Raw genomic sequence first — 56287 nt, 5'->3', positions numbered from 1 at the left:
ACAGCGGATCGGAGGCGTTCTTCGGCGATGCGATGAAGATCTGCCGGAAGCTCGGCATGGCGTCGCGCGCCAGCGCGCCCAGCGACGACTCGTCGATCGGCACCTCGCGCCAGCCGAGGACGTCGAGGCCCTCTTCCTTGACGATCTTCTCCACGCCGTAGGCGGCGCGCGCGGCTTCGCGGCGGGCCTGCGGCAGGAAGGCGATACCGGTGGCGTAGGAACCCTCCGGCGGCAACTCGAAGTCCACGATGGCGCGGAAGAAGCGGTCCGGGACCTGGATCAGGATGCCCGCACCGTCGCCGCTGTTGGGCTCGGCGCCCGCGGCGCCACGGTGCTCGAGGTTCAACAGAGCCGTAATAGCCTTGTCGACGATGTCGCGGCTGCGGCGGCCGTGCATGTCGACGACGAATGCGACGCCGCAGGCGTCGTGCTCGTTCGCCGGGTCGTAGAGCCCGATGGGTCCAGGTGACCGGTGGCCAGGAAGTTGCGTCATGCCTCTGCCTTCAGGAAAGTCGGCCTTCGAAGAAAACGGCCTTTCGTCGAACGCCTCCGTACAAGACTGCGCCCGTACGTTCCGAAGCCAGCCGCGCTGATGGTCTTCGGCGTGCAGTCAGGTCTGCAGTTTTTTCCACCCGCTTCTGTGACGTAGTGGGTGCCCTTCGGTAACGGATCCCTAACAAGATCCTTACCTCCGAGCGGGTGCTCGACCGCTACGCTGAGCACCTGGCTAGGGCTGCCCGAGCGGGCGAGGTAGCCGAACGTTCTGTGTTCGGCGTAAGAGCAAACGATAAGTCAGGTCCAGGGCCCAACCAACTTAGGTTGCGCTAATAACCAGGTTTAGCTGGGCTTCTGCATTGGGTCCTCCACGTGTGCGCGCCGTCCAGTGTAAAGCAGCGAGCGCCATGCGATCGATCCCCATGGCACCCGGTGCCAGCTGGGAAAACCGACGCGCGACACCTACCCGAGACCTTCCTCACGAGACCCGGAAACCGCCCTCACCTGCGTCGAAATGGATTTCCCCCGCGGGATGCCCGGCAAACCAAGTGGCGGCGGCTAACTCGGCGCTGTGACCGATGAGAGATTTCCGACAGCTGCGTGACAAGCAATGAATATGATCCGACCGTCCGGACTCTTTTGCCCACTGTGGGGTTCAGCACATAACCAGCAAATATCAGGAAGTGGTGTTGGACACATCTTTCCGCGCGGGCCGCCCGGCGGGCCCGGCCGCGCCCTACGCCGCGCAGAGCGACACGGCGGCCCGCACCAGCGCCGCTCGGTGCAGGACATCGGCGCGGTCCGCGACGACCACGCCGAAGACGCTGCGCGCCAACTGTTCCGCGCAATCCGGCGCGGTCAGCTCCGCTCGGCGCCCGGCGAGCTGATCGAGGATCTCGACGTTCACCCGGTCGATGACCGGGCGCACCGAGTCGAGTCCCACCGGCGCGGTGGGCGCCGCGGCCGGGTCGAAGCGCCACCTCGTCATCAGCCCCCGCTGCACCGTCTTGCTGGCCTCGATCTGCCCGAGGAAAACCTGCCGCACCCAGTTCTCCGACAGCTCACGGTCGTGGCCGAGCCGGATCATGACCTCGTAGACCTCCGCCTCACGGACCGGATCGTCGATGGTCGGCTCGATGCCGCGCTCACCCGCGGTCGACCACTTCGCGGCGGCCACCGCGTCGGCGGTGTCCAAGCGCTCGACCACGAGGGCGACCAGCCGGTCGAGCGACCGGTCGGCCGGAGCGGCCCCCGCGCTGACCGGCCAGATCAGAAGCGCTGCCGCCAACAGCGTCAACCAGACTCCGCGCACGTTGTGACCTCCTGGTATCGCCCACCCCGGATACGAAGCACCGGATGATCTGTGAGCCTTGCCACATCCGACCGTCCCTGCTCGCTGCGAACCGGGCGAGCCTGTCACGCTGTCACAACGAATCCGTGACAGTTTCGTCGCGCCCGTGAAAGCGCCTGGGACGTAGAGGATGTGCATTCCGATGACCGTCACCGGCTTGTTCACCTGGCTCGGCGGCGGCCGGACCAGCGCGATCAGCGATCGTCACGAGCGTGCCGGATACGCCGTCACCGGTGCTGTGGTGCTGTGGTTCGCCACGATCTCCGGTGTGGTCGCCGCCCTGGCCGCGGCCTCGGCGTGGCCGTGGTCGGCCGCGCTGGCCTCGGGCATCGTGGTCGCCGCGCTCACCGGCGCGCTCGCCAGGGCACTGGCGACCGCGCGGCCGAGCGGCGGACCGGATCGGCTCGGGCTGGTCGCGCGCATCGCGGTCGCCGTGCTGGCCGGTGGGCTACTCGCGGAACTGGCCGCGATCGTGCTGTTCAGCGGGTCCGTCGACCGGGTGCTGGCGGAGAAGGCGCACCGCTCGCTCGATTCCGCGCCGCGGGTCGTCGCGGCGCAGGCGGAACTGGACCGGGCGAAAGCCGACCGGGCCGCGCTCGAACAGGCGATCGCGATGGCCCAGAACGATATCGACCACGCCCTGGTGATCGCACGCTGCGAATTCAATCCGACCCCGGAGTGCCCGCAGACCAGGATCACCGGCGTGCCGGGCCGTGGGCCGGAAGCGCAGACGGCCAACGCCATGCTCGACGACGCCCGCAAGCATCTCGCCACCGCGCAGGACCGAGTGGACGCGGCCGATCGCCGGATCGACGCCGACCAGGCCGCCCTGTCGGCCGCGCGCACCGCCGCCTTCGACGACGCCGACCGTGGGCTCGGCGCGCGCTGGCAGGCGATGAACGACTACACCGTGCACGACGCGCTGCCGCTGCGCATTCTCACCATCCTGGCGTTCGTCGCCTTCGCGCTGCTGCCGCTGGTGCTGCGCTGGTGGCGTGGCGAGACCTCGTTCGACCGGCACAACGCGGCGCGCACCGTGCACGACCGCGCCGAGCGGGAAGCCGACGCGGTGATCGCGGTCAAGCAGGCCGAGGTACGCGCCGAGGCCGAGACCCTGCGCGCCGAGCAGCAGCTCACCGCCGCTCGTCTCGCCGTCGAGGCGGACACCGCCATCGATCGGGAACGGCAGCGCACCCGCATCATCGCGGCCATCGGCGGCATCGAGATCGGCATCACCGAGCCGCCGCGCCGCCCCGAACTTCCCGCCGCCACGGCGGACGACCGAAAGGACAGCGCCATGCCCGACGAGGCGACGCCGAACCTACCCGCGCCCACCGGCGTGCACCCGCAGGTGCCCGCCGTCGCATCCGCACCGGCAGCGCCGAGCGGCGGCGGTCTCGAGCTGCCGCTGATCGGCACGGTCCCGTTCACCGACACCGCGGCGCGTTTCATCCGGCCGCTCGTTCCGTCCTTCGTCGCCAACGCGATCGATACGGCCACGCATCCGTTGCGCACGGCGCGGCAGGCGTTCGAGGAGGTCGAGGAGATCACCTTCACGCTGCGGCGCACCCGCAAGGTCACCGTCGACGGCCAGACCTCGCATCCGCAGGCGGTCGGCTACCAGTTGCCCCCCGGCGCGCCCGAGATCGCGCACGCCCAGCACATCGCCGCCACCGTCGTGGACGCCGCGTACTCCGCGCCGCACGCCCCGCGCTATTCCTCGCTTCCGCCCACCGGCGCAGCCGGCTACGGTCTGCCCACCGGCGCCCACCGTGACGAACTGCCGGGCCACCACCGCCCCGAACTCCCCGAGCCCGGCCGCCGCGAACTGCCGCCGGGTCGCTGACCGCACCACTGCCACCCACGGCCCACCCGGCGCCGGATCCGGCCGAGTGCGACCTACGGCGCTGGGGCGCTCCGCGGCTTACGCTGCACCCATGCAACACAGGGAGGTGACGCTCGCCGCGGCGCCGTGGGGGTCGCGATTGCTCGGGTCCGCCGAGGAGTCGTCAGGGCTACGACGCATTCGCGTCCAGCTGTTGCTCACCGTGCCCACGCTGTTGGGCAATCTGACGGGCATGGTCGTGTCGATCGTCCTGGTCGGCTTCGTCTTGCCGGGCCCGTCGGTGTTCACCCGGGATCTCCTGCTGCTCGACGTGCTCGCCGCACCGCTGTACGCGACCTGCGCGCTGTTGCTCGGCCTGTGGTGGGGCACCACCCGCGAATTGCGCGCGCTGCGGTGGGCCACCGATCCGGACCGCGTGCCGACCGAGGAGGAGATGGCCGCGGCCACGGCGGTGCCGCGCAGGCTGGTGCGCGACCAAGCGCTGCTGTGGTTCGGCGGGCTCGTGCTGCTGACCACGCTGTACGGGCTGGCCGAACCGCAACTGATCCCGAAGGTGGCCTTCGGCATCGCGATCAGCGCCATCGTGGTGTGCGCGAACAGCTACCTGATCATCGAGTTCGCGCTGCGGCCCGTCACCGCCCGGGTGCTGGAAGCCGCGGATTCCGGTCGGCGCCGCGGCATCGGCGTCTTCGGACGCTCGCTCGTCGTCTGGGTGGTCGGCTCCGGCGTGCCGGTGGCCGGAATGATGGTGCTCGCGGTGCTGGCGCTCACGATGGATGACGTCACCAAGGCGCGACTGGCGGTCTGCGTGCTGTCGCTCGGCGGCGCGACACTGGTCTTCGGTCTCCTGCTGATGACGCAGACGTTGGCCGCGACCGTCGCGCCCATCCTCGGCGTGCGCCGCGCAATGCGTCAGGTGGAGGACGGCGATCTCGATGTCGCGCTGGCCGTTTACGACGGCACCGAGCTGGGTGAGCTGCAGAGCGGTTTCAACCACATGGTGGAGGGCCTGCGCGAGCGCGAGCAGATCAGGGACCTGTTCGGCAGGCATGTCGGCCGTGAGGTCGCCGCGGCCGCGTTGGCGGGCGACCCGGCGCTCGGCGGTGTGGAGACCGACGCCGCGGCCCTGTTCATCGACATCGTCGGCTCGACGACCATGGCCGCGACCATTCCCGCGCCGGAGATGGTCGCCATTCTCAATCGGTTCTTCGGCATCGTGGTCGACGAGGTAGAGCGCCACGGCGGGCTGGTCAACAAGTTCGAGGGTGACGCGGCCCTGGCCGTCTTCGGCACGCCCGCTCCGCTGGCCGACGCCCCGGGCGCGGCGCTGGCCACCGCCCGCGCGATCCTGGCTCGGCTCGACAGCACCGCGACCGATTTCGTCGCGGCCATCGGCGTGGCCGCGGGCCGGGTGGTCGCGGGCAATGTCGGCGCGCATCAGCGCTACGAGTTCACCGTCATCGGCGACGCCGTCAACGAAGCGGCTCGCCTGTGCGAACTCGCCAAGCAGCAGGGCCTGCTGCTCGCCTCCGGCGCAACCGTCGCGGCGTCCGCCGAGTCCGAAGCCGGACACTGGCGGCTCGGTGAATCCGTCACCCTTCGCGGCCGCCTCGCGCCGACCCGGCTCGCCCGCCCGGCCTGACGACCGAGGTGTCAGGCGCGGGTCTTGGCAAGATTTTCGACGATCTCGGCGGTGCAACCGGTTTCGCCGAGGAGGGGGAAGATCCGTTCGATGCTGTTGCGGTGCGCCTCCACGTTCAGATCGGCCATGGCGTCCGTCGCGAGCGTGACGTGGTAGCCGTGTTCGAAGGCGGCGCGAGCGGTCGACTCCACGCCGATGCTGGTGGTGAGCCCGGCCAGCACGATCTGTGTGACGCGGCGGCGGCGCAGTTGCAGATCGAGGTCGGTTCCGTGGAAGGCACCCCAAGTGCGCTTGGTCACCGTGATGTCGTCAGGGTGACCGGCGAGGTCGTCGACGATGACATCCCAGCCGTCGGGCAATGAACCTGGTGGGCTCGAGATGTCGCTGCGACCTGGAGCGGCATCCGCTCCGTCCGCACGGGCCGTCATCCGCACCAGGACGACCGGGGCGCTGTGCTCGTGGAAAGCACGGGCCAGCTCGACCGCCCGGGCGACCACTTCTCGACCGGTATAGGGGACGGTCGGCGCGTCGATGAGGGCGTTCTGCAAGTCGACGAGGACCAGCGCGCTGGACGGGTCGAGTGCGGTGACAGTCATGAATTTTGCCTGGCTTCCTGCGAAACGCTTGCCGTTTGTGGTTGAAGGGTTGTCGCCACCGCAAGGTCGGGTGCAGGTGCGGATTCCTGGCGACGGGGTAGCAGCAGCGGGCTGACGAGGATCAGCAGTCCCGCGACCGTGATAGCCGTGCGCGGGCTGGTCACGTCGGCGAGCAGTCCGCCGAGCGCGCTGAGCACTGCGATGGAAGCGCTGCTGCTGATCGACCAGGCCGACAGGGTGCGGGCGACGCGGTCTTCGGGTGTGTGCTCGAGTCGATAGGTGGCCAGTACCGGGTTGTACAGGCTCATGCTGATGATGATCGCGAGCTCGACAGCGATCACCGTCGCGAGGCCTGCGACACCGGGCTGGACGAACGCGAGGCCGATCAGCCAGATCGCGCGCAGCGTGCCGACGGTGCGCAGGACCCGGTGCCTGCCGTATCGCTCCACGACACGGCCGGCAAGGCGTGAGCCGATGAGTCCGCCGACGCAGGGGGCGGCGAAGGCGAGGCCGTACTGCCAGGGTGGGAATCCGAGCTCGCGGAGCAGCAGTACGGCCAGGAGCGGCTCGGTGGCCATGATCAGTCCGCCCACGAGCAGCTGGTTGAGGTAAAGCGCCCGTAATCCCGGATGAGCCAGCAGGTACCGCCAGCCTTCGAGCAACTCACCGGCCCGCAGCCGGGTCTTGCCGGTCCGCCGCGGAGGTTCTTCCCTGCCGCGAATCGCCGTGACCGCCAGCGCGGAGAGCAGGTAACTCAGCGCGTCGGCCACCACGGTGGTGACCGGCCCGAACAAACCGATCGCCGCTCCGCCCAGCGGCGGCCCTACGGCGGTGGAACTCCACGTCGTCGACTCGAATCGCGCGTTGGCCACGAGCAGGTCCTCGGGCCGCACAAGGGCTTTGAGATAGGCGCCGCTCGCCGCGTTGAAGGCGATCTTGGCCGCGGCGACCACGGCCGAGACGACCAGCAGCTGGACGAAACCGAGTCGGCCGAAGGCATAGGCGAGCGGGATCGTCGTCATGACCGCGAACCGGGTGAGGTCCATCGCGATCATCACCGGTCGCTTGCGGCGATATTCCACCCACGGCCCGAGCGGCAACGCGATCAGCGCGCCCACCGCCGGCCCCACCGCCGACAGCGCGGACACTTGTCCGGGGCCTGCGTGCAGCACCAGCACGGCGATCAGCGGCAACGCACCGAACCCAAGACCCGACCCGTAGGCGCTGACCGCGTAGGCCGCCCACAACCATCCGAACTGCCGACCGAGAGATCGTCCGGTCCCCAAGCTTCGCACCTCTCGATCGCACAACTCACTGTTGACCGCCATGGATCAAAGCAAGGCGCGGAGGTGTGATCAAACAACCGAATCAGCGATGATCCACAACCAAATGTTGTGTGATTCGAACGCAGCGACTACCTCGACTTCACACGAGCGGACGCGCCCGACACCCAGGTCCGGGTATTGCATGGGCGCAGCGCATCCCGCGCATCACGGCGACGGCCGGCTTGATCGGCACCGCAGTCGGTCCGATGTCGCGCGGTGAACCCTCATGATCGTCTTCAGCGGGCTCACCGCCGCCGACCGGGCAGTGGTGGTTCCGCAGCCGGCGGGTCGGCCGCGGCCTCGAACACCGGCGTGGGCAGCGCCGCGCAATCCGGCCCGCGAAATCACCCGCGCGCATGGCGCAAACGGAACGCCACCGCGGCCGCGATCAACAAGATCGCGGTGGTACCGAGGGCCGCGAAGTGGATGCCCGAGACGAAGGACTCGTGCACCGAGGCGAGGAACGCGCGCCCGGCGGCCTCCGGCAATTCACGTGCGAAAGCCGTGGCGGCGCCCAAGGATTCCGAGGCGGCAGCCATCCGGTCGCCCGGCACGTGCGTCGGATCGAGACCGTTGCGGAAGATCGCCATGACCACGCTGCCGAGGATCGCGACGCCCAGCGCGACGCCGGTCTCGTACGCGGTCTCCGACACGGCGGCGGCCGCGCCCGCGCGCTCCGGCGGCGCCGAGCCGACCACCAGGTCGGAGGACACGGTGAGCGCGACGCCCACGCCTGCCCCGATGAACAGGAAACCGAGTACGAACGGCGTGGTACTGGCGGCCGCGTCGGGGCCGAGCAGGCCGAACAGCGCCGCGCCCACCGCCGCCGTGATCAGCGCGCCGCCCAGCACCGTGCCCGGCCGCAGCCGCCGCACCAGCCAGGCCGCGGCGAGCGAGGCGATCATCCCGGCCGACAAACCGGGCAGCAACAGCAATCCCGCTTGCAGTGGGGAGCGTCCCAGCACCAACTGGAGGTACTGCGAGCCGAAGAAGAGCACACCGGCCAGCGCGAACACCGCGAGCAGATTGGTCAGCACCGCGGTACGGAACTTCGGCAGCGCGAACAGCGCCAGGTCCAGCATCGGTTGCTCCAATCGTCGCTGCCTGCGCACGAACCACGCCCCGGCAAGCAGGCCGATCAGACTGATCACCGCGACCCGGACACTCGGCCCGTGCGCCGCGAATTCCTTCACCGCGTACACCACCGGCACCAGCGCGAGCATCGACAGCACGGCGCTGAGCAGGTCGAAACGACCGGGCCGCGGATCACGCGACTCCGGGATCAGCAGCGGACCGAGCCCGATCAGCACCAGCATGACCGGCAGGTTCACCAGGAAGACCGAACCCCACCAGTAGTGCTCGAGCAGCCAGCCGCCCAGCAGCGGTCCCGCCGCGGCGCCACCGCCCGCCATCGCGCTCCACACCGCGATCGCGACGGTTCGCTGCCGCGGATCGAGGAACATCGACCTGATCAGTGCCAGCGTCGCGGGCATCAGCGTCGCACCGGCGACACCCTGCAGTACGCGCGCCGCGATGAGCATTTCCGGCGTCAGGGACCACGCCGCGAGTATCGATGCGACACCGAATCCCGCCGCGCCGAACAGCAGCAATTTGCGCCGCCCGATCCGGTCGCCGAGGTTGCCCATGACGACGAGCAATCCGGCGAGCACGAACGAGTAGACGTCGATGATCCACAGCAGTTGCGGCGTGGTCGGCGCGAGATCGGCGCTGATCGCGGGCACGGCCAGATCGAGCACCGTCGCGTCGACGGCCAGCAGCAGTAGCGCGAGCGCCAGCACGGACAACCCCACCCACTCGCGTGTCCCCGCTCGAGGTGGGGCGTTGGTCGATCGTTCGGCGGGTTGCGCGGTCTGGGTGGTCATGACTTTCTCGACTTCCGTCGTCTGTTTCTTACCGTCCAGACGGTATAGTACTTACATAACCGTCCGGACGGTATAGTCAACCGGGTGACGGCTGACACCCGCGACCGAATCCTGGATGCGCTCGAGACCTTGCTCCTGGAAAAAGGCATGTCGCACGTGACCCTGGAGAATGTCGCGGCCACCGCGGGCGTCTCCAAAGGCGGCTTGCTCTATCACTTCAAGAGCAAGGACGCGCTGCTCGCGGGCTTGGTCCGCAGACTGGCCGACCGTGCGGGCCAGCAGTTGGACAACTCGGTCGCCAAAGGCGGCTCGGTAGCCGAGTGGTACCTGCAGACGCCGAACCCGGCCGTCGAGGCGGAGGCGGTGGAGCTGGAGCTCTACCGGTCCATGCTCGCGACCATGCGCACCATCGACGCCACGCCCGAGCCGGACGAGGTGCAGCAGGCGTTGGTGGACCTGATGAATTCCTGGTCGGACGGTCTGGACGAGGAGGTCGCCGACCCGGTTCAGGCCGACCTCATCCGGCTGGTCGGCGACGGCGTGTACCTGCGCGCGCTGCTCGGTCTTCCGCCCATCGATCCCGTTCGCTACCGGCACGTGGTGGACCGCTTACTGCGGCGCTGACGGTTAGACTCGGCCCGTGCTGCCAGCCGCCGAACCGGCCGGCGCCGTCGGGGCGGGAACAGATCCGGTACCGGGGTCTCCTGGAGCGACGGTGCCGATCCGACCGCTGAGTTTCCGCGAACTGCTCGATGTGCCGTTCGCGCTGATCCAGGCGAACATCCGCGCCCTGGCCGGGTTGAGCGCGACGGGCCTGCTGCTCGCCGAAGCCGTGGTCGTCGCGGTGACCGCGGGCGCCTCCGCGCTCACCGACGGCTCCGACCCCGGCACCGCCTGGGCGGCGATCCTGTCCACCGCGGCCTGCGCGTGGCTGCTGCGGTTCGCGTTACGCGGCACGACCGTGGCCCTGGGGCTCGCGACCGTCGACGGAACCCCGATCGGCCGACGGACCGCGCTGCGCCGATTCGGTGGGACGCTCGGTCCGTTGCTGGTCTTCCAACTGCTGTTCACCATGGTGGGCGTCGGCGTGCTCGCGGTGGGCGGCCTGCTGATCGTGACGCTGCCGCTCGCGGCGATCTGGCTGGGCCGGCTGCGCGCCCGCCGCTGGGTCGCGGTGCCGGTGCTGTTGGTCGAACGCACGACGCATCGCGACGGCGTCGCGCGCGCGAAACTGCTCGCCGAAGGCGCGGAGTGGCCGACCACCGGGCTCTGGATCGCCCAGCGGGCCCTGTTCACGCTGCTCGCCGTCCCACTGCTCGGCATCCCGCTGTTCGTCTCGGACTTCTCCGGCACGCACCGGTGGCCGGTGATCGTGCTGACCACGTCGGCGGTGCTGCTGCTGACGGCATTCGGCGAAGTGATCGAGGCTTCGTCGCGGGTGGTGTGCTACGTCGATCGCCGCTGCCGCAGAGAGGGTTTGGACATTCGCATTCCGAGGCGGGAGGCGCGATGAGCGATCCCGTGCCGATGGAGCCGCGAACGGCCGACCCCGCGCCCGGCACCCCGCGGCTCGGCGCCGCCGCCGATCATCGCGCCGCCGCCGAAACAGCCGCCGCGAAGCGGGATTTCGACCGCGCCCTGCGGGAACGTTTCCGCGCCGTGCTGCGCGGCCTGGAACAAGGCGGTGTGCTGGAGGTGCGGCGGTCGCGGACCGCGCGGGAGACCGCCGACGACGTGACGACCGCGTTGCCGCTCGAGACCGCCACCGAGTTCCAGCCCGCCGCACGAAGCTTCGACGAGGTGGTCTACGGCGGACGCCGCGCCACCGAGGACGAATACCGCAGGCTGGAACACGCCGACCGGTTCTCCGGGTCCGCGCCGCCCCCCGCACCGGAACCGGTCGAGATCGAGGCGGTCGAGCAGACGCCGCGCACCAGGCGAAAACTGCCGCCGCTGCCGAACCTGGTGCGCGATCCCAGGTTCTGGGCGGTGCTCGCCGCGACGGCCGCGTTGTTGCTGCTGGTCTACGGCGTCGCGCAGTCCTGCGGCGCGCCGATCGCGCCTACCGCCCCGCCGCCGCAACCGCCGCCGGATCTGCCCGACGTCCCTCCGCCGGACCGCCCCGGCTTCGGGGCGGGCGACGACGCGATCTGGGACCGGTTGCCCGCACCGGTCTTCTACGGCGGCGTGCAGTTCCTGATCGCCGCCGCGCTGGTGGTGTGGTGGCGTGCCCGCAGACGGGGCGCTCTGGTGCGCGAACCCCGCCCCGTCGAAGTGGCCGCGAACGAACTGCTCGGCGGCCAGGCCGCGCTGTATCGCCGCTCGAAGGATCACGATCACGTCGCCGGAAAGCTGCGGGCGGCCGCGCTGCGCCGCATCCGCACCCCTCTCGGCATCACGGCCGACACCCCGCCGGACCGGATCGTCGCCGTGATCGCCGCGCGCGTCGGCGCCGACCCGGCCCAGATCGGCGCCGCCCTGTTCGGCCCGGTTCCCGATCCCGAGACCCTCCGGGTGGTCGCCGCTCAGCTCGAATGGATCGAATCGGAGGTCGGATGAGAAGCCCTCGCCCGGTCCTCGCCCGGCTCACCGCCTGCGGGAACGCCCGCGAACCACAGGAGATGGAATGACCAGCACCGAGACCACCCCGACGGCCGAGCAGGCGAGCGCCGCGTTCCATGCTCTGCGCGCCGAGATCGGCAAGGCGGTGGTCGGCAACGACAACGCGGTCATGTACCTGGTGCTCGCGCTGCTGTGCCGCGGCCACGTCCTGCTCGAAGGCGTGCCGGGGGTGGCCAAGACGCTGCTGGTGCGGGCGCTGGCCACGGCGCTGGACCTGGAGCACGCGCGGGTGCAGTTCACCCCCGACCTGATGCCCGGCGACGTCACCGGGTCGCAGATCTACGATCCGCACTCCGCCGAGTTCACCTTCCGGCACGGCCCGGTGTTCACCAACCTGCTGCTCGCCGACGAGATCAACCGCACGCCGCCGAAGACCCAGTCGGCCCTGCTCGAGTCGATGGAGGAGCGCCAGGTCTCGGTGGACGGGAAACCACGGCCGCTGCCCGATCCGTTCGTCGTCGTCGCCACCCAGAATCCGATCGAACAGGAGGGCACCTATCCGCTGCCGGAGGCGCAGCTAGACCGGTTCCTGTTCAAGGTGGACATCCACCTGCCCGGTCGCGACGACGAGTTCCGCATCCTGCAACGCCACGCCTCGGGTTTCGATCCGCGCGACCTCACCGCCGCGGGACTGCGTCCGGTCGCGGGCCCGGCGCACATCGCCGCCGCCCGCACCGCGATCGCGCAGACCACGATCAGCCCCGAGGTGCTCGCCTACACCGTCGACGTGTGCCGGGCCACCCGCATCTCGCCCGCCGTACAGCACGGCGCGTCGACCCGCGGCGCGACCGCCCTGATGGCGGCCGCCCGCGCGTTCGCCTGGCTCAACGGGCGCGGGTTCGTCACGCCGGACGATGTGAAGGCCGTCGCCGTCGCCGTGCTGCGGCACCGCCTGCACCTGCGCCCGGAGGCCGAACTGGACGGTGTGACCACCGAAGGCGTGCTGTCGTCGCTGCTGCTCTCGGTCCCGGTCCCGGTGTAGCCGATGGTCGTCACCGGTCGGCTGGCCGCCGCGGCAGGCGTGGCGGCCCTGTTCGTCACCCTGGTCCTGCCCTCGGTGGTCGGCGTGGTCGTGGTGACCTGCGTCCTGGCCGCCGGGCTGCTCGTCGATCTCGGCGCTGTGGGGCGGGCGCGCGACCTGTCGCTGTCCCGCGAGGCATTGACCACGGTGCGGCTCGGCCGCTCCGCCGAGGTGGAACTCGTCGCGGTCAACACCGGAGCCCGCAGGCTGCGCGGGACGGTGTGGGACGACTGGCCCGACAGCGCACGCGCCGAGAACGGCGCGCACGTACTGGATCTCGCCCCTGGTACCAAGGTCCGTTTCCGCACCGCGCTCACGCCCACCTACCGCGGCGATCGGGTCGCGGGCCGGATCACGGTGCGACTGATCGGCCCGCTCGGACTGGCGGGCAGGCAGACGAGGCGGGACGTGCCCGCCCGGGTGCGGGCGCTGCCCGCGTTCCGCGCCGAACGGCTGCTGCGGTCGAAAGTCAGAAGGTTGCAGCACCTCGACGGCCGCAATCTGGCCAACCTGCGCGGGCAGGGCACCGAATTCGACTCGTTCCGCGAGTACGTCGCCGGTGACGACGTGCGCGCGATCGACTGGCGCGCCACCGCCCGCGCCACCGACGTCCTGGTCCGCACCTGGCGGCCGGAGCGCAACCGGCACGTGCTGATGCTGCTGGACACCGGCCGGGTCAGCGCGGGCCGGGTCGGCGACGGTACGCGCTTGGACGCGAGCATCGAGGCGGCCCTGCTGCTCGGCGGTCTCGCCGCCGCCGCGGGGGATTCGGTCGACCTGCTCGCCTTCGACCGCCGAGCGCGCGCCGAGGTCCGAGGTGTCGGCGGAAAGGGTCTCCAGCTGAAGTTGATGCACGCGATGGCCGGAATCACTCCCGCCCTCGTCGACACCGACAGCGCCGGACTGGTGCGAGCGGCCATTCAGCGCACTCGCAGGCGCAGCCTGGTCGTCTGGTTCACCAGCTTGGACGGCGCCGCGGTGGAGGAGAACCTGTTGCCCGTGCTGCCGGTCCTGGCGCAACGGCACCGCGTGCTCATCGTCTCGGTGACCGACCCCGATGTCGCCGCGGCGGCCACCCGGCGCGACAACCTGTCCGACCTGTACGCCGCGGCCGCGGCCGAATCCGTGCTCGCCGAACGCGCGCTGGTCCAGGAATCGCTGCGGCGCACCGGGATCGCGGTCGTCGCGGCGTCTCCGGAACGACTGCCGGAGGCCCTGGCGGACGAATATCTGGAGCTGAAACAATCCGGAGCCCTTTGAGTCTTTTCCGCCGGGCGCCGCGGTCTCGTCGAAGCGCGTCCTCGCGCGCCCGCCGAGGAGGATCATGACCCCATGGCCTCAGATCTCGCCGCCTTCGTCCGCGGATTGCCCAAAGCGGAACTGCACCTGCATCTGGAAGGGACGCTGGAGCCGGAGCTGAAGTTCCGCCTCGCCCGGCGCAACGGCATCGAGCTGCCGGAGAAGAGCGTGGAAGAGGTCAAGCAGACCTACCGATTCCATGACCTGACGTCATTCCTCCAGGTCTACTACCCCGCGATGCGCGTGCTACAGCGCCCGGAGGACTTCCACGACCTCGCCTTCGACTATCTGCGCCGAGCGCACGGCCAAGGCGTGCGTCACGCCGAGTTGTTCTTCGATCCGCAGGCGCACACCGGGCGCGGAGTCCCGTTCCCCACGGTGATCAGCGGATACCGGTCGGCGATCGCACGGGCGCGGCGGGAGCTGGGGATATCCGCCGAACTGATTTTGTGCTTCCTGCGCGACCATTCCGCGGAGTACGCCATGGCGACGCTGCTGGAAGCGCTGCCGTACAAGAGCTGGATCCTCGGTGTGGGACTGGATTCCGACGAGCGGGGCAACCCGCCGAGCAAGTTCGCCGCCGTCTTCGAACGCGCCCGCGCGGAAGGGTTCCTGCTGACGATGCACTGCGACATCGACCAGCCGGATTCGATCGAGCACATCCGCCAGGCGCTGGAGGACATCGCCGTCGACCGCCTCGACCACGGCACCAACATCGTGGAGGACGACCGTCTGGTCGAACTGGCCTGCTCCAAGGGGATCGCGCTCACCTGCTGTCCGGTGTCGAACTCCTTCGTCACGGCGCAGATGAAAGCCGAGGAGATCGTCGGTCTACTGAGTCGTGGGCTGACGGTGACGGTCAACAGCGACGACCCCGCGTACTTCGCCGCCTACGTTGCCGACAACTACCTCGCGCTCGCCGAGCAAGGTGGTCTCGGGACCGAGCAGGTGGTCGAGTTGGCCCGGAACTCCTTCCGTGCCTCGTGGATCACGCCCGCACGGCAGGACGCCTATCTGCGCGAGATCGACGACTACGTGGCGGCGAACGGCTGACCGGCGCGCGGCGGGAAGACCGGGTACAGCGGCCACGGCAGCACCCGGCGCTGCCGTTCGGCGATGACCGCGCCGAGAATCTGCGACGGCGGACAACCGGCCGGTGGCGCGACGCGCAGCCGGCCGCACACCTCGGCAACGAGCGCCGTCCCCAGCTGGTGTTGCGCCGCGGGCGTCAGGGTGCGCAAGCGGGTCAGGTACTGCCGCACCGCCAGCGCCAGATCTTCCGGTAGTCCGGACAGCTCGAGCTGCGCGCTCCAGCCGGTCAGCCACGGCGGCGCGATCGCGAGCGCGGGCGGCGGCAGCGGGCGCTGCGCGTGCACGACCACGGTGCCGGCGAGCACGTCACCGATCCGCCGCGCATGCGGCGAGCACATCGAGGTGAGCACCGCGATGGCGCCGAACCCGCCCAGCATCCAGAAATCGACGATCGCGCCCGCCAGGCCGCGGGTGAGCGCGTGCCGGAAATCGATCGGCCCGCCGTCCTCGCGCACCACCCGCAGCCCGAGCATCAGCTTGCCCAGTGTTCGTCCCCGCCAAGCGGTCTCACAGGTCACGGGGTACCCGACCAGCACGGTCACGATGGTCACCAGTGCGACCACGTCCAACCAGGCCGAGTCGACGCCCGCGGGCAGCAGCAACGTGACGATCGCGAACAACAGCATGAACCCGAGCGTGCACTGGGCCAGCACGTCGATCAGGAACGCGGTGGCCCTGGTGGGGATGCGGGCGATCGGCAGTTCCAGGGCCACTGCTTCGCCGGTGGTGAACTCAGCCATGTCGATAGCATTCTTGCGACCGGCGGGAGTGGGAGGCAACCGAATGGACGTGGACGCATACAGCCTGGCGCACCGCAGGGCGTGGGACCGGCTCGACTACCTGTCCACCCGGAGCAAGCTCACCGGCGCGGAGGCGGACGAACTCGTCATGCTCTACCGCCGCACCTCCCAGCAGCTGGCGCGGCTGCAGTCACACAGCCCGGACCCGGAGCTGATCGCCGGGCTGAGCGCGCTGCTGGCACGTGCGCGCGGCCGGGTGCTGGGCACGCGAGCCGACACTTGGCAGGAGATCGGACGGTTCTTCAGTCACCGTTTCCCGGCGGCGCTCTATCGGGCATGGCCGTGGTGGGTCGGCGTCGCCGCGGTGTTCCTGTCGGTGTCGGCCGGGTTGGCAGTCTGGGTGGACCGGTTCGATTCGGCCCGCGAGGTGCTCGGAATTCCCGAGGACACAAGGAGCCTCACCGCGCCGGGCGGCGCGTTCGAGACGTACTACTCGGAGCATCCGCAGGAGGCCTTCGCCGCGCAGGTATGGACGAACAACGCATGGGTGACGGCGATCGCCTTGTTCACCGGCGTCTTGATCCTGCCCGCGGTCTACCTGCTGTTCATGAACGCGCTCAACCTGGGTGTCAGCGCGGGCCTGATGGCTGATGCGGGGCGGCTGGATTCGTTCTTCGGCTTCATCCTTCCGCACGGCACGCTGGAGCTGACCGCGGTGTTCGTCGCGGGCGGCGTCGGCCTGAAACTCGGTTGGACGCTGATCGATCCGGGTCGGCTCAGCCGGGTGGAGGCGGTGGCCAGGCAGGGCCGGGCGACCGCGACCGTAGCGCTCGGCCTGGTCGGAGTGTTGCTGATCTGTGGCTTCATCGAAGGTTTCGTGACGCCGAGCCCATTGCCCACACCGATTCGCATCGCGATCGGATTCACTGCCGAGGCGTTGTTCCTGGTGTACGTGTTCGGGATGGGACGCCGCGCGGTCACGGAGCAGGCGAAGCCGGGTGCCGAGTCATCGGGCGATCATCTGACCACTGTGACGCAGCCAACATTCAGCACACGCTAGGTGAAGTGACTGGGACAATCGGCAGCTAAGCGGCGCCAGATCGGTTCGGAAGTCCCCCATTTGAGTTCCGCTGGCCGCAGCGAGTCGCTGCTCTAGCTGCGGCCAGCGTTACCGTCAACTCTACACAACCGTTATCCCTACGCAACCCTGCCTGTCGAGGTCAAGCGTATAAAGCAGCACCCCAGCAAACCCTTGCGGCAGCAGCTTTTCGCCCCGTGCCAGCTAACCGCATGCGACCCGGGCGACCATGATTTCGGCGACCGGGCACCGCTCCGGCGACTCCGCCGGAATAGTCACGGGGAATACGTCACGGCAATGAATCGGAACTCGCCTCGGGCGTTAGCGGAGCGTTTCGATAGACCCCTCCATGGTTGCTGACACCCCTTCCCACCTGCACGTTCATTTGCACGAAAGGACAGTTGCTGGTCACCGTCCAATGGAAAGAGACCAGAAGTTTGTTTACGCGGTAATAAACCGGGTAAAGACATAGCGGCACGCCGGGAAGACCGGACAGTTCCCCGACAGGCTCCGCATTAACCAGGGAGTGAAAAGGGTTCAGTTCACCCACTCAGCACGCCCGATTCAGCACCGGAGCCGCAACCATAACGAGGCATGTGATCTTCGCCTCACCTGCCGTTAACGAGCGTAGAGTCGCGCGAAATCGACGCCGTGACACCCGACTTGGAGTGACCCGCGTCACCGTCGCACGCACGGCCATGCCGCACTCCAACGCCCGAACCGGACCGCCGCAACGGCAGTCCGCGACTCGAATCACTCCGCGAAAGTGACCTGAATCACCTTGAAGGTGATAGGGGGCTCAACCGACGCGCAGTATCCCGGTGACCGTGCCTTGCAACAGACGGCCGTCGTGTGTGATCAACGGTGCGGTCTCCAGCGGATCGTCGACGATGGTGCCGGGCAGCGGATGCGATGCGGTGACCGCACCGGTTTCGGGGTCGAGAACGGTGAACGCGTACCCGTCCACGGGCGTGGCGTGATCGGAACCGACGCGAGCGACCGTGTAGAGCGCGCCGTCGGCGGTGGACAGCCGCGGAACGGCGGCACTCCGAACCTTGTTCTCCCACATCACGTGGCATCCGTCAGCGGAGACGTCGACTCGCGTCATCCCCCCGGTAAAAGGAGCGTTCGGCGGCGACGCGGGCCCCGCCCCTTCGGGCAGCGCCGGATACGGGTAGCCGTATGTGCTCGCCACGAAGATCGAGCGGCCGATGCCGACGGGTGAATTCTCGCTGCCGGCCCCACCTTCGCCGAGCACCGGAACTGTGCACATCAATTCGCCTGTTCCGGAACGGAATACCAAGGCATGCACCTGCCCGTCGGCGTTGTCGACGATGGTCAGATAGTCCGCACCGGTCTCGGGACCGAAGTAGGTGGGCGTCGACCCGGTGCCCCAGCTGAGCTGTCCCGGCTTGCGCGCCGATCCCCGGTCGTAGGCCGCGCGCCACGCGATCTCCGGAGCGCCGGACGGGCCGACGCGCAGTTCGTACAGCGCGTGCGTCGTCGCCACCGCGACCTGTCCACGCGGAGCCGCCGAGATGCTGTTCGCCACCTGCTCCCCCGCGGGCAGCGTCGACGCGGTGACGAGCCCGGCCGGGGTGACGAATCCGACCACTCCCCGGCCGGTCGCGAACCACACGTTGCCCGACCAGTCCGGAACGAGTCCCGTCACGTTGTCCCCCGACGGGATCACCGACCCGAGGTCGGCGGACTCTTCGCTGATCAGCCGCCACGCTCCCGCCGCGTCACGCTCGTGCCGCACCCGGAGCAACCGGTCGGTGCCGTCCACGACCACCAGACGGTCGTCCTGATCGAGGTAGGCGTACACACCGCCGAGCAGACTGCCCTTGGTCAACGGCAGCGCGGCGAGCGATGGCGCCAACAGGCCCGGCGCCTCCGGATCGAGCAAATGCACCGTCGGGGTCTGTCCCGCGATCGCGGTGCACAGGGCGACCACGAGTCGGTCCGATCCCTCCAGCAGGGTGGGGCACGCCGAGGCCAGCGGGTACGCGCCGATCGCCGCGGCGCGGGCGTCCGGACCGGCGAGCGGTGTCGCGTCCGAGGACCCCGCGTCACCGTGCATGGTGGCGGTGCCGGTCGGCCCCAGGAAAGGATTCGGCGGCGCGAGCGGACCCCATGGCCCAGCCGCCGACGCGGGCTGAGCCGCCAGCAATGCCAGCACGCAGGCGGCGAGGAGGGTCATCGGCCGACGCATCGCGGTCCTCTTTCGCTGGGCAACGCGGTATCCGAACGGATGCCGGAGAGAACAGTATTCGGGTATTCGCCGCGCCACCCGGCACAACGGGGGTCGATACGATGACGCGCATGAACTCGGTTCGGGGCCGTCTGTTGTCCACACTCGCCGGTCAACTCGGGAATCCCCACGGCGTGCTCGGCAAAGGTGTCGCCTTCGTACTCAATCGCAGCAACAAGCCCGCCATTACGGGGGCGGTGGAGGCCGCCGCCGTCGCGCCGGGCGGCACCGTGGCCGACGTCGGGTTCGGTGGTGGAGCGGGGCTTTCCCGGTTGCTCGAGCGGGTCGGCGCGGGAGGCGTCGTGCACGGCGTGGAGATCTCCGCCGACATGCTGGCACGCGCCCGCTCGGGTCATGGCAGCGACATCGATGCCGGTCGTCTGCGGCTGGTGGAGGGCTCGCTCACCGCGCTGCCGCTGCCGGACGACAGCCTCGATGCCGCGATCACCGTCAACACCGTGTACTTCGTGCCGGACCTGGCTGCGGCCTGCGCCGAACTCGCCAGGGTGGTCCGGCCGGGCGGCCGTCTGGTGATCGGCATCGGCGATCCGGACGCGATGGCAAAGCTTCCGTTCACGTCGTACGGGTTCACCCTGCGCCCGGTCCCGGAGGTGGTCGCGGCGCTGGAACAGGCGGGCTGCACCGTCGAGCAACGAAGGCTCGCGAGCACGCCGATTCCGCACCATTTGCTGGTGGCGATGCCCCGCTGACTACATCAGCGCGCCGCCGTCGACCCGGATCTCGGTGCCGGTCATGTATTTGCCGTCGTCGGAGGCGACCATCGCGACCACCCCGGCGATGTCCTCCGGGCTGCCGAGCGCTCCCCCGTTGAGCCATCCGGTCATCCGGGAGAACAGCTGCGGATCGAAACCCTCGGGCTGATCCAGGATGGACTTCGTCGTGATACCGCTGGTGATGCCTGCCGGAACGATGTTCACCGCGCGCAAGCCCTGCTTGGCGTACTCCAGGGCGATCGCGTGTGTGAAGGCGTTCACGCCGCCCTTGGACGCCGCGTAGGAGGCGAGGTAGGGCGCCGCGCTGAAGGCCGCGGTAGAGGAGATGTTGACCACCACGCCGCGTCCGGTGTCCAGCAGAGCGGGCAGCGCGGCCTGGGTCATGAGGAAGGTGCCGGTGAGATTCACCCGGATCACCTGGTCCCACACCTCGAGCGGCATCTCGTGGGTGCGCGCGGGCCGCAGGATGCCCGCCGCGTTGACCAGCACGTCCAATCCGCCGAGGAACTCCAGCGCCGCTGCGATCGCGGTGCGCACCGACTCCGGGTCGGCGGTGTCGACCGCTACCGTTCGCAGTCGTTCCGCGCCGTCGCCCGCCTTCTCCGCGGTGGCCGCCAGGCCCGCCGCGTCGATGTCGGCGGCGACCAACTGCGCCCCCTCGTCCAGCAGCCGCAGGGCGATGCCCTGACCGATGCCGGATCCCGCTCCCGTCACCACCACGCGGCGGCCGTCAAATCTGCGCATGCCAAAAATTAGAACACGTTCTCATCGAGCGTCAAGGGACTTCGCCGCGCTCCCCGGCTATTCGCAGCACCATCGCCGCCGTCGCGGCGCCGTACGCACGGCTGGCCGAGCCCGGCCGATCCGCCGGATAGTTGGAGCGATGCGTGACGACGACGCCGTTGAGCAGGGTGACCGTCTTGTCCGGCACGGTCGCGACGCAGTTGCCGCCCGCCTTGGCCACCAGGTCGACGATCACGGTTCCCGAGCCGAGCAGGTCCAGCGCCGCCGGTCCGAGCAGGCGAGGCGCCGGGGATCCGCGGTGCACGGCCGTGCAGACGACCAGATCGGGCGGCGTCTCGGCGAGCGTGTCCAGCAGTTCCGCGTTGTCGTCCCGGTTCGGCACGAATCTCCCCGCACCCGCCTCGATCGCGGCCACTCGCTGTTCGATGCGGTTGCCGACCGCCGTCGGCCGCTCGTCGCCGAACGTGCGCGCGGCCGCGATGGCGGCGAGACCGGCGGCCCCGCACCCCAGCACGAAGGCACGGACCGGGCGGGCGAGCCGCCCGGGAGCGAGCAGCCGCCTGCCTTCGGCGTAACCCACCGCGCCCGCGATCCGGCTCATGGTGGACAGCGCGTCGAACTCGGTGGTCGTGTCGTCGCGTGGCACCGCGTCGAAGGCGACCGATTCGATGCCGCGGCGGCGCAACCGGTCGATCTCGTCGCGCCGGTGGTGCGGATCCTGGAAGCCGAGCAGCGTCGTCCCCGCGCGCAGCGGCATCGAGTCGAGTTCGAACGCGGGCGGTTTCACCCAGACGACGATGCCCGCGCGCTCGAACACCGCCGCGCGATCCTCGAGGACGACCGCCCCGGACGCGCTGTAGTCCTCGTCCGCGAAACCCGCGCCTTGTCCCGCGCCTTCCTGCACGAGAACGCGGAGTCCCGCTGCCGACAGCGTGCGCACCTCGTCCGGGGTGAGCGCCACGCGAGTCTCCCGCGACGCGGTCTCGCGCAGCACTCCGACGATCATCGTGCGGCCCCGGGCTCCGCCACCAGAGCGGTCAGGCCGCGATCGGCGAGCGCGTCGCGATAGGTGAGCCCGCCGACGATGTCGCGAATCAATTGCTCCAGCCGGTCGAAGAGTTCCTCGATCAAAGCGGGCGACTCGTGCCGCGGCGCCTTGCGCGGAGCGAGGACGTTCAACCGGACACCGGGACGCAGCGAGCCGGTCCGGTCCAGCGCGACGCTGTCGACGCCGGCCACGGCGAGCAACAGGTCCTCCACCTGCGCACTCGTGTGCACACCCGCCTTGTCGAGCAGCGCGGGGTCGAAAACCACCGAGACGAACATGCCTTCCGGGTTGCCCAACGGTCGCAGCACGTCGGTTCCCAGCCGGGTGTTGATCGCGGCGATCCGGCCGCATGTCCGATCGATCTGCGCGCGCATCAGCGCGTGATTGCGGTCGAAGTAGTCCTCAGAGGTGTGCTCCAGGATGGCGCGGGCCAGATGGGTGGTCTCGCGCTGGAACGAAATCGTGAGCCGTTCCCTGATCCGCGCCAGCCACGCGCCGTCGCCGGTGCAGGCGGCACCCATTTTGCACGGGCCGAAGGCGTTGTAGCCCTTCGAGTTCCCCGTGATGGTCAGCACCACGTCGTACAGCCGCCGGATGCCCTGCTCGGTCTCCACGTGCAGTGCCGCGATCGGGATGTGCGAGGCCACCAGCCGGTCGAAGGCCATGTCGCAGATCACCGGAACACCGCAGTCGAGCAGCACCCGCCCGAGTTCCGCCAGCTCCGTGGCCGTGTAATCCGCGACGACAGGGTTGCCCGGCAGCGTGAGCAGCACGCCGCACAGTTCGCCCGTCGCCCGCAGTTCCGCGAGGCAGCGGGCCAGCCGCGCCGGATCGATCTTGAACGCGTCGTCCGGAGACACCGGGCACGAGACGATTCGCAAGCCGAATTTCTCCACGTGGATGCTGGAACTCTTGTAGAAGCCCTCCGGGCACACGATCACCCCGCCCGGCCTGGCGAGGGTGGCCACCGCCTCCTCGAGCAACATCGTGCTCGAGTACGGGCAGACGATCACCTCCTCCGGGCGCACCCGGACGCCGGGCACCCCTTCCACCGGATGCGACAGGCGCTCGAACAGCTTGCGGGCCGCGAGTTCCCGCAGAATCAGCGGCTGCCGCTTGTCGTAGAGCCTGCCGTCGAGGTAGTCCGCCGGGGGTGCGATGTGCAGGCTTTCGCGCCATGCCCGGTCCAGCGCCGCGACCGCATGCGCGTCCGGAGCCCGGCCGGTTTCGCCGTGGTAGGCGTCGATGACGCCCGAGTAGCGGCGGCCACCGGTCCCGGCGAACCAGGTGTCTCTCGAAAGGTGGCCGCGCACTTCACGTTTCCTGGCCTCGGAGCGATTGGTCAGCCTCGCCAGGTCGGCGAGCGGATCGGTGAGCACCTGGCTCTGAGTCACGGAACCTCGCCTTCTGAAGAGTCTCCCGGTGCGGGCATGGTGTTCCATTTCTCCTGGAGTGCGGCGCGGAACAGGCTGCGGCAGTTGCCCTCGGTGAGTCGTTCGAACTCCGCCAGCGGCGGCTGCGCGACGATCTGGTCCACCACGATGGCCGAACCGGCGCGCCGGAGGTCGTAGAGTTTCTCGAACCGCCGGACCGCGAACGCGACATCGTGCTTCAGCGCGGAGAAGCGCGTCGCGACCCGAGCCTGACGCGAGTAGTCGTACTCGCCCACCGCGACGTAGCGATCATCGACTACGAGCATGCTCTGCGCGTTGCGCGCATATTCGCGCTTGACCAGCACGCTTTCCACGCCCGATCGGGCTTGCTTCCACAGTTTGTCGTCGTAGGGCCAGACGTCCGAGATGTCGTCGAGCACATACATCCGCCGTACATCGATCTTCGGTGGATGGGTCGTGTCGGCCAGGCGCAGAATCGCCGCGTGATAGTCGTCGCCGACGTCGCCGCCGATCGTGCCCAGGTCCGCCGTGTGAATCGCGCGCACCGACGTGGTGGCCTGCTCCAGGATCGTCAGCCAGTCGGTGACGGTATTCCATTCCCATACCGTCGCGCTGCGCGAGGGAATCTGCGCGAGGATCTCCTCGGCGCGCTCCAATTGCCGATCGGCGACCAGGCGCAGCGGCTCGATCTCCGCCCGCGCTCCGGAGGCATCGATCAGGCTCTGCGCGATACTCAGTGCGCGCGAGACCAATTGAGGGTCCTTGCCGAGCAGGACGTTGAATCGCATCCGCAGGTCGTAGTACGCGCTGCTGGTCGGATCGGTCGCGGGATCGGCGCTGCCATCGGTCGGCAACTCCGCGCCGAGCGCCAGACTCAGACGTTCGCGCAGCGCCAGCGGCGGAATCCTGCTGCCGTTCTCGATCTGCTGAATCAGGCTGCGGGAGCAGCCCGCTCTGGTGGCGAGCGACGCTTGGGTGTAACCGCGCTCCAGTCGTAGCCTGCGGACCAGGTTGCCGACCTGCTCGTCCGAGCCCGAGTCAGCCATTCCGCGCCTCCCATTCTGCGCCTTGCATACGCATGCTCACGGAGTATCACGATGCGACATTTTAGTCACCAAGTGTCAAGCGGTGTCGGATGTATCGCGTTCGCCGAATTTCGTTGTCAACCAGCAATCCAGCCGCGCGCTCGTTCGCCCGCCGCCGCACGATCGAAGGTTGCCACATGCGCTCACAAACAGGCTTTTCGGGCTCCAGCCAGCAGAGATAAGGAACATTTCCGTCGATCGTCGACACATATTGGGCTATACGTCTATTTCAAGGCATCAACGCGTATCAAATATCGTTACGAAGCGCTAAAGCTTCGTTGACAGCACGACGTGTCACTACCTAGCCTGGTTCTCGAAGCCACCGCAATTCGACATCGGCGCAAGGGTTTTCCCACTGGCCCGGCTCGGCGGCTCGACAACTCTAGGAGGTGCCGGATACGGATACCTCGTTACCGCGCGAGCCGATTCGAGCAGGCCGCACCCGTGGCCGGACATGACCACCCCGCCCGCAGCGCTCGCGCCTGTTCTCCGAAAGCAATCGGGCACCCAGTAATTCAGGCACGGACGAAACCACCGCGTTCGGGCCGTGGCCGAGCACGGTCACCGCCCTTCAAGCGAGCGGCGCCTCCGCGTCCTCCCGAAACAGAGTGAATGAGAGCGAATCATGGCACTCGACATCACCGATTCGATCATCACCAGCGATATCACTCCGGAAAAAGCGTGGCTGCTTCCCTTGCCCTCCGGCGCCGCCTGGGAACTCAGTTGGCTGCCCTCCGTCAGCCTCACCCGCGAGCAGGCCATGAGCGGGATGGTGCTCGACGAGATGCTCAGCGATCCCGGCACGCTCACCAACGACCTCGCACTCGAACTGGCCGCCATCCACGCGGCCGAACTGGGCGTCACTCTGCGTGACGTGCTGATCCGCTTGTACATCCGCATCACCGAACGCGACGCCGAAGCTTCCTGCCGCGCGCACACGCCCCTGCCCGCCTGACCGCTTCCGGCGACAACTGATTCCATCCTCCGGTCAATTCTTCACTTAGAGAACAGAAGAGACGATGACGAGGAGGATCCCAGAGGACAATGTTCTCTCTCGGTGTCGTAGACACAGGCCGTGAGCGTGTCGTTCATTCTCGAATTGCACCGGAGGTTGGCGCGGCGGACGGCGCCGGATCACGCGGAAGGTTCCACAGCGCGAAGAACAAGCATTGGGGCATATTGTCCGGCCCGTTGACCGAGTACGAGATCGCCGCGCTCGACGAGAATCCGCTGTTGACCTATGTGCCCGGCCCTTTCACATCCGGCGAATACGGGGTGGTACTAGATCCAGCGGTAGCCGGGCAACCGGGGGCTCGCCAGGTCCGGGTACTGGACACGCCGCTCACCGACGAAGAGCGTGCGGCCTTCGTGGCCGCGAAGTCGGAATGGGGTCCGCGGATGCTGCCCTGGGTCGGCGTGTTCGAAGGCACCGCACGCGGTGGATCGACGTTGCACGCGCTTCCGGCCGGGCGAGCCGTGTTGTCCGGCGGAGTATGGAATGCGCCGACCTTGGACGCCGTGTACAACGCGGGCGCACCGATGCCGGAGCTGTACGGCGGCGCGCCGGATTGGGTCGCCGACCCGGTTTTGAATCCGCGGGCTGCTTCGGGCCTGCTGTCCTTCTGCTACTGGTGGGAAGCGGGGCGCTGGTACCGCGGGCAGTCACCGTCCGCGCAGGAATGCGCGCCCGCGGTGCCGGGCGTGTGGACGCGGGAAACGACCATCAAGATCGTGGCGGGCCTGCTCCCGGATCAGGACGCGTCGGAGGCCATCGGAGCCTTACTGTCCGCCGCCGAGACGGGAGGGGTGACGCGAGCGGCGCTGATCGCAGTCTTCGGCGATGACAGCCGTTTCGACATCGACGGCGCGCTCTATCAATTCTCGGCCGCAGGACTGCTGTCCACGGCGCCCGAGCCGATGCCCGCCGAACAGGCGATCAGCCGGGTACGGGACTACATCACCGGTCGGCAGCTGGACACCACCGGATACCCGCTGGCGCAGCTGACCGCCGACCGCTTGCGCTTCGGCTGGATGGTGCACGTGCCCGCTCCCGAGAACACACCAGCCCACCGAGCGGTGTTCTATATCGCCGACGACGGCGAATTCGTGCACTCGTCGTCGGCCATCGATCATGGGCAATTCGTCGCCGCGTTCGAACAGCGACTTCCTCGACCGCCACGGGCTGGTGGTCTGACGCGGCGCACTGCATTTGCTGATAGTTCGCCATAAATCTTGTTGGGTATGCCCATCTCGAATGAGATAGGTTGCTGCCACGCGACGCGAGACTCGGCGAACCGCCTCGACGGTTCGCTCGACCCGCGAGGAGGAGGCCCGATCATGTCGCTGGAAACCAACAAGGCACTGGTCCGCAGGTTCTATCGGGAGATCGACGCGGGAAACATCGACGCCATGGACGACCTCGTCGCGGAGGACTACATCGATCACTCGCCGCCGCCGTTTCCCGGCCTCGGCCCCGGCCGAGAAGGCCTGAAGCAGGCCTTTCGCATGTTCTGGGCCGCCACTCCAGGGCGGCACGAGATCGAGGACCAAGTCGCGGAAGGCGACCGGGTCGTCACGCGGCTGACCGCGTACGGGCGTCACACCAGGGACCTGCCCGGCATACCGGCGACCGGGCGCGAACTGACGGTGACGGGTACCGCGATCCACCGGATCGCCGACGGCAAGCTCGCCGAGAAGTGGTCCGACAAGGACGTGCTCGGGTTCTTGCAACAGTTGGGAGTGCTACCCGCGGTGGGAAGACACTGACCGGCCGGGTCGGGACATCCGTCACACGATCGACGCGCCCTTCCGGCTACAAAGAGAAAGCCGCGCATCAACACTTGATGCGCGGCTTTCGTCTGTGCGAGAAGGGGGACTTGAACCGCCGTATCGCCCAGCTAGCAGCGTGTGACCTTGGGTTTCGTCGGGATTCACCGGGATTGGTCGGGGCAAGAACAGCCCGATTTGTGGACGTGGTCCACATGGGATTTCACTGAGTTCCGATTGTGACGGTGGCATTCTTGGTACCTGGGGATTGCGACCACCAGTAGTAATATGTATTACCGCTGGTGACATTGATCGTCCCGGAGCCGTAAGCATCGAACGTTCCAAGGGTCGGGCATGCGATCTGGCCCGCGACCTCGTACTTCTGTGCGCCTTGAGGCACCCCGCTCACGGATATGGTGGATGCGGCATTCGGTATCGAGACGGTCTTTCCTGCGATCTTCGTCGTCAACTGCAAGGCGCACTGGTTTGAGTCGCCTCGGTACTGCAAATAGATCGTCGCCGCTGGATCGGCGTACGCGCCGCCGTATGGGGCGGACGTCGGTGCGGCCGTCGTGGGCGGCTGAGCCGGCGGTGCGGACTTCGTACCGACATAGATGCCGATAATCGCCCCGACGGCCGTAATGACCGCTGCGATTCCGGTGAGGATACCGGGGACTGACGTCCAAAAGCTGTGTTTCGGTTCCCTTGGCGCCGGAGTCACGTTTCCCATGCCGCCTCTTTCGGTGGAGACCACTGGTTGCTGTGCCGGACATCTTCGGCGAAGCTTTCCCTCTCCCGCCTCGCTTCGGTTCTTCCTCGTCGTCGGGTGTCGCCGCTGCTTCTAACGATCAGGTGGTACTCGCTCACGGTCACTGTTACCCCGGCAATTCGCGCGTAAACCGTGCTTTTGGTAGCCCCTCTGTTTGGTTACAACTACCACTCGAGGCGCGCAACCTCGACCAGATGGCTCCCCTCCGCCCACGGAGGCGTCGAACACCTGCGACTGCACGAGCCCGCGTGCGTCCATCCACACCGCCTCGAAACCCGTCGCGACGCGCTCGATCTCGCCGATCTGGCCGAGCCGGACGAGACGGCGGTGGCGCGCCTGCTCCATATCGAGGCCCCGGCCGCGCAGCCGGGCCAGCCTGTCTGCGACGGCCTGCGCGCTCGCCGCGGATGCCACCGCCGAGATGCGCCCGTACCGCTTATCGGTGATCGCGATCGACGAGTGCCCGCGTCGCGCGATACGACCCAGATCGGCTCGCCGTCCTGCAGACGCCACGAAATCCCCTTATGCCTGGTTCAATACGGGGTGAGGCGCTTGGACATGAGGCGGCCGACGAGGTGCCCGTAGCGGCGGCGCAGCTCGTCGAACGACAGCCCTTCCCAACCGGCCGCGCCGGTGAACGGTGCGCGGTCGCCCGCGGCGAGCGCCTCGAGGCGGGCGACCGCCGGAGCTCCGGCTTGCTGCCAGAACCGCGCCGAGGTCACCGGTAATCCGCTCGGCGTCAGGAACAGGAAGGCGTCGGCCGGGCGGTCGAGGTCGAGCTGCGCGACCGTTTCGAGCGGAACGAACGTCGTGCGACCGCCGCGCTCGGTCTTCGGGTCGCCTAGGCGCATCCGGCCGTTGGCCCACTTCCACGCTTTCGTGATCGAGACGCCGCCGGTGTTGCGGTCGATGTCGCCGACAGTGAGCGCCCCTGCTCGCCGGGCCGGGCAATGCTCAGCACGTCGAACTCCCACCACGGGCGCCAGAACGGCGCGAGCAGCTGCTCGATGAGCTCGTATTCGTCCTCGCTCAGGTGGTCGACCTCGCGCGCCGAAGCACTTCGGCAACTTGGTCTCGGCACACGGATTCCACGGGATAAAAGGAGTCGGCCGCTGCCGGGCCGCCGCACCCATCGCCGCGCACAGCAGGCCGTGCTTATTACGGATGGCCTTCGGCGCATTGTCGAACTCGGTTTCGAGCCACTCGACCCACGCGGCATCGAGCTCGGGGGTCACACCATCAACGGGCAGGTGCTCCCCGTTGAAGAAGGGAACGATGTCGCGGTCGATCATGCGCCGGTATTTGCGCCTGGTCTCCTCGTCCACACTCTTACCGAGGCTGTCGACGTATCGGTGAAGCCATACCTTCAATGTGATGGTGTCGAGCACGGCGCCGAGTTGGGCGGCGAGGACGCGCTCGGCCTCCGCCGGGCCGACGCGGTCGAGCAGCCGCGCCCATCGAATAGCGGCAGCATGATCGTCGAAACTCTGGGACGTCTGTACCGCTTTGCTGTCACGGATGATGCGGTAGCGCACCTGCGAGTAGGTAGAGCCATCCTTGCGGACGCGAATGCGGGGTGTAGTCGCCATGAAGCACGGGTCCCTTGCACTCAGGCCGAATCCCCTCAGATTCCCTGTGGACCGCTGTGTGGACGCAGAAGGGGCATAACCTGTTGGTTATGCCCCTTCTGCGTCGAAATTGTGGGCGAAGGGGGACTTGAACCCCCACGTCCCGAAGGACACTGGCACCTGAAGCCAGCGCGTCTGCCATTCCGCCACTCGCCCGAGCGACTGGGAGACAGTATCACGGCCGCGCGCTGGATACGAAATCGCCATTTCAGAGGCCTGACCGGGGGGCTGAACGGGTCCGGGAACCTGGGGCCGTCGCCAAGAGTTACAGGTGTGGACGATCGTGGATATCATGCAATGAACGTGGTCGATTAACGACACGCCATACACGCGTGTCGTTGTTACGAATCAGGAAGAGACGCGCACCGAAGGGAGGCCGAGATGGGCATCGTTTCGCGATTCGAGCGTCGCCTGCAAGGCGCCGTCGGTGACGTGTTCGCCAGAGTCTTCGGCGGCAGTGTCGTACCCCAGGAGGTGGAGGCGGCGCTGCAACGCGAGGCCGCCGATCATGTCCAGGACCTGGGCGGCGGGCACCTGCTGGCACCCAACAGCTATGTGATCACGATCAACACCTCCGATCACCAGCAGTTGGATGCCGACCACGACCTCACCACCCGCGCATTCGCCAAACATCTACAGGACTACATCCGCGAGCAAGGCTGGCAGACCTACGGCGAAGTACACGTGGCGTTCGAGGCATCACCTACGCTGCACACCGGACAGTTCAGGGCGAGTGGCCGCGTCGATCCCGACGCCGGACACAGAGCCAGCGCGGCTCGCGGCCCCGAATCACCGCCACAACGACCTGCACACCCGCAACCAGGAGCTGGCCCCATGACGCAGAACTCAGGCTACGACCCGAGCCGTGAGCCCGCGGAGTCCGATCCACGCAACCGCGGGTACGCTCCACCGCCTGCCGGACGCGGCGGCCCGCAGAACGGCGCGTACCGCGACGACTACGGCCGTGGCGGCGCATACGGGGCGGATTACCAGGCTCCGGACGCGCAGCAGGGTTACGGCGACTATCAGAACGGCTACGACTACCCGCAGGGTGGCCAGGGCTACGGGCAGCAGGGTGGTTACGGCGAGTCCGGCTACGGCGGCCAGCAGGGCGGCTACGGCGAGTCCGGCTACGGCCAGCAGAGCGGCTACGGCGAGCGCGGGTACGGCCAGCAAGGCTACGGCGACCAGGCCTACGGCCAGCCGGGCTACAGCGACCAGGCCTACGGCCAGCAGGGCTACAGCGACCAGGGCTACGGCCAGCAGGGCTACGCTGACCAAGGCTACGGCCAGCAAGGGTACGGTCAGCCCGGCTACGGGCAGTCGGGGTACACCGATCCGAGCTACGGCGATCAGAACTACGCCGACCAAGGCGGCTACGCTCAGGACGACCAGGGCGGCTACGGTCAGGCATACTCGCAGCAACCGGGGTACGGCGCGCAGCAGGGCTACGCGGGCGGGCAAGGCTACGGCGCCGCCCCGCAGGCCGGTTCGGGTTATTCGGCGACGCTCCAGCTGGACGACGGCAGCGGCCGCACTTACCAGCTGCGGGAAGGCAGCAACATCATCGGCCGCGGCCAGGACGCGCACTTCCGGCTGCCCGACACAGGCGTCTCTCGCAGGCACATCGAGGTGCGCTGGGACGGGCAGACCGCGATGTTGTCCGACCTCGGCTCCACCAACGGCACCCTGGTGAACGGCTCCCCCGTGCAGGATTGGCAGCTCGCCGACGGTGACGTCATCCGTGCCGGGCACTCCGAGATCCTGATCCGTATCGTCTGATCCCGTAAGCTCGCGGTGCAGGTCACGACATGGCTCTCGAGGGAATCGTCGGTCGTATCGTGATCGAAATCGACCGACGGCCCTATGATGCTGCCAACACACGCGCGGCGCCGACACCGGGGCCGGCAAGACCAGCAGGCTGGTGGGGGTGGTCGAACCGCACCTACGGCACCGACGTACACGGTCGAACAGGAGGTGGAGCGCCGTGCAGGGACTGATCCTGCAACTGACCCGTGCGGGGTTCCTTCTGCTGTTGTGGTTGTTCGTGTGGGCTGTGCTGCGCACATTGCGCAGCGACATCTACGCGGCATCCGGCATTCGGATCCAGCCCAGGGCCGCACGCGGTTCCGCGGTGCTGCCTTCCTTCAGCCGGGGCCAGAAGGGCGCCAAATTTCTTGTGGTGACTCAGGGTTCACTCGCCGGCACTCGCATCTCGCTCGGCACCCAACCGGTGCTGATCGGGCGTGCGGACGACTCCACGCTGGTACTCACCGATGACTACGCCTCGACCAGGCATGCGCGACTGTCTCCGCGTGGTGACGACTGGTACGTCGAGGACCTCGGCTCGACGAACGGCACCTACCTCGATCGCGCGAAAGTCACCACCGCCGTCCGTGTTCCACTCGGCACGCCTGTCCGTGTCGGCAAAACAGTGATCGAGCTGCGATCGTGACACTTGTTCTCCGCTACGCAGCGCGCAGCGACCGCGGTCTCGTCCGAGGCAACAACGAAGATTCCGTGTACGCGGGCGCCCGGCTGCTCGCACTCGCCGACGGCATGGGCGGCCATGCCGCGGGAGAAGTCGCGTCCCAGTTGATGATCGCCGCGCTCGCCCACCTCGACGACGACGAGCCCGGCGACGATCTGCTCGGCAAGCTCGACGCGGCCACCCGAGAAGGCAACGCCGCCATCGCCGATCAGGTCGAGGAGGAGCCCGAGCTCGACGGCATGGGCACCACGCTCACCGCGATCCTGTTCGCGGGCAAGAAACTCGGCCTCGTGCACATCGGCGACTCGCGCGCCTACCTGCTGCGCGGCGGCGAGCTCGGCCAGATCACCCGGGACGACACCTTCGTCCAATCGCTGGTCGACGAGGGCAGGATCACACCGGAGCAGGCGCACACGCACCCGCAGCGCTCGCTGATCATGCGCGCGCTCACCGGCAACGAGATCGAGCCGACGCTGATCATGCGCGAAGCGCGCGCCGGTGACCGCTACCTGCTGTGTTCCGACGGTCTCTCCGACGTGGTCAGCGACGAGACCATCGCGAACACGATGCGCGAGGGCAGCACCGACGAGTGCGCCGACCGGCTCATCGAGCTGGCGTTGCGCAGCGGCGGTCCGGACAACGTGACCGTCGTCGTCGCCGATGTCATCGACCTGGACTACGGCCAGAGCCACCCGATCGTCGCGGGCGCCGCCTCCGGCGTCGACGAGGACACGCCGCCGCCGAACACCGCCGCAGGCCGGGCCTCCGCGTTGCGCCCGCCGCGCGCCGCGCCGCGCCGGGCCGCCGCCGCGCCCGAGCCGCCCGCGAAGAAGTCGCACCGGTTGCGCTGGATCGTGCTCGCGCTGGCGCTCATCGTCGCGGTCTGCGTCGGGCTCGTGGTCGGCTACAAGATGATCCGCAGCAACTACTACGTCGGCGCCGACGACGGTTCGGTGGTGATCCTGCGCGGGCTGCCCGGTTCGATCCTCGGTTACTCGATCCACGACGTGAATCTCGTCGGATGTGTGACCCGCAACGGAGAACTCACTCTGACCGACCCCGGCGAGAGTCTGCCGTCGGCGTGCAAGCCGCTGAAGGTCACCGATCTGAAGCAGACCGGCCGCGAGCAGGTGGACAAGGGCTTGCCGCCGGGCTCGCTGGACAAGGCCAGGGACTCGATGACCTACCTCGCCCAGCGAGAACTGCTGCCGCCGTGCCCGGTCAAGGAATCGGCGCCGCAGCCGGGTGTCGTCCCGTCGCCTGCCGAAACCCCGGCCCCCGCGCCCAACGGCGCTCAGCCCGCTCCGGCCACCGCCGCGCCCGCGCCCGCGCCGGCTCCGGCTCCGGCGCCGGAACAGGGCGACGCCAGGGGCACCGAAATCAAGACACCGACGAAGTCGGAGGCTCCTGTCCCGCCGTCGAGCGCGTCGCCCGCCCCCCAGACCGCGGGGGAGAACTGCCGGGTGACGGACTGATGTCCGCGCCGGCACCGCCGTCGGCTGGGGCTTTTCCCAGTCCCCCGGGCGGCTTCGCTCCCGCGCCACCGCCGAGCACCAGACGCAACGTCGAACTTCTGCTGCTCGGGGCGGCGGCGGTGATCACCACGGTGTCCCTGTTCCTGGTCGAGGCCAGTCAGGAACAGTCGATCACCTTGGATATCGCCAAATACGGCTTGGCCTACCTGGCGTTGTTCGCGGTGGCGCACCTGGCCGTGCGGCGGTTCGCCCCGTTCGCCGACCCCCTGCTGTTGCCGATCGTGGCGTTGCTCAACGGACTCGGTCTCGTGCTGATCCACCGGCTCGACTTGGCCGACCAGCAGACCGCCGCCTACAACTCGTGGGCGACCCCCTCCCCCGACGCCAATCAGCAGATCCTGTGGACCGCGCTGGGCACGCTCGTGTTCATCACGCTGCTGATCGCGCTGCGCGACTACCGCACCCTGGCCCGCTACAGCTACACCCTCGGCCTCATCGGCCTTGTCGCGCTGGCCATTCCGGCTCTGCTGCCGAGCGCGTTCTCCGAGACCAACGGCGCGAAGATCTGGATCCGGCTGCCCGGGTTCAGTGTCCAGCCGGGTGAGTTCGCGAAGATCCTGCTGATCATCTTCTTCGCCTCGGTCCTGGTGGCCAAGCGCGAGATCTTCACCGCCGCCGGTCGCCATGTGCTCGGCATGGAGTTCCCGCGCGGCCGCGACCTCGGACCGATCCTGGCCGTCTGGGTCGTCTGCATCGGCGTGCTCGTGTTCGAGAAGGATCTCGGCACCTCGCTGCTGATCTTCAGCACGGTGCTCGTGATGCTCTACATCGCCACCGAACGGGTCGGCTGGCTGGTCATCGGCGGCGGACTGCTCGCGCTCGGATTCGTCTTCGCCTATCAATTGTTCGGCCACGTGCGGGTCCGGGTGGAGACCTGGCTGCACCCGTTCGACGACTACAACAACACCGGCTATCAGATCTCGCAGTCGCTGTTCGGCCTGGCCACCGGCGGTCTCGCCGGGACCGGCCTCGGCAGCGGCAGGCCGAACCAGGTGCCGTTCGCCAAGACCGACTTCATCGTCACCACCATCGGCGAGGAACTCGGCCTGATCGGGCTCGCCGCGGTGCTGGCGCTGTTCCTGGTATTCGTCGTGCGCGGGCTGCGCACCGCACTCGCGGTGCGCGACAGCTTCGGCAAATTGCTCGCGGCCGGCCTGTCGTTCACCATCGCGATCCAGCTGTTCGTCGTGGTCGGGGGTGTGACCAAGCTGATTCCGCTGACCGGTCTCACCACCCCGTTCATGTCCTACGGCGGGTCTTCGCTGCTGGCCAACTACGCGTTGCTGGCGTTGCTGATCAAGATCTCCGACGCCGCCCGCGCACCCGCCCCGGTGCGCAAGAAGGAACCGGCGCCGATCGCCGACGCGCAGACCGAACTGCTGCGGCGCGATGGCGGGCGACCGGAGGCGGGGCCGCTGACATGAACACTCCACTACGCCGAGTCGCGATCGCGGTGATGGTGATGGTCGTCGCACTGCTGGCGAACGCCACCTACGTCCAAGTGATCAAGGCCGACGACCTGCGCTCCGATCCGCGCAACTCCCGGGTTCTGCTGGACGAGTACGCCCGCCAGCGCGGGCAGATCTCGGCAGGCGGCACCGTGCTGGCCGGCTCGGTCGCGACCGATGACCGCTACAAGTACTTGCGCACGTACCCGAGCGAGCCGGAGGCGTACGCACCCGCCACCGGTTTCTACTCGATGCAGTACGGCAGCACCGGACTGGAACGTGCTGAGGACTCGGTGCTCAACGGGTCCGACAGTCAACTGTTCGGCAGCCGCCTCGTCGACCTCATCTCCGGCCGCGACCCGCGCGGCGGCAACGTGGTCACCACGCTCAACCCGCTGATGCAGCAGGTGGCCTACGACCAGATGACCAGCAAGGGCTACACCGGTTCGGTGGTGGCGATCGAGCCGAGCACCGGCAAGATCCTGACCATGGTCTCCACGCCCAGCTACGACCCGAACCTGCTGTCCGGGCACGACGGTGCGCGCGGCACCCAGGCGTGGGAAACGCTGAGCGCGGATCCGCGCCACCCCATGCTGAATCGCGCCATCTCGCAGACCTATCCGCCCGGATCCACGTTCAAAGTCGTGGTTACCGCCGCCGCGCTGTCCAACGGCGCCGCGACTCCCGACGACCAGTTCACCGCCGCGCCGAACATCACGCTGCCCGGCACCAGCACCACGCTGGAGAACTACAACGGCTCCACGTGCGGTCCCAACCCGACAGCTTCGCTGTTCGAAGCGTTCCGTCGCTCGTGCAACACCGCGTTCGCCGAACTCGGCGTCAAGGTGGGTGCCGCGAATCTCAAGGACGAGGCGGCCGCGTTCGGCATCGGCCCGCACCGAGGGATCCCGATGCCGGTGGCGGAGAGCACCGTCGGCACCATCTCCGACGACGCCGCCCTGGCCCAGAGCAGCATCGGGCAGCGCGACGTGGCGTTGACCCCGCTGCAGAACGCGGTCGTCGCGGCGACCATCGCCAACGGCGGCGTCCGGATGGAGCCCTACCTGGTGGATCAGTTGCAGGGCCCGGATCTGAGCGAGCTGTCGAAGACCAAGCCGGTCTCGGTCGGCCAAGCCGTCAGCGCCGATGTAGCGTCGACCGTGACCAACCTGATGATCGCGTCGGAGGGCAACACCTCTGGAGGTAACCAGACCCGTTATCAGATCGCGTCCAAGACCGGCACCGCGGAGCACGGGAGCAACCCGCGCAACACGCCGCCGCATGCTTGGTACATCGCGTTCGCCCCCGCGCAGAACCCGAAGATCGCCATCGCGGTGATCGTGGAGAACGGTGGGGACCGGGCGCTTGCCGCGACCGGTGGCTCGGTCGCCGCGCCGGTGGCTCGCGCGGTTCTCGACGCCGGTCTTCGAGGGGGCTGAACGATATGGATGTGCGAGTGAAGGTACGGGGACCTCGATGCTGAACAACGGTGCGATGATCGCCGACCGGTACCGGCTGCAGCGACTGATCGCGACCGGCGGCATGGGCCAGGTCTGGGAAGCGCTGGACACCAGGTTGGACCGCAGGGTCGCGGTCAAGGTGCTGAAGTCGGAGTTCTCGGCCGACCCGACGTTCCGGCATCGATTCCGCACCGAGGCGAAGACCACCGCCCAGCTGAATCACCCCGGCATCGCGGGCATCTACGACTACGGCGAGACGATCGACCCGCAGGGCAGCGAGATCGCCTACCTGGTCATGGAATTCGTCCAGGGTGAGCCGCTGAACACGGTGCTCAACCGCCTGGGCAGGCTATCGGTCGCCCAGGGCCTCGACCTGCTCGAGCAGACCGGCCGTGCCCTGGAGGTGGCGCACCGCGCGGGCGTGGTGCACCGCGACGTGAAGCCGGGCAACATCCTGGTCACCCCGACCGGTCAGGCGAAGATCACCGACTTCGGTATCGCCAAGGCGGTGGACGCCTCCCCGGTGACCAAGACCGGCATGGTGATGGGCACCGCGCAGTACATCGCACCGGAACAGGCGGTCGGCGAGGACGCCACCGCGGCCAGCGACGTCTACTCCCTCGCCGTGGTCGGCTACGAAGTGCTGGCAGGCCAGCGGCCGTTCACCGGCGACGGCGCGCTCACCGTCGCCATGAAGCACGTGCGTGAGACGCCGCCCCCGATGCCGGCCGATCTGCCCGGCAACGTGCGCGAACTGGTCGAGATCACGATGGAGAAGGACCCGGCGCGCCGCTACGCCAGTGGCGGCGAGTTCGCCGACGCGGTCGCCGCGGTGCGCGCGGGCCGGCGTCCGCCGCCGCCGAGTGGTACCCATCCCGCCGCGCCCTTGACCGGCGCCACGCGGGTGCTCCCGCCGGGCCCGACCGCCGTGATCCCCTCCACGCCACCCGACTTCGACGGGGCGACGGTGCGCTACTCGACGCCCGCGGCCGGCGCGGTGGGCGCGGCGAATCGCGGGGGCACGATCGCGGCTCCGGCAACCGTGCTGAGCCGTGGCACGGCGGGCGATCGACCGCCCGGTGGCGACAAGCGGTTCACCACTGCCCAGAAATGGCTGACCGGGCTCGGCATCGGCGCCGTCCTGCTCGCCGCGCTCACGGCCTACCTGCTCTTCGGTGGCGACACCAATCCGGATTCCACGCCGTCGCCGACCGCGACGGTCGCACCGAACCCGAAGCCGGTCCCGCCGGTGGCCACCACGACCACCCCCAAGCCCGCGCCCGCGCCGGTGGAAACCGAGACCTACGAACCGACCACCACCGAGCCGAAGACCACGACACCGGAGCCGACGACGACCACCGCGCCGCCCACCACCACGGCACCGAGCACGACGAAGCCGACGACCACCGCGCCCACTGCCACCGCAACGCGCCCGCGCATCCCGACTCTCGACCTACCATTCCCGGAGATTCCCGGTGCCCGGGGGCCCTCGGCCACTCGCAGCGGATCCGCCACTTCTTCGCAAGGACTGCCATGACGACCCCGAAGAATCTCTCGTCTCGCTACGAGCTGGGCGAGATCATCGGGTTCGGCGGTATGTCCGAGGTGCACAAGGCCCGCGACATCCGGCTGAGCCGCGACGTGGCGATCAAGGTGCTGCGGGCGGACCTCGCCCGCGATCCCACGTTCTACCTGCGGTTCAAGCGCGAAGCGCAGAATGCCGCCGCACTCAATCATCCGGCCATCGTCGCGGTCTACGACACCGGTGAGGCCGAGGTGGACGGCGGCCCGCTGCCGTACATCGTGATGGAGTACGTCGACGGCGACACACTGCGTGACATCGTGCGCGGCAAGGGGCCGCTGCCGCCGCGCCGAGCGATGGAAGTCGTCGCTGACGTCTGCGCCGCCTTGGATTTCAGCCACAAGGCCGGGATCGTGCACCGCGACATGAAGCCCGCCAACATCATGATCAATCGGTCCGGCGCGGTGAAGGTGATGGACTTCGGCATCGCGCGCGCGATCGCCGACAGCTCCAACCCGATGACGCAGACCGCGGCGGTGATCGGCACCGCGCAGTACCTCTCGCCGGAACAGGCGCGCGGAGAGACGGTGGACGCCCGCTCGGACGTCTACTCCGTGGGTTGTGTGCTGTTCGAAATCCTCACCGGGGAGCCGCCTTTCACGGGTGACTCCCCGGTCGCCGTCGCCTACCAGCACGTCCGGGAAGATCCGCGGCTGCCCTCGCACGTGCACGCGGGGGTGCCCCGCGAGCTGGACTCGGTCGTGCTCAAGGCGATGAGCAAGAACCCGGCCAACCGGTACCAGTCCGCCGCCGAGATGCGCGCCGACCTGATCCGGGTACTCGGCGGCCAGAAGCCCAGCGCCCCCATGGTGATGACCGACGAGGACCGCACCACCTTCATGAGCGCGGACGAGCCTCCGCCGCGGAACTACCGCACCGTCGAACGCCACGACGACACCGCAGAGCAGGACCCGGCCGAACCGAACGGCCAGCGCCGAACCGCCTACATCGCGCTCGGCGCAGTCGCGGCCGTCGCCGTGGCGTTCGCTTTGTTCTGGGTGCTGCTCGGGCCTGGCAGCAGGCCGGACCAGGTAGCCGTTCCCGATCTGTCCAACAAGTCCTCGCAACAGGCGCAGGACGCGCTGCAGAAGCTCGGCTTCACGGTGGCGATCCAGCAGAAGCCCGACGGCAAGGTCGCCACGGGCAACGTCATCGCGACCCAACCCTTGGGCGGCTCGCGGATCGACGAGGGAAGCACCGTCACGGTTCAGGTGTCCTCCGGGCCCGCCCAAGTGCAGGTGCCGAAGCTCACGGGGCTGACCCAGGAGCAGGCCGAGCAGGTGTTGAATTCCAAAGGCCTGCGGATCAACTCGAACATCGAGCGCAAACCGTCGAGCACCGCCGAGAAGGATCAGGTGATCGAGCAGAATCCGTCGCCGGGTTCGAAGGTCGACGTGGACTGGGAAGTCGTCGTCACGATCGGCACCGGCCCGGAAGCGGTTCGCGTCCCCTACGTCGTCGGCCAGACGATCGACGTGGCTCAGCCGAATATCGAGGGCAACGGTTTCAAGGTCGTCGTGCAAGAGGTGCAGTCCTCGAAGCCGAAGGGCGAGGTGGTCGCCTCCAGCCCGGCCGGCGGCAGCAACGCGGAGAAGGGCTCCACGGTTACCGTCCAGGTGTCCGCGGGCGATCTGAAGATGCCGTCGCTGGTCGGTCTCACCGTCTCGCAGGCGGTGGAGAAGCTGCGCGCGGAAGGTTGGACCGGCAGCACCAGCCAGATCAGCCAGTCACCGCAGGGAACCTTCGACGCGGGCAATGTCGGACGCATACTCAGCCAGCAGCCGTCCGCGGGCAGTTCGATCCAGAAGAACAGCGCAATCCTGGTCGGTGTGGGGGTACTGGGTCCGCCGTGATCGGGCGTGGTCACCGGTATCCAGAAAACGAGACCAACCGGTGTGAATTGCGGGAGAATGATGCTGCTCCATCCCAATCAGCGCAGCTGAGCACGAGGAGGTAGCTCATGACCACTGCCAGGGACATCATGAAACCCGGCGTTCAGTGGATCTCCAAGGACACGACTATCGAGCAGGCCGCGCGCACCATGGCCGAACTCAACGTCGGGTCGCTGATCGTCTCGGACGACAACGAACGGATGTGCGGCATCGTCACCGACCGCGACATCGTGGTGAAGTGCATCGCTCAGGGCAAGATCCCCGCGAACTGCCGGGTCGAGGAACTGTGCGAAGCGACGCCGCGGTGGGTCGATGCCAACGCCGACATCGAGGAAGTCCTCGATGAAATGGAGAGCAACCGGGTCAAGCGCATGCCCGTCATCGAGGACAAGCGGCTGGTCGGCATGATCAGCGAAGCGGACCTGGCCAGGCATCTGGACGATAACCAGCTCGGCGAGTTCGTGACCGCCGTCTACGGGCGTCCGTAGCTTTCGAACCGGTGCGGAGGGCGGTATCCCACCGCCCTCTCGGATCGACCTGTGCACTTCGACAACGGTCTGCCGTCCGGCGATGCGAACTCGAGGGAGTTAGGGCGGGCAGCACAATCCGGTCGAGGTGTGGTGTGAGCCGACGCCCGGCCGCGGACGACGGACCGTCGTCCGCGGTGCGTCGCCCCTTTGTCGTGGCACGACCCGCCGTCAGATCCGGTCGGCCTTCGGCAGATACCGCAGCACGGCGACATCGCCGACTTGCGTCACGCCCGCCAGCCGCATCCTGCGGTGGGGCGCCCCCGGGAAATCGGCCGGGTCGAGGAAGCGCGGAGCCGCGACGTCACCCACCAGGATCGGGGCCACCGCAAGGTGCAGTTCGTCGGCCAGATCGGCGGCGAGGAACGCGGTATGGATGCGGGTGCCGCCCTCCACCATGAGACGGTCGACGCCCCGGCGGCCCAGATCGTCCAACAGCGCACCGAAGTCGAGTTCGGTGCCGAGATCCACCACATCGGCCAGTCCGCTCAGCCGGGTGGTGAGCTTCGCCGCACCCGCCGCGGTGGTGTAGACGAGCTTGCCGCCGCCGTGGTGCCAGAACCGCAGTTCGGGATCGAGCTCGCCGCTCGCGGAGACCGTGACCTTCAACGGATACTCCGGCTTGCCCGCGGCGAGGCGGGCCGCCCTGCGCTCGGCGCTGCCGACGAGCAGTCGCGGATTGTCGCTGCGCAGGGTCTGCGCTCCGATCAGAATGGCGTCGGAGTCCGCGCGGACTTGGTCGACCCGATCGAAGTCCGCCGCGTCGGACAAGTGCAGCCGCTCGGGGCTCGCGTCATCGATGTACCCGTCGATACTCGTCGCGACCGACAGGAGCACATGCGGACGGGTCACTGCAGCACCAGCGCGGCGACCTCCGCCTCCAGCGTCTGCACCAACCCTTCGGCGGGACGCTCACCGCACACGCCCAACCAGTTCGCCAGCATTCGGTGCCCGCCCTGAGTGAGCACCGATTCCGGGTGGAACTGCACACCGTGGATGGGCAAGGTGCGATGCCGCATCGCCATCACGATCCCGCTCTCGGTGCGCCCGAGCACCTCGATCTCCTCCGGCAGGGTGTCCTCGAGCACGGTGAGGGAGTGGTACCGCGTGGCGGTGAACGGGTCGGAAAGACCGGCCAGCACGCCGGCGCCGATGTGGAAGACCTCGCTCGTCTTCCCGTGCAGCAACTCGGGAGCCCTGGTGACGGTGGCGCCGAAGGCCTCGCCGATCGCCTGATGGCCGAGGCACACGCCCAGCAGCGGGACAGTTTCTTCCGCGCAGGCGCGCACCAACGGGATACTGGCGCCCGCACGGTCCGGAGTGCCGGGGCCTGGACTGATCAGAATGCCGTCGAAGTCACGGACCACCGCCGCGACGTCGGCCAGATTCGGATCGTCGTTACGCCAGACGACCGCGTCGACACCCAGTTGACCGAGGTACTGCACCAGGTTGAAGACGAAGCTGTCGTAATTGTCGACGACCAGAACACGCATGGCATCGAGATTACGTGCCCGCACGGCACCGCGTCGCATCCATTACCTGTTGGGATAGCCTAGAGACCACGACCTGCACGCCGAATACGAGGACGTCATGCCCAAGTCGAAGGTCCGTAAGAAGACCGACTATACGATCAACCCCGCCAGCCGGACGCCGGTGAAGGTGAAGGCCGGGCCGTCGCCGGTCTGGTATGTCGCGATCATGCTCGGATTCATGCTCGCTGGGCTGGCCTGGCTGCTCGTCTACTACTTGGCGGCCGAGCAGATCAGCTGGATGAACGATCTCAACGCCTGGAACTTCCTGATCGGCTTCGGTCTGATGGTGGTGGGCCTGATCATGACGATGCGCTGGCGCTGAGCGGCGACATCGCGCAGATTACAGACGTGTCATTCATGCACACCTGTGGATGAGCCTGTGGACAACTCGAGGAGCGATTGGGGAGTGCCGTGAGTTCGGAGTCCGCGGTCCCCGGCTCGCCGGACCATGACGAGCCGGGCCTGGTCTGGACCACGCCGACCTCCGCGCTCGTCGCGGTCGCCGCGGGCGGCGTCGCGTTGGCCGTCGCGGCGGTGGTCACCAACGAGGCGGCGAGCCGCCTGCTCGTAGGACTGGCAGCGGCCGGATTGCTCGCCCTCGCCGCGCTCGGGTTCCGGCAACGCCCGCGACTGTCCGTGGTGCCCGGCGCGCAACCACGCATGGTCGTCCGCACCCTGACGGGACCTGACGAATACACCCCCGAGCAAATCGTGCGCGCCCGTGTGGTGAGCTACCGCCGTCTCGGGCGGAAGATGCCGATGCTGGAACTCGACGTCCAGCACGACGGAGTGGACCGGCTGCTGATCTTCGGCCGCTGGGATCTGGGCGCCAATCCCGAGTTCGTATATCAAGACCTGGTCGAAGCCCTGCGGCTCACCCAGGACAAGACCCGCTGACGACGCCGCGGCCGGGACATTCGGCAAACCCGGCCGCGAATGTTTCACGTGAAGCGAATCCCGCTGTCAGGCAGTCGAAGTGATCGCGCCCACAGCCACCAGCGCCAGCGCCGCGAACGCCACGAGCGCCACCGCGATCCAGCCGACCGTCCGTGCCGCTTGCGGAGTGCGCACTCGCAGCCAACCCGGCAGGAACAGAATGCCGAGCGTGGCGACGGTACCCGCGGCCAGACCGCCGAGATGACCCCAGAGCGAGATGCCGGGCAGTGAGAGGCTGATGAAGACGTTGATGCCGATGATGATCAGCATCTGATTCGGGTTCTGCCGCAACCGGAGCAGAATGATCGTGATCGCACCGAACAGGCCGTACACCGCGCCCGACGCACCCGCCGTGAGACTGTTCTGGGACAACAGCATGACCCCGGCGGCCCCGCCGAGCATCGAGACCAGGTACACCGCCAGGTAGCGCAGCCGGCCCAGCACCAATTCGGCATCCCGGCCCACCACATACAGCGCGAACATGTTCAGCAGCAGGTGGATGGGGCCGTAGTGCAGGAACCCGGAACCGAGCACCCGCCACCATTCGCCGTCCGCGACCGCCGGTGCGAACAGCACCCAATCGAAGAACAGCGCGGAGCCACGCTGGTTGTCCATCAGGCTCTTGGCCTGCGCCGCGGTGATCGCGTAGATCACCACGTTGATCGCGATCAGCGCATAGGTCACATAAGGTGCGGACATCCGGGGCGCTGCCGCGCCCGAGACCGTCCGCACCGGCGCGACGTCGCGCTGATCCGCGCGCAGACAGTCGACACAGTGCTGACCGACGGCCGCGGGTCGCAGGCACTCCGCACAGGACGGCCGCCCGCACCGCGTGCAGGCCAGGCCGGTCGGGCGATTCGGATGGCGGACGCAGGTGGGTGCGGGCGGCTGGGGGTTCATAGTCTCATTCGATCGTGATCTTGGTGATGACGACGGGCTCCACGGGCCGGTCGTTGCGATCGGTCCTGGTGGTCGCGATGGCGTCGACGACCTTCCGGGATTCCGGGTCCACGACTTCACCGAAGATGGTGTGCTTGCGGTTGAGGTGCGGCTGCGGTCGAACGGTGATGAAGAACTGGGAGCCGTTGGTGCCGGGCCCCGCGTTGGCCATCGCCAACAGGTAGCCACGGTCGAACCGCAGCTCGGGGTGGAACTCGTCACCGAATTCGTATCCGGGGCCGCCGCGACCGGTCCCGGTGGGATCGCCACCCTGAATCATGAAACCGGCCATCACGCGATGGAACAGGGCGCCGTCATAGAACGGGCCGCTGTTGCCTCCGCTGGCGTTCGCGGTGGTGTAGGGAGCAGAACCGTCGGCGAGACCTAGGAAGTTGCGGACCGTCTTGGGCGCGTGGTTACCGAAAAGCGCGAGCTTGATATCGCCGTGATTCGTGTGCAGCGTTGCCACGGATGTCTGATTCGGTGAGGTCACGCCGCCCATCGTGCCACGGTCGGCGACGCGGCCGCGGAACTGGGCCGGACCGTGCTGTGAGCTGGGCCTCCTGCGCGAATCACCGGGCTGTGCATAGAGTGGTCCAATGACCTCTGGGCGCCTGCATGTCTCGTCGCGTTCACGTAATCGGCTCCTTCTCGCCGCCGCCGTCGCGCTGGCGGGTGGCGTGGCCTATCTGGCCCGCACCCGGCGGCCGCAGCCGCCGGAACCCGCGCCCGCGCCGCCGCGCATCGGATACTCCCGCAACGGCTCCACGCCGACTCCATTGGCGGAGACCGGCGTGGAGACCGAGCACTGACGAGACAGCGGCGGATCAGCGACTGACCGTCTTCTTGTACTGGCGCAGGGCCAGCGGCACGAACACCACCAGGATCACCACCACCCAGGCCAGCGAAGTGATCACCGGGTGCTGCAACGACCAGGCATCCGGCGTCGGCGCGAGCGGACTCGTGTTCCCGAACAGCTCACGCGTCGCCTGGGTCAACGCGGACACCGGGTTCCATTCCGCGATCACCCGCAGGACGGTGGGCAGTTTCTCGCTGGGGACGAACGTGTTGGCGATGAACGTGAGCGGGAAGATCACCATGAAGCTGGCGTTGTTGAACACCTCCGGCGCACGCACCAGCAGCCCCACCACGGCCATGATCCAGGACACCGCGTAGGCGAACAGCAGCAACAGGATGTAGGCCAGCACCGCGTCCAGGAACGAACCGCGGATGCGCCAACCCACGAGCAGACCGGTCAGCGACATGACGGTCAGGCTGACCACGTTGATCACCACATCGCTGATCGTGCGGCCGACCAGCACCGCCGACGAGGCCATCGGCAGCGAGCGGAATCGGTCGATGATGCCCTTCTGCATGTCCTCGGCCAGCCCGGCGCCGGTGAAGGTCGCACCGAACACCACGGTCTGCGCGAAGATGCCCGCGATGAGGAACTCGCGATATCCGCCGGAGAGGCCTGGGACGTCGATGGCCGCGCCGAAGACATAGGCGAACAGCAGCACGAACATGATCGGCGAGAGCGTGGAGAAGATCAGGACGTCGGGGACCCGCTTGATCTTGATGACGTTGCGTTTCGCGATGGTCACACTGTCGCTGACCACAATGGACAGTCGCGCGCCCAGCGAGGGCCTGCCCAGGACCGGGGCGGTGGCGGTCATCGGATCGTTCCTTCCGTAGCTCCCAGCTCGTCGTTCGCCGCGTCACCGGCGGCGATCGCCTCCGCCTCATGACCGGTGAGGGTGAGGAAGACGTCGTCCAGCGACGGGCGGCGCAGACCTACGTCGTGGATCTGCACGCTGTGCTCGGCCAGCCGCCCCACTGCCTCCACCAGTGCCTGCGACCCGTCGGAGACCGGGACGATGATCCGGCGCAACCCTGGTTCCAGATGAATCTCCCCGTCCGCCAAACTCTTCAGCGCGGCCTCGGCCGTCGCGAGATTGTCCACGCGATCGACGGTCAACTCGATGCGGTCGCCGCCGACCATGGTCTTGAGTTCGTCCGCGGTGCCCTTGGCGATCACCTTGCCGTGGTCGATCACCGCGATCGAATCGGCGAGCCGATCCGCCTCCTCCATGTACTGGGTGGTGAGCAGCAACGTTGTCCCACCCGCGACCAATTCCTCGATCACGTCCCAAAGATCCAGGCGCGCACGAGGGTCCAGTCCGGTGGTGGGCTCGTCGAGGAACAGCACGGGAGGGTTCGCGACCAACGCGCCCGCCAGATCGAGGCGACGGCGCATGCCGCCGGAGTAACCCTTGACCGGACGGTCCGCGGCGTCGGTGAGCCGGAATCGTTCGAGCAATTCGCGCGCGCGTTCCTTACTTCGCTGCACCCCCATGTGATAAAGACGTCCCACCATTTCCAAATTCTCGAAACCGGTGAGGTATTCGTCGACCGCGGCATACTGTCCCGACGCCCCGATGCGGGAACGCAACGTCTGCGGATCGCGCAGCACATCGATTCCGGCGACCGTCGCGCGTCCGGCATCCGGCACCAGCAGAGTGGTGAACACGCGGACGGTGGTGGTCTTGCCTGCGCCATTGGGTCCGAGCAGTGCGGTGACGGTGCCTTCCGGGACTCGCAGATCGAGTCCGTCGAGGGCCACCAGCTGGCCGTATCGTTTGACCAGACCCTCGGCGACTATTGCGTCGGGCATGATTCTCCTGAAGTTGACGAGTTCGATGCGAATGAGTGCGACCCCAGGAGCCCCGGGCGCCGATCAATTCGCTGGATCGGATCACCGGCCGATACCCGGCACAGTATCGTCCCGCTCGCCGACAATTTCATCCGATTTGATTCCGGAGACCTGTCTGCCCCGGAAGGACGACTCGTGCAACGCGAGAAGGCCGCATTCCGATCCGGTCGGTGCTCGGGGGTACCGGATCGGAATGCGACCGGTTCGATGATCCCGCGCGCACGGGTACCCGAGCGCGCGTAGCGGACTACCCGAATCGCCGAGGACCCGTACTCGGATGACGGAAATTCGCATGCGCGTTGTCGCGGCGAGCGGGGGCGCTCCGCGCGAACGGTCCAGTCGGTGATCACGAACACATGTTCGCATCGGGGTACGACACATTCGGTCCATGCGCGCGGGCGGCACCACGCCCGGAATGGCGGACACGCCCGAACGTTCTCGTGGATTCCTTTCTTCGGCGACCGGTCGGCATGTTGTGCACAACGCGTATCCGCAGCAGGTCATGCTGCCGTACAGCCATGGAAATGCTTGCTTTACAACACTTTTGGCAAACACTAAGCCAACAGGCGGGAATGGCGTTGGCGACCGAGGGGCCAGGGACAACTGCCATGCGGCATCCAGAAAGTAAGCCCACCCAAAAAAACTTGGAGCGCGGCCGTCCCCCCGCACACACAAACACACATCATCGAGTAGCATCGTTCTCGTCGGCCCCTCCCCCCCGGGCCGACCCTACGCGGGCCTCGGCTAACTCCCCCCCTTCGCCGAGGCCCGCTCCCCATTTTCAGACCAGGTCAGACCCCTGTTCCCGCTTGGTGGTCGCCCGGTTCCACCGCCCGCCACGCGGCGGCGAGGCGTTGCGCGCGCACGCGCCCGGCGGTGGCGAGCAGCGGCCGGTCACGCTCCCACCGCTGCCGTGTCACGGGGTCGGCGGACTGCCAGAAAGGCTCGAGTTCGGCCAGCACGTCACCGAACGAATCGAAGACCCCGCCGAGGGCGATGTGCACCCCGGCAGCACCCGGCGCATCGATGTCCAGGCCGCGCACGGCGGCCACCAGTGTCAACAGTCGTTGCCGACTCGCGCGCGGCCACTGCGACACCCGAGCCACCCGCACCAGCCAGCCCAGCGTGGCGGCCAGCACGTGGATGTCCTCGATCGTCCGGAACGGCTTGAGGTAGTCCAGATATCCGTCACCGGGAAGCGGCAGCGCCGGCACGCCGGTCAGCACAACCGACGCATGCGGGACCTCGGGCGCGAACGACAGCGCGGGATGATCGGTCAGGCGCACGCCTGGTTCCCCCGTCTCGACCGTGCAGGCGCGCAACCGGTTCCGCCCGTCCGGCGCCGTGCCGACACTGGCGATCACCACCAGCTGTCGCGCGTAAGAGCCCATGGTCGCGAACGACTTGGTGCCGTCGAGCAGCCAGACCCCGTCCCGCTCGGTGAGCGTGGTGCGGATCGCGGCGGGGTGACCGCCGCCTTCCTCGGTGGCGCACATCGCGACCAGTTCGTCGTCCGGCAGGTCGGGAATCAGCGTCCGCAGCGCTTCCTGGTAACCGGACAGGAAGGCGAAGCCGAGCCGGTCGGCTCCGAAGCCGCCCGCGATCGACACCTCCACCGGCTGCTCGAAACGATTCGCCGCCACACGATGTCGCGTCCACGCCGCGGCGACGTCATCGAGCGGCGCGGCCGCCACCGGCTCGGTCAGCAGGAAGTCGAGCAGAGTATCCACCTCAGCACGGTAACCGAGCAGCGACTCGCTCGAGAGGGCTCGGTGCGGACGACGGCCCGCCGACCAGGGTGAAACGGCGCTTCGATATCGCGTGGGAGCATGCGTCGACGGAACGTGCCCGGAATGCCGGCGATCTATGAGCAACGGTCGGCCCTGCGTGGGCCGATTCCGTCGACGAGCCTGCTTGACTGAACTGCCGCGCCGTACCGGAAGGAGTTCGACCTGTGCCGGAACTGGAAGAAGATCGCAAGAAGGCACTTTTCGACTCCGAAGCCAGACTGTCCTGGGTGCTGGCGGCACTCGCCGGGCTGATCGGTGCGGCGGCGTTCATGCATACCGCCGGCTATTTCGTCACTTTCATGACGGGCAATACCGAACGGGCCGTCCTCGGGTACTTTCACGACGAATCGGACATGGGTTTGGCGGCCGCCGGATTGCTGATGTCCTTCCTGTCCGGTGTCGTGGTGGCCTCATGGTGCCGCAGACGCTACTGGTCCGGGCACCCACACGGGCCCACTCTGCTCACCACTGTCTGCCTGGCGCTGGCCTCGGCCGTCGACCTGCTCGAATACCAGACGTCCAGCAAGCCGATCGGTCTGCTGCCGATCTTGTTCGTCGCCTTCGGCGTCGGCGCGCTCAACACATCGTTCGTCCGCAACGGTGAGGTCTCCATACCGCTCAGCTACGTCACCGGGACGCTCGTCAAGCTGGGTCAAGGTGTCGAACGCCACCTCAGCGGTGGCGACTACGCGGACTGGCTCGGGTACTTCCTGCTCTATGCCGGTTTCTCGCTCGGCGCGCTGCTCGGCGGACTGCTGAGCCTGCTGGTCGCCGGCTGGGCCATGCTGATCACCGCGACAGTCGTGTGCCTGCTCGTCACCGGCTTCACCTATCTGCACCTGGATCGGCACGGTCCCCTCACACGGTAAGCCACCGCCGGGTGACCGCGGGACTTCGCGACTACCGTGGCCGCGTGCAGAATATCGAAGACGAAGCCGCCGCCTTCGCCGCGCTCGTCATGCAGCATCTGGCGGCGCTGGGCGAAACCGATGTCGAATACGACCCGGACGAGTTCGCGATACGGATCGGCGATTTTTTTCTCGACCTGCACAACATCTTTCGGGAAACGCGTGAGCTCGATGCCACGGAGCGCGATGCCCGGGTCGCACAGCACTGCGAAGCCGTGCGTGAGCTACGCACCCCCGCACCGGGTTGGCCTTCGGTGCGGTCCATGCTGCGGCCGATATTGCGTCCCAACAGCTTCGGCGCAGGCGTCGAACCGGAGTCGCGGCCGATCGCTCGCTCCGCGTTTCCATTCGTGGACGAGATGGTGGCCATCGATTTGCCCCACACCCGATCGATCGTCACCTACGCGTCGTTGCGCGAATGGGATGTGAGTCCCGAGGAGGTTTTCGCGGCGGCGCGCGAGAACCTCGGCGCGATAGTGAGTTTCACCGACATAGAGGAAGACGGCATCCTGCAATTCGTCGACGACGGCGACGGCTACTGCACATCATGGCCGCTGTTCCCCGGCTGGCTCGCCGGTTCCGGCTTCGGAACCCAACCACCTGTCGCCTTCATGCCCGATGTCGACACGCTCATCATCGCGACCGGCGCGGACGATCTCGAGCCGATCTTCGAGGTGGTGGAAGAGCAGTATCGTGACGCGGCCCGGCCGGTCTCGCCACAGGGGTACACCGTGGACGACAGTGGCGCGGTCATTCCGCTCGATCGTTCGCCCGCGCACCGCCACCTGCCCGCCGTGCAGCGGGCCCGATGCGGTTTGGCGGTCACCGAATACGACGCGCAGGCTCAGATTCTCAACGAGATCGTCGAGCGCGATCTGGAATTCACGCCCTATGACCTCGAGTCCGCCTATGTCGGTTCGGTCATGTACGGCCATGGCGACAAGGGTCCCTTCACGATCACCGTCTGGGGGGAAGGTGTCGACTACTTGCTCCCGGAGGCCGACTACGTCGCCTTCTGCCGTGACGACCGAGGTGAACTGGAGCGTCTTTTCGAGGTCCCGTTCGATGCTGTCGTGGGACTGACCGGCCTCACTCCGGTCCCGGATCTCTCACCTCGCCGCTACGAAATCCGCCACTGGCCGGATGCCGAGACGCTGGCCGCACTGGAAGGGGCGGCGGTCTCTCCCTGACCTGCGAACTGCGGTGCGGCTGCACCAGAGGGAATCAGAATCGGCGGGCGCCTGTCACCGGCATCGAGGAGAGGGGGGAAGTGGTCACGCCCGTGCCGTATGTCGATGCGTGGATGACTTTGCCGTCGCCTGCGTAGAGGGCGGAGTGGCTTCCGCCGTAGAACGAGACCATGTCGCCGGGACGCAGTTCGTCGAGCGGTACCGGCGTTCCGGCGGCGAGCTGGTCGTAGCTGGTGCGTGGCAGCTCCACGCCGGCCTGCTCGTAGGACCACTGCACCAGCCCGGAGCAATCGAAGGAGTCTGGGCCGACGGCGCCATAGCTGTAATCGGAACCGAGTTTGGTTCGTGCCGCGTCGACGGCCATATCACCGGCGGTCCTCTGCGGAATCACCGCGGCGGGCGGAGTGGGCGCCCGAGGCATGATCTGCGGGAGGTCACCGAGGAAAGGGATCTCGATCTCCGGAAGCACGCCGATCAGTGGGATCTCGATCGCAGGCACAGTCGTCGGTAACGGCAGCTCGATTACGGGAATCTTCACCGAAACCGGGGACTCGATGGCCGGGCCGAGCGTGGCAGGCGCGATCTCGATCTGCGGAACCGGGGTACTCGCGATGTTCTCGATATCCGAGAACCCCGCGGTCACCGGAGATTCGGTGACGGGGAGTATGGCGTTGTTCAGGGGAATGTAGTCGGAAATCTCGAACGTTCCCACGCCCGGAATGGTCACCGGCTGGGCCGATGCCTCCCCTGCGTTGCACAACACGCCGATGAATGCGGCCGCTCCGGTGGCGAGTGCCCAGAGCACAGCACGTCGCAGGTAGCGGATATATCGGTCGTCGGTCGATGATGCCATGATGCGGTCCTCCGATGCTCATATCGCCGGCCTCCGGCGGAGCCATACGACGCCGCCATGCGTGGCGCGACGGACTTCACCAAAGACCTCGAATTGATTCGAAAACCATCACGGTGCTTCGTCAGTCCAGCGGATCCGATCCGAGTATTCACCTTTCGGCATAGTTTGCATCACGTAAAGCACAACACACCTTTATTTCCATAACGAAATAATAACTCGTTCCGGCACCCGCAACGATAATTCCGCGTCTCGCAATTCGTTCCCTCTGTACGCAATGACCCCGCAGGGAAAACATTCCGCTGCGGGGCCGTCGCCGACTGCGATTTCACGCGGTGATCTGTTCCTCGATCTGCTCGGCGATCGTACGGAGCTTGGCCGCGAATTCGCGCGCCGCGCGCGGGTCGTCGCTGGATCCTTTGACCACGCGCTTCGTCAGCGCCGCGAGCCGGGATTCCATGGCGGTGAAGATGTCGGCGGAGCGATCGGTCGGGTCGCCCGGCAGTTCGCCGCGCAGCCACGCTTGGAGACGCTCGACCACCACTTCTTCGTCATAGCGTTCGGGCAGCAGCGCCACCGCCTGCCGGAGCTTTCCCGCGGTGACCTTCACGTCGGCACCCGCCGCCACGGTGGTGTAGATGGTGACCGCAGCGTCTTCCCCGTATTCGGCCGCCACCGGCAGCAGTTCGCGGACCTGGCCCTCGTTGATCGCGGGCGCGACCGGCTGCAGCCGCGCGGCGAGCGGCCAAGCGCGAATCAGCTTGTGCGCGTACGACCGCTGCATATCCCACCGCTGTTCCACGTAGTCGTCGAACGTCTCGTGGCTGTCGCGGTAGAGCCTGCCGTCCCGCACGATCTGCAGCGCACGCCCGGCGGCCCAGAATGCGATCCGCAGCGTGTCGATCGACGACTCGCACGCCGTCAACTGCGCCCGTTCTCGGTCGCTCAGGGGTCCGTCACCCGCGTCCGGCACCGGCATGGTCAAGACATTCGGGCTCACGGCCGGCTTCGACCGCCGCCATTCGGCGTCGCGCAGCGGGGACACCGGTGGCGTGTGCTCGGCGCCGTCGGATAGCGGATTCGCCCCGCCGATCGAACCCTTCCTGCGTTGTGGAGGCATCAGGCAGGCACCTCCAGCAGGGCGCGATACGCGCTCAGCAGCTCGTCGCCCACCTTGCGGTACTCGCCCAAATCCTCGATCGGATTCTCGGCGCCCTCCCCCACCTCCCCGTCGGCCGCCTCCCGATACCATTTCCAGGCGCTCAAATAGGAATCGAATACGTCGTAGCCCGCGCTTTCCAAATGGCCCCGCTGCGCACGGTATTCGGTCGAGACATTGACGCCTTTCTTCATGATCACCGGGACTTTGGTCATCAGCACCCGCACCCGGATTTCCCGGTCGGTGTCGGCCGCCGCCTCCTCGGCGGCTTTGAACGTACTCGGCACGCGTTTGACTTCCGACGGGCTCACACTCGTCAACAGCAACAGCTCGTCGCTCTCCGGAACAGCGGCCTTGAAGATATCGGCCGACTCACCCCCGGCGTCCACGATGATGACGTCGAAATCGGCGGCATTGTCCGTTATGCAGTCGCCGACATGCCGCGACGGGAACGCGACCAGATGGAACGGCACTTCGATGCCCCCCTTGACCAGCCGCCGGTACCAGGAGTAGCCGGTCTGGCTGAGCGGGTCGGCGTCGATCACCAGCACCCGCAGTTCGTGAACAGAAGCGAAGTAGCTCGCCAAGAAGAACGCTGATGTCGTTTTGCCGACACCGCCCTTGAGATTCCCCAGCGTGATGACCAGAGGTTCGGGCAATTCGAGTGGCGCAACAGAATTCGTCATTGACGTTCCTCCGAGGGTGAGGAGTGTATTACTGTGCCGGGCCAGTCTGGCACAGTATCGACGAATATCGTCTGATTGCGGCGCCTTGTCGCGGCTGTGCCGCTGCCGCTCTGTGTCCAATTGGACACAAAGGTTCCGGCTATCCCGCCGGAAATTTCACCACCCCGCAGGGACGGCGAGCCCGTGTTCCCGCTGCTGCCGACTCGAAATTCGTCGGGGGGACGCCCGTTATCCGTATCGGCCTCGAAGCTCGGGTGCGTACACCAACGCACCAGCGGTAGGCCGCCGCACCGGAACGAAGCGTTTCGGGTCATCAGTGGAGCCTAGGGGAATCGAACCCCTAACCCCTGCCTTGCAAAGGCAGTGCTCTGCCAATTGAGCTAAGGCCCCTCCCGGGATCAGCGGGTGGTCACCTCGTGCCACATGTCCGCGTCGCTGCGCTGGCGCAGCTTGGAGATGCCGAAGAGAACCAGAACCACGACACCGGCGGTGAGAAGAAGTTTCATGGTTTCCACCCTACTGCGGTGCCCGAAGCCCGCCCAGAAAGATCCGAGCAGATCACTGATGGATTCGTCAAGACTGAACAATGAGCCATGACGATCGTGGCCGGAGCCGCTCTGTGTCTCGGCCAGTTATTGCCCGATCACCCCGACCGTGACGACGCCGCCGCCACCGATCAGGTCATCGAAGACCTGCTTCGGATGTTCGGCGTTCTGGCCGACGAGGCGGACGAGATCTGCTCACGCCCCCTGCCTTCCCTCGCCGAGGTGCTCGAGCGCGCCGCCGGACCGGGCGTCACCCGGGGCGCGGCCGACGGCGCTCGGCTTGACGCGACAACCTGCCGTTTTGACCATCTCAGCGGCGAGAAGGTAACGTTTTGCAGGCGTATGTACGCGCGGGGCCTTAGCTCAATTGGCAGAGCACTGCCTTTGCAAGGCAGGGGTTAGGGGTTCGATTCCCCTAGGCTCCACTCGTCGAAGGCTCATGCTCGCGGAGCGTGAGCCTTTTTCGTGTGGTTCCGGTGTGGACCGTTCAGTTCTCCGGCGGGAACTGCCCGTTCGCCTGCACGGTGGTGCCGTTCAGGGTGAATGTCACGACGCTCGGTCCTCCTTGCGGGCAGCACAGCGCGTCGTCCTTCAACGGCCAGCGGTACTGCACGGACACGGTGTCGCGGGTCTTGCCCAGAACTGTCGTGTACCCGTATGGCCGCGCGCTCGCGGTCCCGAGATACTTCCCGCCGGTGAAGAAGAGAACGTGTGTGCCGGGATGAATTCCCGGCCATTCCACAGTCATCCACGACAGCACCCCGGAACATCCTGCCGCGATGGGATCCTCGCTCGCCCCTTGGATCGTCCACGACCCGCCACCGGGCGGCGCGGCCAACGTGGCGACCGAGGACGCCGCGAGCGCCGAGTTGACGTCGAAGCACAGGCCGTGGCCGCTACCTTCCGGCGCCGACTGCGTAGCGGGAGACGAGGTCGCCGCAACGGATGGTTCCGGGACCGCGGTGGCCCCGGGAGCCGGTTGTTGCGCCGTCGCCGGCTGTGGCGCCCCTCCCGCTTGTGGTAACCCTCCCGGTTGTGGCGCCGCCCCCGGTTGTTCGCCGATCGCTGTTGTCCGCGTCGCCGCCGGACCCGCCGATGACGCGGTGGTCGTGCTTCCCGCCGACGTCGCGGACCCGGCCGATGTGCTCGAGTCGGTCCCGCACGCGGCGGTTGCGACCACAACGGTGGCCGCGATCGACAGCACAGCCGATAGTCTGACGTTCATTGCGCACCCCTCGAAATTGCTGATCGAGCTTCGGTTTCGATATTCGTTCGGGCCGCGATCACCGGCGCGCCGAAGCGACGCGTTGCGGCATCGCAGCGCGACGAATGTTCTTGTCCCTCAACTGTTGTCAGAGATGTCGGACCGACCGCCCGCGGTGTTACAGGGGTGCGTCCAGCGGGAGTCTCCGGTCTGAACAGCAAGTGCCGATACGCGGAGACATCTCGGGCACGCGCGAGCCCTCCAGGAAATCGCCCAGGCCCAGAACACCGTCCCGCAGGAGATCATTCTGGGCCGGCGCAGCGTTCGGAGGGCGAACGGTCGTTGGATAACACCGCTGTAACGGCGGAAGTGGAGCCGCCGATGGACTTGGCGGTACGCCTGAGCGGACCGAAAACCTAAGAGAGAAAGGCAGATTCGACATGACTCGAATCACTCGGCTCACCATCGGCGCACTTTTGACCGTGGCTGTGCTGGCACCTGCCGCAACCGCGCAGGCGGAGACTTCGCAGCCCACTCCGTCTGTGTCCTCGATCGCCGCCGGCGACAGCGGCTCGGCGAGCGGTTCGTCGTCGGGAATCCTTTGCACCATCATCAAGCTGATGCTCATGAACCAGGGCCCCCAGTTCTGCCAGTAGAACCCCGAGAGCGCGGCCGGGATTTCGACGACCGACCGGCATGTGCGCAGGGCACCGGCGATTGCCGGACGACGGTGCCCCCGCGGTCTCGCCCAGGCGACATGACCCCGCTCTCACATGAATCGCTACCAACCAACGTTTCAGGAGTTTCAGATGTCCACACTGCGTGGAATCCTCGTCGGCGCGCTGATCAGTGCCGCGACCCTTGTCGGCGCCGGCGCCGGCGCGGCCGAACCCCTTCCGCTCGAGGCCTTCACCCCGGCACCGACCGACTCCGTCGCTGGCGGGCTTTGTGACGCACACCCCGCCCTCGCCTTGTGGTGCTTCATCAGCCAATCGGCGTAGAAGTCCTTGACGCATCAGCGCCGAGTAGGCGGTGCGGTACTCGGCCCCTGGAGCGCGGGGTGAGGCAGCGGACGCGCCGGGTCTACAGGGAACGCGGCGAAGTTCGCTGAACGGCGGACGGCCGGTTGATGACGCAACGGTAGATCGGCTCGAGAGGACCGGAATGGCGCCTGACCTGGCACTGAGGGAGGTGGGCCTAGGAGGACTTGAACCTCCGACCTCTTCGTTATCAGCGAAGCGCTCTAACCGCCTGAGCTATAGGCCCGTAGTTTGTGTTGTTTGCATGAACAACGACGTGTAGAGACTACACAACACCTATCCACTGAACCAAAACGGCTGGTAGAAGCCTTAGCGAGGCGCACTTGCGGCGGCAGCGACAGCCGCTGTCCAGCGCCGCCGGTATGACAGTCCGTCAGGCGACAGCATCCACGAAAACGGCCGGCACTCTGCCTGTTGGGCGAGTACCGGCCGTCTGGACGTTCCGGGA

At 67.7% G+C, this 56287-nt stretch carries 52 protein-coding genes, 4 tRNA genes and 1 pseudogene (1 of these 57 cut by a window edge); 30 read left to right on the top strand and 27 right to left on the bottom strand.

Annotation, left to right across the window (positions count from 1 at the left end; all coding sequences use genetic code 11):
• Both gltB and aroQ read right to left on the bottom strand, forming a co-directional pair.
• Positions 1–493 carry the 5' portion of a glutamate synthase large subunit gene (gene gltB / locus ACL03I_RS30515; protein WP_355073334.1) on the bottom strand. The gene continues 4160 nt to the left of window position 1, outside the view, so only the first 493 of its 4653 coding nucleotides appear in the window; the start codon lies at positions 491–493; its stop codon lies off the left edge, out of view.
• A 738-nt stretch (positions 494–1231) separates the two neighbouring features.
• Positions 1232–1807: a gamma subclass chorismate mutase AroQ gene (gene aroQ / locus ACL03I_RS30510; protein ID WP_355073335.1), complete on the bottom strand. Its 576-nt coding sequence runs from the start codon at positions 1805–1807 to the stop codon at positions 1232–1234.
• 181 nt (positions 1808–1988) lie between these two features.
• Here aroQ and ACL03I_RS30505 point away from each other — a divergent pair, with 181 nt between their 5' ends.
• Positions 1989–3692: a DUF4407 domain-containing protein gene (locus tag ACL03I_RS30505; RefSeq protein ID WP_412807575.1), complete on the top strand. Its 1704-nt coding sequence runs from the start codon at positions 1989–1991 to the stop codon at positions 3690–3692.
• Positions 3693–3783: 91 nt separating this feature from the next.
• Complete coding sequence (locus ACL03I_RS30500; protein WP_397076945.1) at positions 3784–5334, top strand: adenylate/guanylate cyclase domain-containing protein; 1551 nt, start codon at positions 3784–3786, stop codon at positions 5332–5334.
• A gap of 11 nt (positions 5335–5345) precedes the next feature.
• Here the strand turns inward: ACL03I_RS30500 and ACL03I_RS30495 are convergent, their stop codons facing one another.
• The 3 genes from ACL03I_RS30495 to ACL03I_RS30485 all read right to left on the bottom strand — a co-directional run bounded on the left by ACL03I_RS30495 (position 5346) and on the right by ACL03I_RS30485 (position 9138).
• Positions 5346–5930, bottom strand: coding sequence for an isochorismatase family protein (locus tag ACL03I_RS30495; RefSeq protein ID WP_355073340.1), 585 nt, complete (start codon positions 5928–5930; stop codon positions 5346–5348).
• Positions 5927–7216 carry an MFS transporter gene (locus tag ACL03I_RS30490; protein ID WP_412807574.1) on the bottom strand — a complete coding sequence of 430 codons (1290 nt, stop codon included), beginning with the start codon at positions 7214–7216 and terminating at the stop codon, positions 5927–5929. The genes ACL03I_RS30495 and ACL03I_RS30490 overlap by 4 nt, the downstream gene beginning before the upstream one ends.
• Before the next feature lie 383 nt (positions 7217–7599).
• Positions 7600–9138 carry an MFS transporter gene (locus ACL03I_RS30485; protein ID WP_412807573.1) on the bottom strand — a complete coding sequence of 513 codons (1539 nt, stop codon included), beginning with the start codon at positions 9136–9138 and terminating at the stop codon, positions 7600–7602.
• 84 nt (positions 9139–9222) lie between these two features.
• Here ACL03I_RS30485 and ACL03I_RS30480 point away from each other — a divergent pair, with 84 nt between their 5' ends.
• The 6 genes from ACL03I_RS30480 to add all read left to right on the top strand — a co-directional run bounded on the left by ACL03I_RS30480 (position 9223) and on the right by add (position 15133).
• Positions 9223–9762, top strand: coding sequence for a TetR/AcrR family transcriptional regulator (locus tag ACL03I_RS30480; RefSeq protein WP_355073346.1), 540 nt, complete (start codon positions 9223–9225; stop codon positions 9760–9762).
• Between the two features lie 91 nt (positions 9763–9853).
• On the top strand, positions 9854–10651 hold the full coding sequence (locus tag ACL03I_RS30475) for a hypothetical protein (RefSeq protein WP_412807572.1): 798 nt from the start codon (positions 9854–9856) through the stop codon (positions 10649–10651).
• Positions 10648–11697 (top strand): DUF4129 domain-containing protein, encoded by a 1050-nt coding sequence (locus ACL03I_RS30470; protein WP_412807571.1) that lies wholly within the window; start codon positions 10648–10650, stop codon positions 11695–11697. The genes ACL03I_RS30475 and ACL03I_RS30470 overlap by 4 nt, the downstream gene beginning before the upstream one ends.
• Before the next feature lie 67 nt (positions 11698–11764).
• A complete protein-coding gene (locus tag ACL03I_RS30465) occupies positions 11765–12742 on the top strand; it encodes an AAA family ATPase (protein ID WP_412807570.1) in 978 nt (325 codons plus the stop codon).
• Between the two features lie 3 nt (positions 12743–12745).
• Positions 12746–14041 carry a DUF58 domain-containing protein gene (locus ACL03I_RS30460; protein WP_412807569.1) on the top strand — a complete coding sequence of 432 codons (1296 nt, stop codon included), beginning with the start codon at positions 12746–12748 and terminating at the stop codon, positions 14039–14041.
• A 72-nt stretch (positions 14042–14113) separates the two neighbouring features.
• Positions 14114–15133, top strand: a complete 1020-nt coding sequence (gene add, locus ACL03I_RS30455) for an adenosine deaminase (RefSeq protein ID WP_412807568.1) — start codon at positions 14114–14116, stop codon at positions 15131–15133.
• Here the strand turns inward: add and ACL03I_RS30450 are convergent.
• Positions 15112–15912 carry an RDD family protein gene (locus ACL03I_RS30450; protein ID WP_412807567.1) on the bottom strand — a complete coding sequence of 267 codons (801 nt, stop codon included), beginning with the start codon at positions 15910–15912 and terminating at the stop codon, positions 15112–15114. The two genes, add and ACL03I_RS30450, sit on opposite strands and share 22 nt — an antisense overlap.
• Positions 15913–15955: 43 nt before the next feature.
• Here ACL03I_RS30450 and ACL03I_RS30445 point away from each other — a divergent pair, with 43 nt between their 5' ends.
• A complete protein-coding gene (locus ACL03I_RS30445; protein ID WP_412807566.1) occupies positions 15956–16972 on the top strand; it encodes a stage II sporulation protein M in 1017 nt (338 codons plus the stop codon).
• 817 nt (positions 16973–17789) lie between these two features.
• On the opposite strand, the gene ACL03I_RS30440 is transcribed toward ACL03I_RS30445, so the two are convergent.
• A complete protein-coding gene (locus ACL03I_RS30440; RefSeq protein WP_412807565.1) occupies positions 17790–19205 on the bottom strand; it encodes a hypothetical protein in 1416 nt (471 codons plus the stop codon).
• A gap of 110 nt (positions 19206–19315) precedes the next feature.
• Between ACL03I_RS30440 and ACL03I_RS30435 the strand changes: the two genes are divergently transcribed.
• Positions 19316–19954 carry a class I SAM-dependent methyltransferase gene (locus ACL03I_RS30435; protein ID WP_412807564.1) on the top strand — a complete coding sequence of 213 codons (639 nt, stop codon included), beginning with the start codon at positions 19316–19318 and terminating at the stop codon, positions 19952–19954.
• On the opposite strand, the gene ACL03I_RS30430 is transcribed toward ACL03I_RS30435, so the two are convergent.
• The 4 genes from ACL03I_RS30430 to ACL03I_RS30415 are packed head-to-tail and all read right to left on the bottom strand — an operon-like array spanning position 19955 to position 24210.
• Positions 19955–20722: an SDR family NAD(P)-dependent oxidoreductase gene (locus ACL03I_RS30430; protein ID WP_355073364.1), complete on the bottom strand. Its 768-nt coding sequence runs from the start codon at positions 20720–20722 to the stop codon at positions 19955–19957.
• 31 nt (positions 20723–20753) lie between these two features.
• Positions 20754–21728, bottom strand: a complete 975-nt coding sequence (locus ACL03I_RS30425) for a Rossmann-fold NAD(P)-binding domain-containing protein (RefSeq protein WP_412807563.1) — start codon at positions 21726–21728, stop codon at positions 20754–20756.
• Complete coding sequence (locus tag ACL03I_RS30420; RefSeq protein WP_412807562.1) at positions 21725–23164, bottom strand: pyridoxal phosphate-dependent aminotransferase; 1440 nt, start codon at positions 23162–23164, stop codon at positions 21725–21727. The genes ACL03I_RS30425 and ACL03I_RS30420 overlap by 4 nt, the downstream gene beginning before the upstream one ends.
• Positions 23161–24210, bottom strand: coding sequence for a helix-turn-helix transcriptional regulator (locus ACL03I_RS30415; RefSeq protein ID WP_355073368.1), 1050 nt, complete (start codon positions 24208–24210; stop codon positions 23161–23163). Before ACL03I_RS30415 ends, ACL03I_RS30420 begins: the two co-directional genes overlap by 4 nt.
• 664 nt (positions 24211–24874) lie before the next feature.
• Here ACL03I_RS30415 and ACL03I_RS30410 point away from each other — a divergent pair.
• The 3 genes from ACL03I_RS30410 (at position 24875) to ACL03I_RS30400 (ending at position 27015) form a co-directional block, all read left to right on the top strand.
• Complete coding sequence (locus ACL03I_RS30410) at positions 24875–25204, top strand: hypothetical protein (RefSeq protein ID WP_397076931.1); 330 nt, start codon at positions 24875–24877, stop codon at positions 25202–25204.
• Between the two features lie 236 nt (positions 25205–25440).
• Positions 25441–26478: a hypothetical protein gene (locus ACL03I_RS30405; RefSeq protein ID WP_412807561.1), complete on the top strand. Its 1038-nt coding sequence runs from the start codon at positions 25441–25443 to the stop codon at positions 26476–26478.
• Positions 26479–26586: 108 nt separating this feature from the next.
• Positions 26587–27015 carry an ester cyclase gene (locus ACL03I_RS30400; protein ID WP_355073374.1) on the top strand — a complete coding sequence of 143 codons (429 nt, stop codon included), beginning with the start codon at positions 26587–26589 and terminating at the stop codon, positions 27013–27015.
• Between the two features lie 223 nt (positions 27016–27238).
• Here ACL03I_RS30400 and ACL03I_RS30395 read toward each other — a convergent pair whose 3' ends face one another.
• The 3 genes from ACL03I_RS30395 to ACL03I_RS30385 form a co-directional block, all read right to left on the bottom strand.
• Positions 27239–27745 carry a hypothetical protein gene (locus tag ACL03I_RS30395; protein WP_412807560.1) on the bottom strand — a complete coding sequence of 169 codons (507 nt, stop codon included), beginning with the start codon at positions 27743–27745 and terminating at the stop codon, positions 27239–27241.
• 572 nt (positions 27746–28317) lie between these two features.
• Entirely contained in the window at positions 28318–29373 is a 1056-nt protein-coding gene (locus ACL03I_RS30390) for a hypothetical protein (protein WP_412807559.1), read from the bottom strand.
• Between the two features lie 112 nt (positions 29374–29485).
• Positions 29486–29568: transfer RNA gene (locus ACL03I_RS30385), tRNA-Leu, on the bottom strand.
• 225 nt (positions 29569–29793) lie between these two features.
• On the opposite strand from ACL03I_RS30385, the gene ACL03I_RS30380 reads away from it, so the two are divergent.
• The 8 genes from ACL03I_RS30380 (at position 29794) to ACL03I_RS30345 (ending at position 40308) form a co-directional block, all read left to right on the top strand.
• Positions 29794–31194 (top strand): DUF3662 and FHA domain-containing protein, encoded by a 1401-nt coding sequence (locus tag ACL03I_RS30380; RefSeq protein WP_412807558.1) that lies wholly within the window; start codon positions 29794–29796, stop codon positions 31192–31194.
• A 205-nt stretch (positions 31195–31399) separates the two neighbouring features.
• On the top strand, positions 31400–31867 hold the full coding sequence (locus ACL03I_RS30375) for an FHA domain-containing protein FhaB/FipA (protein ID WP_014980860.1): 468 nt from the start codon (positions 31400–31402) through the stop codon (positions 31865–31867).
• Positions 31864–33378: a PP2C family protein-serine/threonine phosphatase gene (locus tag ACL03I_RS30370; RefSeq protein ID WP_355073380.1), complete on the top strand. Its 1515-nt coding sequence runs from the start codon at positions 31864–31866 to the stop codon at positions 33376–33378. The genes ACL03I_RS30375 and ACL03I_RS30370 overlap by 4 nt, the downstream gene beginning before the upstream one ends.
• The gene (locus ACL03I_RS30365; protein WP_355073382.1) at positions 33378–34862 is read left to right on the top strand and encodes an FtsW/RodA/SpoVE family cell cycle protein; all 1485 of its coding nucleotides are present in this window, start codon (positions 33378–33380) and stop codon (positions 34860–34862) included. The genes ACL03I_RS30370 and ACL03I_RS30365 overlap by 1 nt, the downstream gene beginning before the upstream one ends.
• A complete protein-coding gene (locus ACL03I_RS30360; protein WP_355073384.1) occupies positions 34859–36325 on the top strand; it encodes a peptidoglycan D,D-transpeptidase FtsI family protein in 1467 nt (488 codons plus the stop codon). The genes ACL03I_RS30365 and ACL03I_RS30360 overlap by 4 nt, the downstream gene beginning before the upstream one ends.
• A 37-nt stretch (positions 36326–36362) precedes the next feature.
• Positions 36363–37883: a protein kinase domain-containing protein gene (locus ACL03I_RS30355; RefSeq protein WP_355073386.1), complete on the top strand. Its 1521-nt coding sequence runs from the start codon at positions 36363–36365 to the stop codon at positions 37881–37883.
• Positions 37880–39781: a Stk1 family PASTA domain-containing Ser/Thr kinase gene (gene pknB / locus ACL03I_RS30350; RefSeq protein ID WP_355073387.1), complete on the top strand. Its 1902-nt coding sequence runs from the start codon at positions 37880–37882 to the stop codon at positions 39779–39781. The genes ACL03I_RS30355 and pknB overlap by 4 nt, the downstream gene beginning before the upstream one ends.
• Positions 39782–39888: 107 nt before the next feature.
• Positions 39889–40308 carry a CBS domain-containing protein gene (locus tag ACL03I_RS30345; protein WP_355073389.1) on the top strand — a complete coding sequence of 140 codons (420 nt, stop codon included), beginning with the start codon at positions 39889–39891 and terminating at the stop codon, positions 40306–40308.
• A gap of 210 nt (positions 40309–40518) precedes the next feature.
• Here the strand turns inward: ACL03I_RS30345 and ACL03I_RS30340 are convergent, their stop codons facing one another.
• Together ACL03I_RS30340 and ACL03I_RS30335 are read right to left on the bottom strand one after the other, a co-directional pair.
• Positions 40519–41199, bottom strand: a complete 681-nt coding sequence (locus ACL03I_RS30340; protein WP_355073390.1) for a RibD family protein — start codon at positions 41197–41199, stop codon at positions 40519–40521.
• Positions 41196–41840, bottom strand: a complete 645-nt coding sequence (locus ACL03I_RS30335) for an aminodeoxychorismate/anthranilate synthase component II (protein ID WP_412807557.1) — start codon at positions 41838–41840, stop codon at positions 41196–41198. The genes ACL03I_RS30340 and ACL03I_RS30335 overlap by 4 nt, the downstream gene beginning before the upstream one ends.
• A 97-nt stretch (positions 41841–41937) precedes the next feature.
• Between ACL03I_RS30335 and crgA the strand changes: the two genes are divergently transcribed.
• Both crgA and ACL03I_RS30325 read left to right on the top strand, forming a co-directional pair.
• Positions 41938–42201 (top strand): cell division protein CrgA, encoded by a 264-nt coding sequence (gene crgA / locus ACL03I_RS30330; RefSeq protein WP_039803465.1) that lies wholly within the window; start codon positions 41938–41940, stop codon positions 42199–42201.
• Between the two features lie 89 nt (positions 42202–42290).
• Positions 42291–42776, top strand: a complete 486-nt coding sequence (locus tag ACL03I_RS30325) for a PH domain-containing protein (protein ID WP_355073394.1) — start codon at positions 42291–42293, stop codon at positions 42774–42776.
• A gap of 66 nt (positions 42777–42842) precedes the next feature.
• Here the strand turns inward: ACL03I_RS30325 and ACL03I_RS30320 are convergent, their stop codons facing one another.
• Positions 42843–43715, bottom strand: a complete 873-nt coding sequence (locus ACL03I_RS30320; protein WP_355073396.1) for a rhomboid family intramembrane serine protease — start codon at positions 43713–43715, stop codon at positions 42843–42845.
• A gap of 4 nt (positions 43716–43719) precedes the next feature.
• Positions 43720–44247, bottom strand: coding sequence for a peptidylprolyl isomerase (locus tag ACL03I_RS30315; protein WP_356963240.1), 528 nt, complete (start codon positions 44245–44247; stop codon positions 43720–43722).
• 106 nt (positions 44248–44353) lie between these two features.
• On the opposite strand from ACL03I_RS30315, the gene ACL03I_RS30310 reads away from it, so the two are divergent.
• Entirely contained in the window at positions 44354–44566 is a 213-nt protein-coding gene (locus tag ACL03I_RS30310; protein ID WP_355073399.1) for a hypothetical protein, read from the top strand.
• Positions 44567–44581: 15 nt separating this feature from the next.
• On the opposite strand, the gene ACL03I_RS30305 is transcribed toward ACL03I_RS30310, so the two are convergent.
• From ACL03I_RS30305 to ACL03I_RS30295, 3 genes are all read right to left on the bottom strand, one after another.
• Entirely contained in the window at positions 44582–45430 is an 849-nt protein-coding gene (locus ACL03I_RS30305; RefSeq protein ID WP_355073401.1) for an ABC transporter permease, read from the bottom strand.
• Positions 45427–46428, bottom strand: coding sequence for an ATP-binding cassette domain-containing protein (locus tag ACL03I_RS30300; protein WP_355073403.1), 1002 nt, complete (start codon positions 46426–46428; stop codon positions 45427–45429). Before ACL03I_RS30300 ends, ACL03I_RS30305 begins: the two co-directional genes overlap by 4 nt.
• 830 nt (positions 46429–47258) lie before the next feature.
• Positions 47259–48197 (bottom strand): acyl-CoA dehydrogenase family protein, encoded by a 939-nt coding sequence (locus ACL03I_RS30295; RefSeq protein ID WP_412807556.1) that lies wholly within the window; start codon positions 48195–48197, stop codon positions 47259–47261.
• Between the two features lie 224 nt (positions 48198–48421).
• On the opposite strand from ACL03I_RS30295, the gene ACL03I_RS30290 reads away from it, so the two are divergent.
• Both ACL03I_RS30290 and ACL03I_RS30285 read left to right on the top strand, forming a co-directional pair.
• Complete coding sequence (locus ACL03I_RS30290; protein WP_355073406.1) at positions 48422–49126, top strand: YoaK family protein; 705 nt, start codon at positions 48422–48424, stop codon at positions 49124–49126.
• A gap of 44 nt (positions 49127–49170) precedes the next feature.
• Complete coding sequence (locus ACL03I_RS30285) at positions 49171–50355, top strand: DUF1444 domain-containing protein (RefSeq protein ID WP_412807555.1); 1185 nt, start codon at positions 49171–49173, stop codon at positions 50353–50355.
• A 34-nt stretch (positions 50356–50389) separates the two neighbouring features.
• Here the strand turns inward: ACL03I_RS30285 and ACL03I_RS30280 are convergent, their stop codons facing one another.
• The 4 genes from ACL03I_RS30280 to ACL03I_RS30265 all read right to left on the bottom strand — a co-directional run bounded on the left by ACL03I_RS30280 (position 50390) and on the right by ACL03I_RS30265 (position 53440).
• Positions 50390–50845, bottom strand: a complete 456-nt coding sequence (locus tag ACL03I_RS30280; protein ID WP_459561391.1) for a C40 family peptidase — start codon at positions 50843–50845, stop codon at positions 50390–50392.
• A gap of 688 nt (positions 50846–51533) precedes the next feature.
• Positions 51534–52325 (bottom strand): hypothetical protein, encoded by a 792-nt coding sequence (locus tag ACL03I_RS30275; RefSeq protein WP_355073410.1) that lies wholly within the window; start codon positions 52323–52325, stop codon positions 51534–51536.
• On the bottom strand, positions 52325–53170 hold the full coding sequence (locus tag ACL03I_RS30270) for a ParA family protein (RefSeq protein ID WP_355073412.1): 846 nt from the start codon (positions 53168–53170) through the stop codon (positions 52325–52327). The genes ACL03I_RS30275 and ACL03I_RS30270 overlap by 1 nt, the downstream gene beginning before the upstream one ends.
• A gap of 197 nt (positions 53171–53367) precedes the next feature.
• Positions 53368–53440, bottom strand: a tRNA-Ala gene (locus ACL03I_RS30265).
• Positions 53441–53640: 200 nt separating this feature from the next.
• On the opposite strand from ACL03I_RS30265, the pseudogene ACL03I_RS30260 reads away from it, so the two are divergent.
• Both ACL03I_RS30260 and ACL03I_RS30255 read left to right on the top strand, forming a co-directional pair.
• Positions 53641–53805 (top strand): annotated as a pseudogene (locus tag ACL03I_RS30260) (TetR/AcrR family transcriptional regulator); the annotation flags it as partial.
• A 142-nt stretch (positions 53806–53947) separates the two neighbouring features.
• Positions 53948–54020 (top strand) — tRNA-Ala (locus tag ACL03I_RS30255).
• A gap of 62 nt (positions 54021–54082) precedes the next feature.
• Here the strand turns inward: ACL03I_RS30255 and ACL03I_RS30250 are convergent.
• Positions 54083–54343 (bottom strand): LppP/LprE family lipoprotein, encoded by a 261-nt coding sequence (locus tag ACL03I_RS30250; RefSeq protein ID WP_355073414.1) that lies wholly within the window; start codon positions 54341–54343, stop codon positions 54083–54085.
• A gap of 896 nt (positions 54344–55239) precedes the next feature.
• Here ACL03I_RS30250 and ACL03I_RS30245 point away from each other — a divergent pair.
• Together ACL03I_RS30245 and ACL03I_RS30240 are read left to right on the top strand one after the other, a co-directional pair.
• Entirely contained in the window at positions 55240–55455 is a 216-nt protein-coding gene (locus ACL03I_RS30245) for a hypothetical protein (protein WP_355073416.1), read from the top strand.
• Positions 55456–55608: 153 nt separating this feature from the next.
• A complete protein-coding gene (locus ACL03I_RS30240) occupies positions 55609–55800 on the top strand; it encodes a hypothetical protein (protein WP_412807554.1) in 192 nt (63 codons plus the stop codon).
• 191 nt (positions 55801–55991) lie between these two features.
• Here ACL03I_RS30240 and ACL03I_RS30235 read toward each other — a convergent pair.
• A tRNA-Ile gene (locus ACL03I_RS30235) sits at positions 55992–56065 on the bottom strand.
• Positions 56066–56287 lie beyond the last annotated feature (222 nt).

Origin of the sequence: Nocardia sichangensis, assembly GCF_047200615.1 — a bacterium.
GTDB lineage: Bacteria > Actinomycetota > Actinomycetes > Mycobacteriales > Mycobacteriaceae > Nocardia > Nocardia sichangensis.
This window is presented reverse-complemented; position numbering and strand designations above follow the sequence as displayed.

What these genes read in the sequence shown, in the direction of transcription:
- ACL03I_RS30505 (WP_412807575.1), top strand. Translation starts at nt 1,989, where the DNA reads ATGACCGTCACCGGCTTGTTCACCTGGCTCGGCGGCGGCCGGACCAGC.
- ACL03I_RS30500 (WP_397076945.1), top strand. Translation starts at nt 3,784, where the DNA reads ATGCAACACAGGGAGGTGACGCTCGCCGCGGCGCCGTGGGGGTCGCGA.
- ACL03I_RS30495 (WP_355073340.1), bottom strand. Translation starts at nt 5,930, where the DNA reads ATGACTGTCACCGCACTCGACCCGTCCAGCGCGCTGGTCCTCGTCGAC.
- ACL03I_RS30485 (WP_412807573.1), bottom strand. Translation starts at nt 9,138, where the DNA reads ATGACCACCCAGACCGCGCAACCCGCCGAACGATCGACCAACGCCCCA.
- ACL03I_RS30470 (WP_412807571.1), top strand. Translation starts at nt 10,648, where the DNA reads ATGAGCGATCCCGTGCCGATGGAGCCGCGAACGGCCGACCCCGCGCCC.
- ACL03I_RS30465 (WP_412807570.1), top strand. Translation starts at nt 11,765, where the DNA reads ATGACCAGCACCGAGACCACCCCGACGGCCGAGCAGGCGAGCGCCGCG.
- ACL03I_RS30460 (WP_412807569.1), top strand. Translation starts at nt 12,746, where the DNA reads ATGGTCGTCACCGGTCGGCTGGCCGCCGCGGCAGGCGTGGCGGCCCTG.
- add (WP_412807568.1), top strand. Translation starts at nt 14,114, where the DNA reads ATGGCCTCAGATCTCGCCGCCTTCGTCCGCGGATTGCCCAAAGCGGAA.
- ACL03I_RS30450 (WP_412807567.1), bottom strand. Translation starts at nt 15,912, where the DNA reads ATGGCTGAGTTCACCACCGGCGAAGCAGTGGCCCTGGAACTGCCGATC.
- ACL03I_RS30445 (WP_412807566.1), top strand. Translation starts at nt 15,956, where the DNA reads ATGGACGTGGACGCATACAGCCTGGCGCACCGCAGGGCGTGGGACCGG.
- ACL03I_RS30440 (WP_412807565.1), bottom strand. Translation starts at nt 19,205, where the DNA reads ATGCGTCGGCCGATGACCCTCCTCGCCGCCTGCGTGCTGGCATTGCTG.
- ACL03I_RS30435 (WP_412807564.1), top strand. Translation starts at nt 19,316, where the DNA reads ATGAACTCGGTTCGGGGCCGTCTGTTGTCCACACTCGCCGGTCAACTC.
- ACL03I_RS30430 (WP_355073364.1), bottom strand. Translation starts at nt 20,722, where the DNA reads ATGCGCAGATTTGACGGCCGCCGCGTGGTGGTGACGGGAGCGGGATCC.
- ACL03I_RS30425 (WP_412807563.1), bottom strand. Translation starts at nt 21,728, where the DNA reads ATGATCGTCGGAGTGCTGCGCGAGACCGCGTCGCGGGAGACTCGCGTG.
- ACL03I_RS30415 (WP_355073368.1), bottom strand. Translation starts at nt 24,210, where the DNA reads ATGGCTGACTCGGGCTCGGACGAGCAGGTCGGCAACCTGGTCCGCAGG.
- ACL03I_RS30410 (WP_397076931.1), top strand. Translation starts at nt 24,875, where the DNA reads ATGGCACTCGACATCACCGATTCGATCATCACCAGCGATATCACTCCG.
- ACL03I_RS30400 (WP_355073374.1), top strand. Translation starts at nt 26,587, where the DNA reads ATGTCGCTGGAAACCAACAAGGCACTGGTCCGCAGGTTCTATCGGGAG.
- ACL03I_RS30395 (WP_412807560.1), bottom strand. Translation starts at nt 27,745, where the DNA reads ATGGGAAACGTGACTCCGGCGCCAAGGGAACCGAAACACAGCTTTTGG.
- ACL03I_RS30390 (WP_412807559.1), bottom strand. Translation starts at nt 29,373, where the DNA reads ATGGCGACTACACCCCGCATTCGCGTCCGCAAGGATGGCTCTACCTAC.
- ACL03I_RS30380 (WP_412807558.1), top strand. Translation starts at nt 29,794, where the DNA reads ATGGGCATCGTTTCGCGATTCGAGCGTCGCCTGCAAGGCGCCGTCGGT.
- ACL03I_RS30365 (WP_355073382.1), top strand. Translation starts at nt 33,378, where the DNA reads ATGTCCGCGCCGGCACCGCCGTCGGCTGGGGCTTTTCCCAGTCCCCCG.
- ACL03I_RS30360 (WP_355073384.1), top strand. Translation starts at nt 34,859, where the DNA reads ATGAACACTCCACTACGCCGAGTCGCGATCGCGGTGATGGTGATGGTC.
- ACL03I_RS30355 (WP_355073386.1), top strand. Translation starts at nt 36,363, where the DNA reads ATGCTGAACAACGGTGCGATGATCGCCGACCGGTACCGGCTGCAGCGA.
- pknB (WP_355073387.1), top strand. Translation starts at nt 37,880, where the DNA reads ATGACGACCCCGAAGAATCTCTCGTCTCGCTACGAGCTGGGCGAGATC.
- ACL03I_RS30345 (WP_355073389.1), top strand. Translation starts at nt 39,889, where the DNA reads ATGACCACTGCCAGGGACATCATGAAACCCGGCGTTCAGTGGATCTCC.
- ACL03I_RS30335 (WP_412807557.1), bottom strand. Translation starts at nt 41,840, where the DNA reads ATGCGTGTTCTGGTCGTCGACAATTACGACAGCTTCGTCTTCAACCTG.
- crgA (WP_039803465.1), top strand. Translation starts at nt 41,938, where the DNA reads ATGCCCAAGTCGAAGGTCCGTAAGAAGACCGACTATACGATCAACCCC.
- ACL03I_RS30320 (WP_355073396.1), bottom strand. Translation starts at nt 43,715, where the DNA reads ATGAACCCCCAGCCGCCCGCACCCACCTGCGTCCGCCATCCGAATCGC.
- ACL03I_RS30310 (WP_355073399.1), top strand. Translation starts at nt 44,354, where the DNA reads ATGACCTCTGGGCGCCTGCATGTCTCGTCGCGTTCACGTAATCGGCTC.
- ACL03I_RS30305 (WP_355073401.1), bottom strand. Translation starts at nt 45,430, where the DNA reads ATGACCGCCACCGCCCCGGTCCTGGGCAGGCCCTCGCTGGGCGCGCGA.
- ACL03I_RS30300 (WP_355073403.1), bottom strand. Translation starts at nt 46,428, where the DNA reads ATGCCCGACGCAATAGTCGCCGAGGGTCTGGTCAAACGATACGGCCAG.
- ACL03I_RS30275 (WP_355073410.1), bottom strand. Translation starts at nt 52,325, where the DNA reads ATGCCTCCACAACGCAGGAAGGGTTCGATCGGCGGGGCGAATCCGCTA.
- ACL03I_RS30250 (WP_355073414.1), bottom strand. Translation starts at nt 54,343, where the DNA reads ATGACTGTGGAATGGCCGGGAATTCATCCCGGCACACACGTTCTCTTC.
- ACL03I_RS30245 (WP_355073416.1), top strand. Translation starts at nt 55,240, where the DNA reads ATGACTCGAATCACTCGGCTCACCATCGGCGCACTTTTGACCGTGGCT.
- ACL03I_RS30240 (WP_412807554.1), top strand. Translation starts at nt 55,609, where the DNA reads ATGTCCACACTGCGTGGAATCCTCGTCGGCGCGCTGATCAGTGCCGCG.